Raw genomic sequence first — 49,971 nt, forward strand, 5'->3', positions numbered from 1 at the left:
ATACAGTCAACGGTACAGCCATTTTCAAAGGGAAAATGTACCCAGTAACGTCTTTTCAATTTTTTCTGAGAAGCGACCTGCAGTAAGGGTTTTGTTAATTTTTTAGTATTTCTGTATGGGGGAAGTCCAGAAATAAAGTCTCATCATCCACAAGAGCAAGTGCTGGCTAAATTTTTGATACTAATTTTAACCAAGGGACTATTTATCGATAACCAAGGATTGCTTGAATCTTGCGAATGCTATTTTAACAACAAAAATATTACATCGAGTTCTTTAACTGGAGCGGTGAAACTTAAAGGTAGTTTCCTCAGTTTACAAAAATCGGACGATTTTGTTGATGAAACCGTTGAGGTAACATTTCGAGAAAAAAACCAATCCTCTGAAAATGTTACCATCAGAAATTTAACCCAGATTACTCAATCTAGAAAATTATGTCCTCGTTACACTGGAACTCCTAAACATGATTCATCATTGAAAGGAACCGCACCTAGTGTTAAAGGAACTCCAATGGATTTAACAATCGAAGAAGCTCAAGAAGTCTTAAATCATTCCATAGATTATAAAAAAAAACGCTATGGATATCAAAAAGAAAAAAACAAGTTTTATGTATTTCATCCCAATAACAGTTATGATTCTGATGGCTATCCACTTTATCACGGGTTTCCAATTTCTGATTCTCAAGTTCTCCCTACAATTAAGAAAGACCTAGGAATAGGAAAACCATGACTCCCATCGAGGGGTAAGCGCATCTTAACAATCCTTGACAAAATGAACTTTATATGGGCTGCTTACCCACGATTCAGGCATATTTGAGGAGAATTTGCTATCTCAATTGTTAAGCAAGATAGGAGATGAAACAACCCAAAAGAAAACCCAACCACCGCCATGGGGAGATTGGGTTTTCCGGTTATGAATTGATTTTAAGGAGCTAAAGCGTTACCGCGCAGGAGAGAACCGATGGTTTTAGCGGTAATCTTCATCTGTACGAGAGGATTAGCGGGAACAACGGTTTTATAGAGATAACTGTCAAAAGTCATCTTCTGTACATCCTTATCGGAACACATTTCCACAAAAGCTTCCCGGGTGGCATCGGTACGGTAGAAAACCCGTTGCAGGATATCTAATACCAGATAGGTCATACCGTATTTCTTATCCCAACGCTTGAGGTAGAGTTTTAACTCGTCCTCTGTGGGAATACGTTGGCCGCCGTTAGTGACTTCGACAATGGTTTCGGCACACATCCGCGCCGATTTAGCGGCGAAATAGATGCCTTCTCCCGAAGACTTGGTAACTGTTCCCGCAGCATCGCCTACGAGGGCCACGCGACCGACTACACGGCGAGGACGGGGATGTTCGGGGATGGGGTGAGCCTCCACGCGGATGATTTCGCCTCCTTCCAGACGACGGGCTGCGCGAGCGCGAATACCAGCTTGTAGGTCTTTAATCATGGCTTTATTGACCTTCATTGTGCCAGTACCGACGGCGACGTGATCGTATTTGGGGAATACCCAAGCGTAGAAGTCGGGGGATACGTCTTTTCCTACATACATTTCGGCCAGGTCTTCGTAGTAGGCCATTTTATCTTGGGGAAGACGGATGCGTTCTTGGAAAGCGATCGCATAGTTGTAATCCCCGGCATCAATAGCTTTGGCAATGCGGGAATTAGCACCGTCGGCACCGATAACCACGTCCACCTTCAGAGATTTCATTTCCCCTTGGGAATTGCCGTGGGAGTGATCGGCGTAGTGTAGGGTATAGGGATCGGTGCTATTGGTGGGAATGTCGAGACCGTAAACGGTTCCGTTGATTAAATGCGCTCCTAATTTATGGGCGCGTTCTCTCATAAAACCGTCGAGGACTTCCCGACGACACATTCCGATATATTCGTCTTGATTATCGAGATTAATATCGACTTCGACGTTAGAGGGGGAGATCATTTTCATTTTTCTCACCCGGCGATCAATAATTTCAGGAGGTAGGTCAAATTCGCTCACCATACAGAGAGGAATCGCTCCACCACAGGGTTTAGCATTATCTAATTTGCGTTCAAATAAATAGGTTTCAATGCCTGCTTTAGCTAATGTTTCTGCCGCCGAAGAACCGGCCGGCCCTGAACCCACAACAGCGACTCTTAACACTCAGGTTTTCTCCTACATACTTACGAGCGAGTACGCTTTGCAGTGTACCACAGGGGTTTAGCCGAAAGAAACGGGATTCTCCGATTCTGCCCGATCTTGCAACAGTGCTTAACATCCTCTGTTACAAAAGTTTATTTTACTGCCCGTAGATGTTTTTTTATCGATGTGTTGTATTGTGTTACACCCGTAGAGAAAAAAAGTGCTAAACCCCTCTCCCAAACTGGGAAAAGGGGATAGGTACGAGGATTCTTAACCTCTTGCTTTCAACCAATCGCTAATAGCGGGGGGTAAATCCCGTTGCACTTTGCCACTGACATACATTCCGATATGTCCGACGGGGAAAGCACAAGCGGTATAGTCAGAAGTACCGATATAATTCCCTAAAGCGAGGGAAGAAGCGGGAGGTACAAGGTGATCTTTATCCGCATAAAGATTGAGAATTGGCATGGTCAGATTGTGTAAATCTACCCGTTTATCTCCTAACATCACTTCCCCTTTAATCAGTTTATTTTGCTGATAGAAATCCTTGAGAAACTGTCGATAGGATTCTCCCGCTTGGTCAGGACTATCAAAAATCCATTTTTCCATACGCAGAAAATTAACTAATTTTGATTCGTCTTCCATGATGTCAGGAAAATCGAGGTATTTCTGATAACCTAACTGCAAAGGTTTCAATTCCAGAAACTCTAAGTTGAGAAAATCTCCCGGGATATTGCCCATAGTATCTACCATTAAATCGATGTCTAATGCTTCGGCTCCCAAGGAACACCCCCCGCGCATATTTAAGAGGGTCTCGGTTTGATAAAAGTCCACTGGTGTCACCATTGTCACCAGATTTTTTACCTTATCGGGATAGAGGGAACTATAGCATAAACTAAAGGTTCCTCCCTGACAGATTCCTAACAGATTAATTTTGTCGAGATGGTGACTTTGACGAATAAAATCGACACAATTATTGACATAACCATTGATATAATCATCAAGGGTTAACCAGCGATCGCTTCTGGTGGGATAGCCCCAATCAATTAAGTAGATATCTAAGCCTAATTTCAGCAGATTTGCCACTAAAGAACGCCCTTCCTGTAAATCTACCATGTAGGGACGATTGACCAAAGCATAAACCATCAGCAAGGGTATCTCGAAGGGTTTTTCGACCACGGGTTTGAAGTGGTAGAGAATGATTTTATCTTCCCGATAAACTGCTTCTTTTTCCGATACTCCACACTGAATATCTTCTTCTTTAACTCGTTTGAGATTGTCTAACCCTTTGAGATTTTTTTGAGTTAATTCTAGATAATCTTGGGTAAAATCTTCCAGTTTCACTTGCGTCAAAAATGGCCACATAATTTAATTCTCCTAAAGAATTGGGGAAGTGGGGAAGTGGGGAAGTGGGGAAGTGGGGGAATTTCAACTAAAACCCCTAAAACCCCAACACCCTATCACCCTATCTCCTGAATCCTGAATCCTGACTCCTGATAGCTTACCTGATTGTCAAGCACAATTAACTAATTGTTACTTTCTACTGCTTTTTTTTCTCCTAAAGTTTTTTTGAGACTTTTTACCTCTTTGCGTAATTCATAGATGGTTCGATGAATTTCATCGACTTCGCTGCGGGTAGGCAGATTCATTGAGCGCAGGTAAATTTCCATTAAATCCTGCTGTTTGAGGCGATAATCATTGAGAGAATTAATAAATTTTCCCCTTACTTTTAGGTTTTCTGGTTGACAAAAAGCCTTTTCAAAAATATCATCAGCGACGACACTCCACAGATCTTGAAATTCTCGCCAATCCTTGACAGGTTGACCTTTTTCTGCTAGGAAAACTAATTTTTTAGTTAAAGCTTCAAAGGATTTAACTTGAATATCAGCCAGCACAATTTGATAGTTAATACTAGCTTGATAAAGAACGCGCCAAGTTTCAAAACTATCGAGTAATTTGCGGTTAAATTCTCGCGGCAATCCCAATAAAGGCATCTGTAACCATTGGCCAAAAGTTTCATCATAAAACTTCTGCCAATAGATATTATTGAGTTCGATCAAAGAAGAAGTATTACCTAACCAAGCTTTAGTTATTGTATCATTTGACAGAATCAAAGGATCGAACCATAAATGATTGATACTTTGCAATTGTTGCAGGTAAATTGTCCATAGTTGACTGACATCTTGACTACTTTGGGAAGTGGTGGTAGTAAAACTATTCAGTTGACCGCGCATCTGTTGGGTATAATTATCTAAAATTGTTTGCCAGTCTTCTCCTGTTTGCATTTTTGGGAAGATACTTTCCCAAGCTTCCATCGATAATTTTAGGAATTTGATCAATAAATCCCGATTATCAAAATAGCGCTGGGTTGCCTCTTGCAATTCTGGTTTAATATTGCCCATAGGAGTCGGTATCGCCCCCATCATATCAAACCAACTTGACCACATTTTTGCCCCGGTTTCTGTCCAAAGATTGACGTAATCGGCGGCCATCTCACTCCAAGCTTGTGTCGGTTTATCCATTATTTTTGCCCTTTTCCTTTAACGCTGATTTCGCTAGTTTACTAACCCACCCTACACCCGATAACTGATAACTGATAAGTCATATTTTTCCAGACTTGGCAATTTTTGCTAGTAATCTTAACGCTTCATTGACTGAGGCTGAATCTTGAAAAATTTCCGCCACATCGGGATCGAGAATTATCACATTACTAGCCTGTCGATAAGCTTGATAATATTTGCCACGAATACCACCAGAAAAGTCATATTCAGTCCGCATCTCGTCATTAACCGTTTCTTCAGACTCCTGATTCATAATTTTTTCTCTCCTGTTTACTAGCTAAACGGGCGCTAATTAAGCGAATCTCATTTTCTCTTTCTGTATGGGATATGACTAACAGCTTTTGTGATTTTGACTGTCCTATCGTCAGAAAACGAAACTCGCCCACTGAATGATCGGGATCTAAAATCGTTACGGCCAATGGATCCCCAAATACGGTCACTGCTTCTTCAAAAGATATACTATGTTTTTTGATGTTGTTATTTGCCTTGTCTTGATCCCATTGAAATTTCATAGATTTATGCTACTATCAAGCAACTTAGCAGGGACAATAACCAACACATTTTCCATCTTTGAATTAGATAACTGATAACTGATAACTGATTAGGTGTGATGGGCCCCATTAACTCTGAGGACTTCTCCAGAGACATAACTGCTGGCAACAGGAGAGAGTAAATAGGCAGTTGCCCAGGCGATATCTGCGGGTTCACCGAAGCGACGACAGGGAATTTCGGCGGTGATTTTATCGCGAACTTTATCGGGAATCGCTAAAGTCATTTCGGTGTTAATAAACCCCGGTGCGATCGCATTGGCGCGAATATTATAACGGGCAGCTTCCCGGGCCAAGGATTTGACTAAACCGATAACTGCCGCTTTTGTGGCCGCGTAATTAGTTTGGCCGGCATTACCGCGATCACCGGAAATAGAACTAATACAAACGATCGATCCCGCTTGTCGTTGATACATTCCCTCAATAAACGGCTTAATCGTGTGATTAACCCCTTTTAGGTTGACATTAATCACTAAATCCCAATCTAGCGGCGTTAATTTAGCGAAAAAGTTATCTCTGGTAATCCCCGCGTTAGCGACGATGCCGTACACCGGTCCCAATTCCGCTTCAATTTGTTTAGCTGCCGCTTCCATCGATTCCAACTTAGTCACGTCGGCCACAATGCCTAAACCCTGGGGATTATCGGCGACTAAATCCGTGTAGGCCACCTTGGCCCCCAAATCTATCAAAAGAGAGACAATAGCCGCCCCAATGCCTCGATTTCCGCCCGTAACGACGATAACTTTTTCCTCTAGTCCCAGAGATACCATAGCTTTTTCCTCCTAAACTCTTTCAATTGCGATCGCTGTTCCGCCACCGGTCCCATGACAGATGGCCGCCATACCGAGGGTTTTATCCTGTACTTTCAACGCGTTAATTAACGTCACCAGAATCCGCGCGCCGGAAGCGCCGATAGGATGACCCAATGCGATCGCACCACCGTGAACGTTTTGTTTTTCCCTAGCTAACCCCAGATCCATCTCAAAAAGCAGATTATTTAAGGCAAAAGCTTCGTTATTTTCCACTAAATCGAAATCTTCGATCGTTTTATCTAGAGATGATAGTAATTTTTTCACCGCTAGGACGGGGAATTCTGGGAAGCGCTCGGTTTTGCCAGCACCCACAGCGCCGCCAAGGATTTTGGCAATTGGTTTTAAACCGTACTGATCCACAGCTTTTTGACTGGCTAAAAGGATAGCGGCGGCCCCATCGGAAATCTGACTACTATTCCCCGCGGTTAAAACTCCCGACGGATTAAAAGCCGGTCGCAGTTTTCCTAACCCTTCTGGGGTACTATCGGAACGAATACCCTCATCTTGAGCAATAATTGTGGAACCTTTCTTAGATTTAAGCTCAATTGGCACGATTTCGCCCTTAAACCAGCCTTTTTCTGTGGCTGTGGCCGCTCTTTGGTGGGATAAGGCGGCAATTTCGTCTAATGCTTGCCGAGAAACCCCGCGATCGAGACAGAGGCGATCCACTTGGGAACCCATGACCTCAGCCGTGGTAGCATCGGTTAAGCCATCGTGGAGTAATAAATCCGTTAATTGTTCTGGCGCACCCATGAGGAATTTATAACCCCACCGGGCCCGATGGGAGAGAAAAAAGCCGGTTTGGGACATGGATTCGATGCCACCAGCGAGGACGAGAGCCGCTTCGCCGGCGCGAATTGAGGTGGCAGCGTTACTAACGGCAATCATTCCCGAAGAACAAACCATATCCACCCGATATCCGTCCACGCTTACGGGAATTCCCGCTTTAATCGCCGCTTGTCGGGGAATTAACTGACCATGACCCGCTCCCAAAACATTGCCGAAAATGTACAAATCTAGGGCTTCTGGGGGCAAATTAGCGATTTCTAGGGCGGATTTCATCACTGTTGCCCCTAAATCGGCCGGGGATAATCCCATCAATCCCCCACCAAAACGACCAATTGGAGTCCGGACTGCGGCCACGATATAAACTTCTTGCATAGACTTCTCTCTATTGGGAAGCGAAGATAATAGATAGAATTTGCTTAAGAATATCGAGTCCGAAAAAATCAAAATCCCAATTTACTGTCATTGGTTAAAAGTTTATGGCCTCGATGCCTTGAGTTTTTGTCTATCTACCCTCGATTTTGCAACAGAATTTCTGTGTAAGAAGATATATTCATTAGAATTTAACTTTTCTGGCAGCAATCCCGTTTTTTTATGGATTTAGTCAAGCGCTTAGTTTTTATCGGTGGGGGTCCTAGTCATGCGATCGCCGTTCGTCTTTGGGGGCAATCACCCCTAAAAAACGTTCAATTAACTTTAATTAGCGATGTCACCCATACCCCCTATTCGGGAATGTTACCCGGCCACGTCGCCGGTTTTTATGATTTTGCTGAGACTCATATCGATTTACCTTCTCTAGCTAGGTATTCTCAAGCGCAATTCTGTTTAGACAAGGCTAATTTCATAGATACGGAAAAATGTCAAGTAATTTGTCATAATTCTTCACCGATTCCCTTTGATTATCTCTCGATTGATATCGGCAGCATCCCGGCAGTGGATAATGTTATCGGTGCTAAAGAGTACACTATTCCCGCCAAACCGGTGCCGATTTTTCGGGAAGGATGGCAAGAAATCCTGAAAAAAGCGGTTAATAACCCTAATAATACTCTAAATATCGTCATTGTTGGTGGTGGTGCAGGCGGGGTCGAATTAGCTTTAAATATGCAGTCCCGTTTGGCCAAAATTCTCAACTCTAGCAGTAATTTGAATTTATCTCTAATTCATCGAGGAAAAAAACTACTACCGAACCATAATAATTGGGTCGGCCAACGTTTAGAGAATATTTTTAAACAAAGGGGAATTAGATTATATTTATCAACGGATGTGACGGCAGTGCAAGCAGATCGGATTATCTGTTCATCGGGTTTAGTTTTACCCATGGATTATACAATTTGGGTAACGACTGCCTCGGCCCCTAGTTGGATTAAAGCGTCAGGATTACTGACAGATGAAAAAGGGTTTATTTTAGTGAATAATTATCTGCAATCTCTTTCCCATCCCCATATTTTTGCCGTGGGAGATATTGCCACGATTCCAGATTATCCCCGTCCGAAAGCGGGAGTTTTTGCCGTCCGACAAGGAAAACCCCTGTTCGATAATTTAGTCAGAATTCTGCAAAATCAGCCTCTAAAACCCTATTTTCCCCAGAAAAATTATCTGAGTTTAATCGGGACAGGAGACCAAAAAGCGATCGCATCTTGGGGCGGTTTCGGATGGCAATCACCGTTATTATGGTCATGGAAAGATCGGATCGATCGAGCTTTTATGAGACAATTTGAACAGAAATGATGAGTTGCTTTGTCATCGGATTGAATGGCAGTTTAAGTCGGTTGGGAGGTGTGAGAAGCATGACTTAAAGTTGTTGTCTAAATGTCCAAATCGTGAGAGAAAGTTTAAGATTGCTGCTTTGTGGGAGTTTGAAGAATTTGAAGGCGCAGTTTGCGATCGCTGTTTTCTCTCTTTTGCTGAGATGAGAAACTGCAAACATCGAAAGAATCTTAAAAAATTTGGCTCTAAGGGAAAAATAAATAGCAATATAGCTCTAATATAAATTTAGAGCCAAGAGGATATTTATGCTTAATTTTAACATAGAAGACTATTTAACGGATACAAAATTAATTAAAATGTCGATTTACTATGCAATGAATAGTAGGCTTAATGACGATCAATTTTGTAATTTTTTTGAACTAAGTATCAATTGTAAAAATCAAAATAAAATCAACCCTTTAGTTGAATATATTAAAAATATCTACTCTTTAAAACAACCTTATATACCAGATGAGTCATTTGCTTATACTTATCCCAAAGAAGATTTCTTTATTAGAAGATGTGTATATTTGCCTTTCAAACAATATGCAATTAGATATCATTTGATTAATGTCCTCTCCTTGGCAGTTGAAAATTCTTTTATTAAAACAAGCTATGCTAACCGAACTCAACGATCACTCAGTGGATTTATCGATTTGTTTAAACGTTATGATCGTCAATATAAAGAATTCATCCAATGGGGGGAAAATCTTATTAAAGAATTTAAAAAAGAGCAGAGAGAGTCTTATTTATTAAACGCCGACATAACATCATTTTATGATAGTGTATCACCTAATTACTTAATCAATAATCTTTTTGATTTAACAGGGAGTATTCTACCTCAAAAATATAAACCGTTGTTGCAGAAAATATTGCAGCCAGAAATTGAATTTTACTCAGTTGTTGATAAATTATTAAAGTTAGAAAAAAAAGAACAAGGACTTTTAGTAGGTAATATAACTGATGGCTATTTGGCAAATATTTTACTAAGTAAAATAGATGAATTGATGATTGCTTATGGCTTTCATTATGCTCGATACGTTGATGATATTAAAATTATTACTAATACTAAAGATGAAGTAATCAAAGCGGTTAATATTTTGCAAGAAGAACTACATAGGATAGGACTAAACTTAAACTCGGCAAAAACGGAAATTATACATAATCCTAAATATGTCAAAGATTTTTTTAGAAAAGATCATCAAATAGCTTATGGTAATGAACTTATAAATGAGGAACATTGGGAAGATAATCAGAAAACAGAAAAAGATGAAGATGAAGATTTTGACATAAATACTATTAATCTTACAGCCAACCTTCAAGAAAAAGATTGTCATCGAATAACTAATTATTTATTTTATTTAAAAAATGATCATGATTACGATGAAAACTTGGTTATACAATTAATCAATAAAATCCCAGAAATCATTTGTAAGTATCCAAAAACAATCAAAAAAAATACTTGGACTGTTGTTGAATTTATTATCTTTGGATTTCCTAATAACATAATATTTTCCGCATACAAAGCAATGAATGATATTTTTAAGAATCAAAATATCATGGATTATGCCAGAACAAGATTAATTCATCATTTAGTAAAACCTCGAAAAAAAGATCCGCCATATATTCTCATGATGATTAAAAATCGTGAAAGATCGCGTGAAAAACTAATTGCTCAATTTCAAACCTTTCTTTCTACAAAATCCATTGACTTAAATCTCAACGCATTGTACGCATTATGGATCTTATCTCATCAAGATAATGGCCAGACTTTTGATGAAAATTTATTTCGTAAAAATGTAGAAAATTATTTACCTCGACCAATTTCTCATACTATTTCAAGGGTTTTATCATCAATTTTTTCCCATAAAGATAATTTCAACTTTTGTGATTACTTTGATTTTACTGAGCTATCGAATAATAGTGAGAGTGAAGGATTAGAATAGTGAGAGTGAAGGATTAGATGACTTTTACAAATTTTAAAATATATCGGCAATATCAATTATGTCTGAATACATATCTTTTCTTAAAAAGATGTATAAAATACTCCAAGCTCTTGAGCGACCAATATATCTTAATCTTCTTAAGCGAATGGTCTCAGAAATGGGTTCTGGTTCTAATTCCACTAATAAAATTATATGATTTTCTAAGCCTTGAAAATCGTAAATAGTTGACCAAGTAATTGTTTGTGGATGAAGAGGACTAGCGAGAGAGAATCGCTTAAATTTGAAAGTAGAAATTTTTGATGCTATCGAGTCAAGAAAGTTTTGACTTGGTTGTTTAGAAAAGAGGATTGTTATGTGTTTAGGTAAAACCTTTTCATCCTTTATTAATGCCAAAATATTGCTTTTTATGGCTTTAATTAAGTCTTCATCAGTTATGTAATAATCTGTGATGACTTCCTTAAATTGTCTGACGGGCTTTTTTACTTTATAGGTTGGACTAATATATTCTTCGTAAGAATCAAAAATATTAATTGTGTTTCTGATTACTTTTTGCAGGGTATAATTAAAGGGTTTAAATATCTCTTGTATATAATTTTCATTAGTTTTTTGAGAATCATCTTTAAAAATTAAAATTGATAGATTAAACATTTGACTAGCATAGTCAGCTATTTTTCTCAAAAAATCACCATCTAATTGTTGTGCCTCATCAATAATAATTCTGACTTCTTCTAAATTTTCTTTATTTTCTAAAACTTTTTGTAATAAACTAAGTTCTTTAAGCGTAAATATCTTTAAAAGATCATTATTAATTGCAACATTAAGCGAAATTTCCTTATAGATATAATCTTTTGAATCCTGAGAATTAGTAATGAATAAAACCAATCTATCAGATTGAATATCTGAAATAGCTTGTGAGATTGCGAGTTGAGTTTTTCCTGTTCCCGCAGGTCCATCAATAAGGATTGGAGTTTTAACTTTATAAAAACCATCTAAAATTTCTTCTTGCTCTTTAGTCAGCTTAATTATAGTTTGTTTCTCATCTTCTAGTTCTGCACTGAGGGATTTTCTAAATTCTGAATTACGGGTAATTAAAGTTTTAATTTCTTCTACTATATTTTTACCAAGATGTTTATGACTATTATTACTATAATGACTATATATTTCGTTGATTTTCTCACCTAGATTTTTTAGATCATCTCTAAATAAAGTAACTTCTCTTTCCATAAAGGGAGCTAAATTTCCCTCTAAAATATCAATATGAGGAAAACAAATTGCATATCCACAAGTTATCCAATGATTTGTCAAACTAGGTAGTTTACTTTTTAGGAATAACGGCAAATTCTTTGAGTTAGCTAATTGTTTTTTGTAGGGATTTTGATAAGAAATATTATCTCCCGATTTCCACTTATCATGTTCCCCGTCGTAAGAAAATCGAGTTCCTCCCTTGACTTCAATAATCAATAGACCTTTCTGGGGATGAACTAACAAGAAATCCGTTTCTCTTTCAGTTCTAGCTCCATATTTATTCTTAAAAATCCAGTATCTGTCTTGAAAAATGTAAAAATCATCGTCAAGTTGAGATAGTAAATGATATACGTCTGATTCTCCCCGTAAATCAGGATTAGAAGGCGCATCTGGGGGAAACATTTTAGCCATAATTGATATTACCCATAATTAAAAACGAGTGATCACACAGTCTGCCTTCGGCAACGCAACTCTCTAAATCCTAACTTACCAAAAAATGCCTCATACTTATCATGACTCCCAATAAAATAAGGAAGTAAAGCGATAAATCAACAAAATGCTATGGTCATCAATCTCAATATCCCGCCCTCCCAACCATCAGCTAATCTAAAGGTAAAAATACTGATAGAAACCCTTAAAAATGATCAATATGCTGTATCTATCGCTGAATTGCCTCATTTTCGAGTCCAAGCACCCACCAAAGAAGAAACCATTTCCCAACTACAAACAACCTTTATCGAACAAATTAGCCAAATTGAAACGATATCATGGACAACACCTCTAGATAACCCCTCACCCTTTAGATGATGACAGTGAAGTAGATCCCTCATATTATCTGTAGAGGATAAAGATTTGTGTCTCAATATATTCTCGATACTGACCATATTTCCCTAATTCTTCGCAATCATCCCCAAGTTATTGCTAATGCGTCCCGTCATTCCATTTCCGTTACAATCAATACTGTTCAGGAACTTTTCAGTGGAAGGAACCACAGAGACACAGAGGACACAAAGATTGATCGCTACTATATAAGTTAAACTTATCACACAGAACCTAGAAGAGCCCTTTTTTAAGTTTCTTCTCTTTTTGTTAATCAAAGATGTGACCAATGGATACCCTAAAAGGGGCGAGGTTTTAAACCCAAAATTCTGATAAAGTAAAAATCGTCCCGATACCTTGACTGGTTAAGGGAGAGAACGTCAATAGTTTGTTAAATAGTACATATAAACCAATGCCACGTCTTCGCTCGATTATTTCCCTAGTTTTAGTCCTAGTTACTACCCTGCTGGTTAGCTGCAGTGGTCCTCAAGCAACTATCCCCACCGTCTATAGTCCCCAAAAAATCGAACAGTTACAGGTTTACATCCAACCTATCGCAGAGTTTCGCCAAAAAATGAGCGTTTTGCAAGACCTCATCGCTGACAAAAATTGGGTAGATACTCGCACCTATATCCACGGTCCTTTGGGGCAATTGCGTCAGGAAATGGTAGGATTATCCCGTAATTTACTGCCCAAAGACCAAGAAAAAGCCAAGCAGTTAGCGAAAAATCTTTTCGTTCACTTTGAACGTATCGATGCGGCAGCCAAAGAAAAAGATGCTAGTCTTGCTGCTACTCAATTCCAAGAAGCATTAAAAGACTTCGATGCTTTCTTAAATATTGTTCCCAGTTAGTTTTTATCAGTGATCAGTGATCAGTTATCAGCTTTAAAAAAAATCTCGGGCTTTTTGCCTAGAGATTGTTGTCAGAGAGAAGCACACAAAAACTTTTTTTCTTATAGATGTTCAGTTTAAAAATCAAGATAGAAAAAAATAATAGGGTTCTTCTCGACTTTGTGTGATAATTTTTGCTTATAGAATCGTGAAATGTTTACTGGTAAAGACTTTTAGGACTATTTTGCGGATATTCTATCAGTATAGACCCCGTTTCCACACAGAAACCAGAAGAGCCAAAAATAGTGACCCTTACCTTTTCCCAAGCAGAGGTAGGAAGTCTCTGGTTTTAGGGAACAGGCAAGAGGGAGCGCCGGAGTTGGGGAAGTGGGGAGAAGGGAGCAGGGGAGGGGGGAGAAAAAAGCTGATGACGGCTGAGAGCGGGGGGAATCATGGCCATTTACAATTGCTTAATAATTGTTGCCACTGCCGTGATAATATGTCTTGTGGCTCACCTGAGCGTCATAGCTCGGAAAGCAATCTAGATATTGAGATTAGTCTATCGCTGATTTAGGTGTACCTTGTCTGATCCATCGATCGAATCTCCCCCAACCCCAGAAACCGCCCCGCCGTCAGATCCGATGCGGGAATACTATCAACTACAAAACACTTTATTGATCACCACCCTGATCTTAAGCGGTCTGATCTTTATTCCCGTGTGGTGGTTTTATTCCCTCAATACCGCCCTTAATTACCTATTAGGGGCAATGGTGGGAGTTGTTTACCTAAAACTCCTGGCCGGGGAAGTGGAAAAATTGGGGGTAACCAAAAATCGGGTGGGCAAAAAAGGATTAGCCCTATTCGCTGGATTAATCATCATCGCCAGTCGTTGGCAAGAACTGCACATAGTGCCAGTTTTTTTGGGTTTTTTGACCTATAAAGGGGCGATCATCGTCTATACTCTGCAAACCATCTTCAAGTTGGAGCAGAAAGCCGATTCCTAAACCCTTTCACCGTTAAAATAACCCTGATTTGCGAACCCGAATCTCTCCAAGGTGAAAATGTTAGACAGTTTAAGTGTGCTTAATTTTTATAGCCTCGCTTCCCTGGAAGTGGGACAACACTGGTACTGGCACATCGGCGGACTAAAAATTCACGGGCAAGTGATTGCGGTCTCCTGGATCGTCTTCGCTATCTTAATCATCGCCTCGATCGCCGCTACCCGCAAGATCCAGAAAGTTCCTGGCGGTATTCAAAACCTCATGGAGTACGTTCTGGAATTTCTGCGCGATTTAGCCAAAAACCAGCTAGGAGAAAAGGAATATCGACCCTGGTTGCCCTTCATCGGCACCCTATTTTTATTTATTTTCGTTTCTAACTGGTTAGGGGCCCTGATTCCTTGGAAGTTAATCGAACTGCCCGAAGGAGAATTAGCCGCCCCCACTAACGACATCAATACCACGGTGGCGTTAGCCCTACTGACTTCCCTCGCTTACTTCTACGCGGGCATCAGTAAAAAAGGACTCGGTTACTTTGCTCACTACCTAGAGCCGATTCCCGTGCTATTACCGATCAAAATTTTAGAAGACTTTACCAAACCCCTCTCCCTCAGCTTCCGTCTTTTCGGAAACATCCTCGCGGACGAGTTGGTAGTGGCCGTATTAGTCTTCCTTGTCCCCCTAGTCGTACCCCTACCCCTGATGGCTCTCGGTTTATTTACCAGCGCTATTCAGGCCCTTGTCTTCGCCACCCTTGCCGGGGCCTATATCCATGAGGCCCTGGAATCGGAACACGAAGAAGAACACGCTTAAAAGCGAAGGACGAAAAAAGAAAAATTTCTTAGGGAAAAGTGTCCAAATAATAGGATAATAACTAAGAAATTATTGGTCGAATTCAGGATGAGCAACTGAATTCCCAGATCGTTCTTTCCCAAAAACTCTTTCGGGAGTTTTGAGCAGAAAACCAGCCATTTTTTACGGCTGAGAACGCGCTCTGTAAACAACAGATTGAAATTGATTAGTAAATAGAGGAAAAAATCACCATGAACCCCACAGTAGCTGCCGCTTCCGTTATCGCCGCCGCCCTCGCCGTTGGTTTAGCCGCTATCGGCCCCGGCGTTGGTCAAGGTACCGCTTCTGGAGAAGCTGTTTCCGGTATCGCCCGTCAACCCGAAGCTGAAGGAAGAATTCGTGGTACCCTTCTCCTCAGCTTGGCATTCATGGAATCCTTAACCATCTACGGCTTGGTTATCGCTCTCGTTTTACTGTTCGCTAACCCCTTCGCCTAATTAAAAAAGCAGTGGGCTATCAGCCCCCAGTCCCCAGCTTGGCGGCAGAGTTTTCAAAACTCTCAAAAAACGCCAAAGGAGCCAACTAAAAAGTCTGGTTTTGGGGACGGAAGGCTGATAGCTAGTTAAGGGAATTTTGCTGATCCCCCCTGACTGTTCATTGTTAAAGCAGGGGGATCGTCTTCCTTTTTTGAACCTGCCTATAGCTTCTATTTATCAGGAATAAATCAATGTTTGATTTCGATGCCACCCTGCCAGTGATGGCACTACAATTTATTCTTTTGGCAGTGATCCTGAACGCCGTTTTTTATAAACCCCTCAGTAAAGTTTTAGATGAACGGGCGGAGTATATTCGGCAAACAGAAAGCGGAGCCAAAGAACAACTAGCCAAAACCGAAGCACTGGTACAAGAGTACGAATTGCAATTAAGTTCGGCTCGTAAACAATCCCAAGAGATTATCGCCCAAGCGCAAGCCGAGGCCCAAAAACTAGCCAGCGAACGAGTTGCCGCAGCCCAAAAAGAAGCGATCGCCCGTAAGGAAGCCGTCGCCGCCGAAATTGCCCAACAGAAAGAAGAAGCCTTTCGTTCTCTAGAAGGACAAGTGGCCTCTCTTTCCCGTCAAATTCTCGAAAAACTCCTGGGACCAGAACTCGTTCGCTAAACCCCAGCCATTGGTTAATAACAGTGATCAGTAAAAAGATAGAACTCAGTCGTCAGGAGTTAGAAGACTGGAAACTTACCTCTGATAACTGATAACTGATAACTGATAACTGATAACTGAACAACCTACTCCCCGCCCTCAATAATCATGATCATCGACACAGTTTTATTATTAGCCACGGAGGCGAAGGAAGCGGCAGCAGAAGGATTCGGCATCAACACCGATATCTTAGGAACTAACCTATTTAACCTCTCGATTCTGCTCGGTTTAATCATCTTCTACGGCCGCAAAGTTCTCGGACAAATCCTCGGAGAACGTCAGTCGAAGATTGCGGAAGCTTTAGCCGAAGCTGAAAACCGGAAAAATATTGCCGCTACCGCCCTCGCCGAAGAACAGAAAAAACTCGCCCTGGCAAAACAAGAGGCGGAAAAAATTATCGATAACTCTCGATCTAGAGCTAAAGCTGTCACCGCCGACATCGCCGCCCAAGCCGAACTCGATATTCAAAGAATGCGCGAAAGTGCCGCTAAAGATCTCTCGGCGGAACAGGATCGCGTTTTAGTAGAATTACGCCAAAGAATTACCGCTTTAGCCTTAGCTAACGTGGAATCCCAGTTAAGCACCGGCCTGGAAGAATCGGTACAACAAACCCTAATTGATCGCAGTTTGGCCAACCTAGGAGGTAAATAGATGCAGGGAAGTTTAATCAGTTCAGAAATAGCCGAACCCTACGCCCAAGCATTACTTTCCGTCGCCCAAAGCAGCGGACAATTAGAAGCGATCGGCGGCGAAATTAAATCCCTCTTAGAATTGTTGGAAAATGCTCCCGATCTAAGAGCTTTTATCGGCAATCCCGTCATCAAAGAAGAAGCTAAAAAAGCCGTTCTTTCCCAAGTAATGGGAACCAGTGCCAATCCCTATTTAACTAACTTCATGATGTTATTAGTCGATAAACGTCGGATTCAATTTTTAGAACCCGTTTGTCAACAATATCTCACCCTGGCTAGAGTGCTGACTAACACCGTTTTAGCGGAAGTTTCCTCGGCCACCGAATTGAACGATAGCCAAAAACAAATCGTCATCGACAAAGTGAAAACCCTGACCGGGGCGAATGTGGTCGAACTGAAAACCAAAGTTGATACCAGCCTGATCGGTGGTGTGGTGATCAAAGTCGGTTCTCAGGTCTTTGATGCCAGCATTCGCGGTCAACTACAACGCCTCAGCCTCTCCCTGCGCTAAGGTCATCTAATCTCCCTTTTTTGCCGTTTTTTCACCTTCTAATTTTTTACTTTTTCCCAGATTAAACTATGGTAGCTATCAGACCCGACGAAATTAGCACGATTATTCGTCAACAGATCGAATCCTATAACCAAGAAGTACAGGTCTCCAACGTGGGAACCGTCCTGCAAGTGGGTGACGGTACTGCCCGCATCTACGGCCTACAACAAGCCATGTCGGGAGAACTATTAGAATTTGAAGATGGAACCGTCGGCATCGCCCTTAACCTCGAAGAAGATAACGTCGGTGCAGTGTTAATGGGTGACGGTTTCGGGATTAAAGAAGGCGGTACGGTGAAAGCTACCGGTAAAATCGCTCAGGTTCCCGTGGGTGAAGCCTTAGTCGGCCGCGTGGTTGATGCTCTCGGTCGTCCCATCGACGGTAAAGGGGACATCCTCGCCAGCGAAACCCGTCTGGTGGAATCCCCCGCCCCCGGTATTGTCGCTCGCAAATCCGTCTGTGAACCGATGCAAACCGGCATTACCGCTATCGATGCCATGATTCCCGTCGGTCGTGGTCAACGGGAGTTAATTATCGGTGACAGAAAAACCGGTAAAACAGCGATCGCCATTGACACGATCATTAACCAGAAAAGCGAAGACGTGATCTGTGTCTATGTCGCCATCGGTCAAAAAGCCTCCACCGTCGCCCAAGTAATCGACACCCTCACCCAAAGAGGCGCCATGGATTACACCGTGGTGGTGGCCGCTAACGCTAACGACCCCGCCACCCTCCAGTATATCGCCCCCTACACCGGAGCTTCGATCGCCGAATACTTCATGTATAAAGGCAAAGCGACCCTAGTTATCTACGATGACCTCACCAAACAGGCTCAAGCTTATCGTCAGCTATCCCTGCTCATGCGTCGTCCTCCCGGTCGGGAAGCTTACCCCGGCGACGTTTTCTATCTCCACTCCCGTTTACTAGAGCGCGCCGCTAAACTCAGCGATGCCCTCGGTGGTGGCAGCATGACCGCCCTGCCGATTATCGAAACCCAAGCAGGTGACGTTTCTGCCTACATTCCCACCAATGTAATTTCGATTACTGACGGTCAGATCTTCCTCTCCACCGACCTCTTTAACGCTGGTTTCCGTCCCGCTATTAACGCTGGTATTTCCGTATCCCGCGTGGGTTCGGCGGCCCAAACGAAAGCGATGAAGAAAGTTGCCGGTAAATTAAAACTCGAATTAGCCCAGTTTGACGAATTAGAAGCTTTTGCTCAATTCGCTTCTGACCTTGATGCGGCCACCCAAGCACAACTCGCTCGCGGTCAACGTCTGCGTCAAATCCTCAAACAGCCCCAAAACTTCCCCCTCGCCGTTTGGGAACAGGTGGCGGTGGTTTATGCCGGTTTAAACGGTTATCTCGACGATATCGCCACCGATAAAGTTATCGATTTCTGCACCGGTTTACGGGAATACCTGAAAACCAGCAAACCTCGCTACGTTGAGATCGTCAGCACTGAAAAACAACTCAACGACGAAGCGGAAGGCCTGCTCAAAGATGGCATCAACGAGTACAAACAGGCTTTTAAATAATCTCGGTAATCAGTAAATGAATGTTGGTAATGGGGGTTAGGTTTTGGGGGATGGGGTGTTGAGGTTTTGGGGTTTTGGGGTATGAGTTGAAATTTCTCTATCTCCCCATTTCCCTGTTTCCCCACCTCTCCATTCCCTCCTAAACCCCGACTCTTGACTGATAACTGATAACTGATAACTGATAACTGATAACTGAATTATGCCTAATCTCAAAGCGATTCGCGACCAAATTCAATCGGTCAAAAATACCAAAAAAATTACCGAGGCCATGCGTCTGGTGGCGGCCGCAAAAGTGCGCCGCGCCCAAGAACAAGTTCTCTGTACCCGTCCTTTTGCCGATGCCCTCGCTCAGGTACTTTATAATCTCCAAGGTCGTTTAGCCTTTAGTGATGTTAATTTACCCCTACTGGCCCAACGGGAAGTAAAAACCGTGGCTCTGTTAATAGTCACAGGCGATCGAGGTCTTTGTGGCGGTTATAATACTAACGTCATCCGTCGTGCCGAACAACGGATGAATGAATTAAAAGAGCAAGGGATTAAGTATCAATTAGTGGTTGCCGGCCGGAAAGCGGCACAGTATTTCGAGCGCCGGAATGCTCCCATTGCCGCCAAATTTATTAACCTCGAACAGATTCCCACTGCCGATGAAGCTGGCACGATTGGGGATGAATTGCTCTCCTTATTTTTATCGGAAACAGTCGATCGCGTCGAGTTAATTTATACTCGTTTTATCTCCCTGATCAGTGCCACTCCGGTGATTCAAACCCTGTTACCTTTAACTACCCAAGGTTTAGCGGTACAGGATGACGAGATTTTCCGTTTGGTGACTAAAGAAGGAAAATTTAAGGTACAACGGGAAAAAATGGCCAGCCAACCAGCGCAGGTTTTTCCCCAAGACATGATTTTTGAGCAGAATCCCGTCCAAATCCTCGATTCTCTCCTACCTTTGTACTTAAATAACCAATTACTGCGCGCCCTCCAGGAATCGGCAGCGAGTGAATTAGCAGCCCGGATGACGGCAATGAGTAACGCCAGCGAGAACGCCAGCGAGTTAATCGGGACTTTAAGCCGTACCTACAACAAGGCGCGTCAAGCCGCTATTACCCAAGAATTGCTAGAAGTAGTAGCGGGAGCCAACGCTCTCTAGGTTTAAGCCTGTTTTTCTTTTGATTATCAGTAGGAGTGATTTTTTTCACTCCTTTTTTTATATAGGGTTTGCTGAAAAAGTAGGGACGAAGAACACCTAAGGATGATTAGATTGTTTTCTTAAGCACAATCTCAGAGCGACTATCAAAACCTAGATCCCCAATACCAACTACTTCCCAACCTTGAGAGCCCAAATCATTAAGAATTTGTAGCAAATCCGCTCCTACTTGGTTGCCATTCAGAAACCAGACCACAGCATTAGGTTCATTCTTTCCTACAAGAATCTGATATTGGAAAATAGCCATTTGACCTCTTGTATTGGGTTGCCTTTGGATCAGTCCAACGGAATTCTAGACGAACTTTTCCAGGTAATACCCCCAATTAAGATTTTATTAAGAGTTCATTCTCGCACCTCTAGAAGTTTAAACCATGTCACTCGCTGAGTTAATTCCTCTGGTCAACAATCTGAGCCAGTCAGACAAATTATCACTCTTTAAAGTCCTAGCCACACAAATCCCAGACGCTGAACTACAAGTCATCTTCTCGGCATCAGAGTACCCAATTTGGTCGCCCTACGACGCAACAGCAGCAGCAAACATCCTGGGGCAGATGATTGAGGATGACCAAGGGGCATCTGCTCATGCCTAGTACAGTTGAGTTTCCCTTTTCTGAGGATGAAGCATTACCGACAATTCCTATCATTCTCAGTTATGCAGACTCTTCTTTTTCTACGAAGGCACTGGCCGCTACAAATCTTGGATGACACTGATAGTGGCTCTCTTATTCTTTGTCTGATCAGTTTAAGTTACTGTAGAATCGATCAATCTTTGTGTCCTCTGTGTCTCTGTGGTTCCTTCCACTCGCTTGCCGGCAGTACTGTATCTTAGAATACATTTTACCCACCAAACCTAAGAGAGCTACTTTTTTAACGTCAACCCAACTACTTAAAGGAGTAAAAACCATGAGTCTGTGTCTCAATCCTAATTGTTCCTCCGCCAATCCAGATGGCAATAAATTCTGTGAAAAATGCCGCTCTAAATTGTTTTTACAGGAGCGTTATCAAGCAATTCAATTAATTGGTCAAGGAGGATTTGGTCGCACTTTTAAAGCGGTAGATTATAGCAAGCCTTCTCGACCTTATTGTGTGATTAAACAGTTTTTTCCTTCGGCTCAAGGAACTGATACAATTGAGAAAGCCTCAGAATTATTTGAAAAAGAAGCAATCCAATTAGAGAAGTTAGGAAAACATCCCCAAATCCCTGAACTTTTCGCCTATCTCAATCATGATGATGACCGTCAATATTTAGTACAAGAATATATTGAAGGACAGAATTTAGAACAAGAATTAAGAAGCCAAGGGGTATTTAATGAAGCCAAGATTAAAGCTTTATTAACAGATATTTTGCCGGTTTTAGATTTTATTCATAGTCAGGGAGTAGTTCACCGAGATATTAAACCAGAAAATATTATTAGACGTAACTCAGACAAGAAAGCGGTTTTAGTGGATTTTGGCGCGTCTAAAGTTGTTACACCTCTTAACCGTTCTGTTACTGGTACGGTAATCGGTTCAGCGGAATATATCGCCCCAGAACAAGCTAACGGTAAGCCGATCAATCCTAGTGATTTGTATAGTTTAGGAGTCACTTGTATTTATTTGTTGACTCAGGTTTCACCCTTTGATTTATTTGATACCAGTGACCATGAATGGATTTGGCGACAGTTTTTAGTAAATAATAATGTTCGGGATGATTTAGGGCGCATTCTTGATAAAATGATCGAGTTTGGGACAAGAAAGCGTTATCAGTCAGCGCGGGAGATTTTACAAGATTTGACGGGACAATCACCAGCAACTTCGATACAATCACCAGCAACTCCCCGTTATTCACCAACACCAGCAACCCCCGTTATTCAAACACCACCACCGCCTAAAGTTGCTGCTAATATTGCGCTTAAAAGTGCTAGGGAGGTTAACTATTCTCGATTACAGCAACTCCTAGCAGCAGGAAACTGGAAAGAAGCAGACCTAGCAACAGGTAAAGTTATGTGTCAGGTCGCCGGAAGGGAAAAAGAAGGATGGTTGAGACGAGAGGATATTGATAATTTCCCCTGTGAAGATTTACGAACTATTAACCAACTCTGGCTACACTACAGTAACGGTAAGTTTGGCTTCAGCGTCCAGAAAGAAATCTATGAGAGTCTCGGTGGCACGAGACATTATAATGAAAAAGTGTGGGAAAAGTTCGGCGATCGCGTCGGCTGGAGAAAAGGAGGTAGTTGGGTACTGTACAGCGACTTAAGTTTTAATAAAGATAAAGCCCCCAAAGCTCACCTCCCGTATAGATTTTGGACGGGTGTGAGTTGGGGAGGGTCGATGGTTCAGGCGATCGATTTGATCTCTCGCGCAAAGACTTGTAACCTGTAGGATATAACGATCTCAGGTCTTTTGTCAAGCTTATTTTTGGAGATTTCTAGAACGAAAACATAGGCTTTTTCCTACTTCAATACCTGGCACTGGTTGCTGTCATCAAGCTATCGGTTTCCAGTAGTAAGCTACTTTGCAGATAAGTCAACTTTTAATTCTCGCTCTTCTACTATTATTTACCCCTCATCAATAAACGGGTTTTTAATATTTAAACTGGAAATCCCCTTAAAATCATCAACATTTCTAGTGACCAAACATCCATTTTGGCTCAATGTTGTTGCGGCAATAATGGCATCGGGAATCTTGATTTTATACTGTCGTTTCAGTTGAATAGTCAGATCTTCAATTTCTCTCAATATGGGAATTAATTCAAACTGTGAGAGTAAATCTTCAATTATCTGCTCTTCTTCCTTAGACAAAGTAGGAAAACTGAGTAACTCAATTCTGACAATTGGTGAGATAAAAATCTGATGCAAACTCAAAAAAGCTTGGGAGAAAAAAGAAGTAACTATATCGTCATCGGCTAAATAATAAATAAAAATATTGGTATCATAGACGTATTTCATCCATCCCACTCCCGACGAAGAGACTCTACATGAGATAGCATTGCCGCTTTTTTATCCTTAAGAATACCTTTGGCTTTAACCACCTTTTGATAATCTTTTTGCCAAAGCTGAAGCAGTGAATCTGGCACGTCTGCTGTAATAAAATTTTCATCTTCAGCAATCAGATAATTCCTTGGTATTTTAATCAGTGGCACAGCTTTTCTCCTAATACCAAACAGTATTTAATGTCTCTCTCTGTCATAGACCATCATTATATATTATCATCACAAGTACGGTAGAGCCACCAAGTCAAGGAATATTCGGGTGATAAAACTAACTTTGTTTAATTTAGAGCGGGATTAAGTAATTCTACCTGACAGCGTAATGCTGCATCTATTAATTGCTTATCATTGGTAGCCAATGGTAAATCTAAGCGCAAAGCAAGTTCTAAGTAAGCAGCATCATAAGAAGCTAATTTTTGTTCTCTTGCTAGTGTTAAAGTCCTGCCAAAAGCTTGGACTGAAGTTAAAGAATCAATAGTAATAAGTAAAGACTGTAACCAATTAATCGATGCTTGAGTTTGCTCGACCATCATCCGATTTCTTCTTTCTGCGACTAGGAGAGTATTGACAATCTCTAAAGACCAAATTTCGGGAACAAATGCTTCGGCGTTTGGCATTATGTCTAATACTGCGTTAGCAGAATCGTTATCTTCATCGACCAAACACCAGCTAATTGCTACCGAACAATCTAAAACAAACTCAATCAAAACCGTCTCCCTTCTTCTCGCATGGCACGAATTTCACTTTTAGGTAAAGCTACAGTTTTTTGAAGGCGGCGCATTCCTGAAATAGCTTGGGTAATAGATTGCTCTACTACTGGGTTGCCCCAAGCATTATAGCGAGGTTTTCTTTCCTCTTTTCTACTTGCTAAATCTTCACTGACTTCTTGAACCGCTTCAACGGTTACTGTAACATTTACTTCAGTTTCTTTAAAATCGGACGGTATATGTAAATGTAAGATTCCATCTCTACCAATCTGAGAACGTAGTTTAATTGTTGGCATATTAAAACCTCGTATATTCTTATCCTTTTGCCCCTTTATAAGCAGTAAAACGTAGGGTGCGTTAGACGGCAAAAATTGCTGCTGTGACTGGAAGGTGACAATCCGTCGTAACGCACCACCTATCATCAAAACTTACTCATACCGGCGGTTACGTTTGCGGATAATCCAGAGGATAAACCAGATAACCAGGACAAGTAGGGCTATTTTTGACACGGGAGCCAGATATTCTTCCACAAGGGGGTAATTTTTCCCTAAAAAGTAACCTGCTGCCGTTAAAAAAACGACCCAGAGGGTCGTGCCGATGGTGGAGTAAACTAAAAAGGGAATCATCGCCATGTGATTCATCCCGGCGGGTAGGGAAATCAAAGTTCGTACTCCGGGGACTAAACGACAGAGTAAAACCGCTTTACTACCGTGACGGTTAAACCATTGATTAGCTTTTTGAATATCTTTAGCGGAAACGGTAATCCATTTGCCGTATTTATCGGCTAGTTTTTCAATTTTTTCCTCATCCACAACCCGACCGAGATAATACCAAGGTAGCGCTCCGATGACCGTACCAAAAATCCCCGCTACCACTGCCGGAATAAATTGCATTTGTCCCTCATGGACGGTAAAACCCGCTAGGGGCATAATTAATTCCGAGGGAATGGGAGGAAAAAGATTCTCTAAAAACATTAATAGGGCTATGCCTAAATAGCCCATAGAAGTCATTGTATTTGTAATCCATTCAGTCATAATTTTTTAGGATTTAGAAAACAGTTTTAAAGTAAAGTATTTTCAGTGAACTGATAACTGATAACTGATAACTGATAACTGATAACTGATAACCGATATTAGGTTCCGGAAGTCCAGGAGTTGATATATTCTAATTGGGCTTCGGTGAGAGTATCGATTTCAATCCCCATGGCTTGCAGTTTCAAACGGGCGATTTCTTGGTCTAATTCGTAGGGAATCGAGTAGATGCCGGGGGCCAATTTACCTTTATTTTTAACCAAGTATTCTACACCGATCGCCTGGTTAGCGAAACTCATATCCATAACGGCGCTAGGATGACCTTCGGCGGCTGCCAGGTTAACTAGGCGACCTTCACCGATAACAACGACGGATTTACCGCTTTTTAGTCTATATTGTTGGGTAAAGTTGCGAACTTCCTTAACATTATCGGCTTTTGCGCCTAAAGCTTGCAGGTCGATTTCAATATCAAAGTGACCGGAGTTGGAAACAATCGCGCCATCTTTCATCAGGTCAAAATGTTCGGCCCGGATAACGTGCTTGTTACCGGTAACGGTGATGAAGATATCGCCTTCTTTAGCGGCTTCATCCATGGGCATAACCCGGAAACCGTCCATCGCTGCTTCAATGGCGCGCACGGCGTTGATTTCGGTGACAATTACATTAGAGCCTAAACCTTTGGCCCGCATAGCGACACCTTTACCACACCAACCATAACCAGCCACAACCACGGTTTTACCGGCAAGGAGGATATTGGTGGCGCGAATGATACCATCAAGGGTAGATTGACCTGTACCGTAGCGATTATCAAAGAAATGCTTGGTTTCTGCGTCGTTAACGTTCATTGCCGGGAAGGATAACACCCCGGCTTTGAGCATGGCTTGCAAACGGACGATACCGGTGGTAGTTTCTTCGGTAGTACCGATAATGTCGGGTAATTGGTGACTTCTTTCTTTAACTAGGGTGGCCACTACATCACAACCATCATCGATGATAATCTGGGGTTTATGATCGAGGGCGATTTGAACGTGACGGTGATAGGTGTCGTTATCTTCCCCTTTGATTGCATAAACGGGGATGCCGTAATCAGCGACTAAACAAGCGGCCACATCATCCTGGGTGGAAAGGGGATTACTGGCAATTAATAACGCATCAGCGCCACCGGCTTTTAGTGCGATCGCCAAATTAGCGGTTTCGGTGGTAACGTGACAGCAAGCGACTAAACGCAGTCCAGCAAAGGGTTTTTCGATGGCGTAACGTTCGGCTAATTGACGCAAAACGGGCATTTCCCGACCGGCCCATTCGATGCGTTGTTTGCCGATGGGGGCTAAACTAATATCTTTGATGTCGTATTTCTGTTGAACTGGTGTTGCTACCATAAGGGGTTTTCCTTAAATACAAGCCTAGGCTATTGGTTAATTTAACTTAACATTGTCTGGGTATTTTGGCTAATGTCAAGCTTTCGGCTGGTTTTTTATATAGTAAAAAGTTATCAATCCCTCGCTGACCTATCCAGAAATCGGTACATTTTCTCTATTTTAGGTAATTATATAGTACAATGAAACTACTGTATGATCTAAATCAAGCTAGAAATCTCTATCTGGTGATGATAAGATAAAGTGATGGGCGAGAAACTGACAGGCGTTAATCCCAAGATAATCCAATGGGCAAGAGAAAGGGCGAGATATTCTCTTGAGTCTGTGGCGGTCAAGTTTAAAAAAGAGGTTTCTGTTATCGAGAAATGGGAGTCAGGAGAGGACTTTCCTACCTATAGTCAATTGGAAAAGTTAGCAGAAATATATAAACGTCCTCTCGCTTTATTCTTTTTCCCAGAACCTCCCCCAGAAGCGGAGGAAAAACAAGAATTTAGAACTTTGCCAGACTTTGAAATCGAAAATTTGGCCGCCGATACTATCTATGCTTTACGACAAGCAAAAGCGATGCAATTGTCGCTACAGGAAATTAATAATGGTATTAATCCTAGTACCAAGAAAATCTTTCAGGATATTGCGGTTAGCTCTAGGGATGATTTAAGGATATTAGCCGAACAGATCAGAAATTATTTAAACGTTACTCTAGAAGAACAACTGACCTGGAATGATCAGGAAACTGCCTTAAAAAAATGGCGGAGTGCCGTGGAAGAAGCCGGTATTTTTATTTTTAAGCGTTCTTTTAAGCAGCGAGAAATTTCGGGATTTTGCTTGATAGATATTGAATTTCCGATCATCTATCTTAATAATAGCACGGAAAAATCTAGACAAATATTTACCATTTTTCATGAATTAGCACATATTCTTTTGCAGACTAATGGAATTACTAAGTCTGACGATAGATATATTAATAGTTTGCAGGGAGCAAATAAAAGTATCGAGATATTTTGTAATAAATTTGCTGCGGAGTTTTTGCTTCCTAATCATGTCTTTTCTGAGATAATTAGAGAAACAATAGTTAACGATAAAATTATCTCGAAAATTTCCAGTGATTATAAGGTTAGTCGAGAAGTAGTTCTACGAAAACTATTAGATAATAACTTTATTTCTCAGAAAGAATATACTCTTAAAGTAACCGAGTGGTACAGTGAGCAGGTGAGAAAAAGTCAGGACAAAAATAAAAAATCTGGAGGTGATTACTATGCTAATCAGGCGACATATTTGGGAGAAAATTACCTAAAACTGGTGTTCAATAAATACTATCAAGGTCAATACGATATTGAGCGCGTTGCTGATTATCTAAACATTAAAAAAGTTGCTACGGTGGAAAAACTTGAACAATATTTATTAGACAAAGGACTGTTTTGATGGTTTACATTTTTGACACAAGTAGTTTTAAGGTTTTAGGAAACTATTTTCCCAAAAGTTTTCCTACCGTTTGGCAAAAAATCGATTTGATTGTGTCAGAAGGTAAACTACAATCAGTACGCGAAGTGCTTAAAGAAGTAGAATATGGCAATAATAAACAATTTGTTCTAGATTGGGTAGACTTCAATAAACAAATATTTTTACCACCCACTGCTCAGGAAACTTTATTTATTGCTGAAATTGTTTCTATAAGAAACTTTAATGATTTAGTGAGTGAAAAAGCAAGATTACAAGGAAAACCAGTGGCAGACCCATTTATTATTGCCTGTGCCAAGATAAAAGACGGTTGCGTAATTACCGAAGAAGCCTTGAAGCCTAATGCTCCCAAAATCCCCACAGTCTGTCAACACTTTTCTATCGATTGTACCAATGTTCAGGGTTTAATGGAGCGAGAAGGTTGGCAATTTTAAAACTAAAATTAATGGATAAATTGCCAATAAATTTATATGTTGAAAAGGCTTTTTCTGGAAAACTAATAACCATGTTCAGCCAGAAATTCTAGGCTAATCTCGCTAGGAGCGTGATAAGAGCGCATTCCTAACAATTTTTCCACATATTTGCCTAAAATATCCCCTTCTAGATTCACCCAATCGCCTAATTTTAAATGGGAAAGATTGGTTTCGGCGTAGGTGTGGGGGATGACAGCCACTTTAAACCAGCTGCCGGAGGCATCACAATCGGCCACGGTTAAACTGATGCCATTAACAGCTATACTGCCCTTACCGACGATATAACGAGCTATGTAGTTATTCCACTGCTCTTCTAGGGAACTAGGGGCAGCAAAGCTCATTTCCCACGAATTAGCCACGATTATCGATTCGACTAAACAGCCAATACCGTCCACATGACCGGTGACAAAATGACCGCCGATTTTACTACCCACCCGCAAAGAGGTTTCTAGGTTAACGTTGGTTTCTGTTTTAATCCTTCGTCCCAAAGTAGTGCGCTGTAGGGTTTCTGGGGAAGCGGTGGCCAGAAAACCCTCTGGGAGAATTTCCTCGACTGTCAAACAAACCCCATCCACAGCCACACTATCACCAATCATTAAATCTCGGATAATTGTATCAGAGGATACAGACAAATATAGTCTATCAGTATCCACGACCCGAATCGTTGCCAAGGCTTGAATTAATCCTGTAAACATCGGCTTTTTTCTCGACTATAAATCCTTATGAGTGAAAGATTGGGCATTTTCCCCAGAATAATCGGCGACAATATGACCATCTCCCACTAATTGGTATTTGTAGGTGACTAATCCCTCTAATCCCACCGGACCGCGGGGAGGCATTTTTTGGGTACTGATACCCACTTCGGCCCCAAAACCGTAACGGAAACCATCGGCAAATCGGGTGGAACAATTATGAAAAACTCCGGCGGCATCGACTCGATCGCTAAAGGTTTTGGCCGTGTTAAGATTTTCGCTGACAATGCCTTCCGTGTGTCGAGAACCGTAATAATTAATATGTTCGATCGCTGATTCTAGACTATCAACAATTTTAATTGACAGAATTAAATCACTATATTCGGTTTGCCAGTCTTCTTCTGTGGCCGATGGTACGTTAATCATCTGACGAGTTGCTTCATCTCCCAATAATTTAACCTTTTTTTCCTCTAATGCTCGGGCCACTGCGGGTAAAAATTGTCTAGCGATGTCTTGATGAACCAATAAAGTTTCAATGGTATTACAAGCGGCAGGATATTGGGTTTTACCATCAACGGTAATCCTAATTGCTTTGCTTAAATCGGCTTCTTTGTCGATGTAGAGATGACAGATACCATCGGCATGGCCGAGGACAGGAATGCGGGTATTATTTTGGATATAACGAACAAATTCGTTAGAACCTCTAGGAATAATTAAATCGATGTATTGATCGAGTTTTAAGAGTTCCTGAATTTCTTCTCGTGTTGTTAATAATCGTACCGCCGCTGGATTAACTTTAGTTTCACTCAAGGCCTGATGAATAATTGTTACTAAAGCTTGACAAGAACGGATCGCTTCTTTCCCCCCTTTTAAAATAACGCTATTACCAGATTTAATCGCTAAACTGGTAATTTGAATTAAAGCATCGGGACGAGCTTCAAAAATAACACCTACAACCCCTAAAGGACAGGTTATTCTCCGCAGAATTAAACCTTGATCTAATTCCCGATTAATTTGCATCGTAGCTAAAGGATCTGCTAATTTAGCCACATCTCGCACCCCGGCAATAGCGGCTTTTAATTTGCTGGGACTTAACTCTAATCGCGCACATAAAGCTGGGGATAATTCCATCGCCTTGGCTGTTTGAACATCGGCGATATTCGCTTCTAGTATTTTATCGGCATTGGCAGTTAAAGCCTCAGCAATAGCCTCTAAAGCTTCATTCCTTTCTTCGTTAGTCAGGATAGCCAGTTGACGACTCGCTTGACGGGTTTCTCTGGCGATTTCGGGGAGGGATAGAGAAGTTGTAACCATAGAAAATTAAAAGTAATAACCGCTATCTTGTTTATTTTATCTTATTTTTGATCAAGTTTCAGGGTCATTAGACCTCATTGTAAAAATCAAAAATTGTTGTTAGGGTTAGGAGTCAGTAGTCAGGATAATTAAGAATCAATAATAATCAATTAAATGGTCTATTTACGGATTTTAGGCAATTTAATCCTTATTTTTGCCGTTTTTGAACCCTCAAAAATTAATTAGGCAAGAGGTTTATTGAAGGTTATCTAGAAAAAATAGCCGAAATTAGTAATTTTTCTATCCTAGACCTGTAGAGACATTAGAGTTAACATCCCTACAGAATCTAGACTATCTAGACCAGATTGGCAATCAGACAGTTAGATACCTCTTGACGCGCCCAATTATCGGCGGCTAAAATGTCATCTAGGCTAGGGGTAGAAGTGTTATGAATTGCAAAGCGATCGCAAACTTTTTCGATCACCCGGGGAATATCTAAGAAGCTAATCTTTTCTTCTAAAAATAACGCTACCGCTTGTTCATTAGCCGCGTTTAATACTGCTGGCATTGCCCCACCCGCGCGGCCAGCTGCGTAGGCTAATCCCATACAGGGATATTTTTGATGATCGGGTTCTTTGAAGGTTAAACTGCCGGCTTTAACTAAATTTAAAGGTTCCCAATCGGTATAAATTCTTTCGGGCCAAGACAAGGCATATAACAGGGGTAAACGCATATCTGGCCAGCCTAATTGAGCTAAAACCGATGTATCCTGTAACTCAATTAAAGAGTGAATAATACTTTGAGGATGAATAACAATATCGATCGCATTATAATCGACACCAAATAAATAATGAGCTTCGATAACTTCTAGACCTTTATTCATTAAAGTAGCCGAATCGATGGTGATTTTTCTGCCCATAGACCAGTTAGGATGTTTCAGGGCATCAGCTACGGTTACTTGCGGCAATTTTTCCACGGGTAAATCCCGAAAAGCACCCCCAGAAGCGGTGAGAATAATCTTTTTTAATCCCCCAGTGGGAACTCCCTGTAAACATTGAAAAATAGCTGAATGTTCCGAGTCAGCAGGTAATAATTTAACTCGGTGTTTTTCCACTAAAGGCAGCACCACTGGACCGCCAGCAATCAGGGTTTCTTTATTAGCGAGGGCGATATCTTTACCAGCAGTAATAGCGGCAATTGTCGGCAGCAATCCCGCACAACCGACAATTCCCGTGACGACGCTTTCGGAATCGCCATAACGGGCCACTTCGATTACTCCTTCCTTTCCTGCTAGGATAATCGGGGTATAGTCAAGGTCGGAAATTAGGCTTTTTAGGTCTTCTAGTTGACCTTCGTTATTAATCGCCACGATTTGCGGGCGAAATTGCCGAATTTGCTCCGATAGTAGTTGAATATTATTACCCGTGGCTAATCCCACCACTTGAAACTTATCGGGATGATCGGTGACAATATCGAGAGTTTGAGTGCCGATCGAGCCTGTAGAGCCTAAAATCGAGATTTTTTTCATTAGAAACTTAATATAATTTGGGGATTAGCTTTAAATATACGTTCTCTGGTGTCCTTCCGGCACATCAGCGTAAATATTAAACATTTGTTAAAAAAGTTGATAGTTTGACCTTTTTATGCTACGGCTTAGAAAAAGTTAGCGATAGAGATGGTGACAGAGAAGAAATCGAATAGAAAGGCCAATGGATTAGGCTGTCTAGCGGGGGGTCTGGTTTTTTGCCTCTTATTTCCCCTGTGTGTTTTCTTTTTTGGTTGGTTATCCTTCGCTCTTGGGATGAGTTGTGCTTTCCCAGTCAATGTTCGACAGAGGAGGAAATAATCAAGTTTATCCTATCAATGATTTCGTTTTTTGGGGGAGGATTGGCAGTACCTATATTCCTCAGTTGTGCCGTGGGAAAAGCCGTTAGATTTGGGTTAAGTCGGAGAAAAAATAACCGAACTTAAACATAAGTTCGGCTAGATTTAATTTAACAACTGGATAAAACTAACTTTCTGTCGCCGTTGCTGTGCTGGGGGGTAACTTAATATTAGTAGCTAATCCCAGAATTTGCAGCAGACGAATGGTCATCCAAGTCAGGTCAACTTCCCACCATTGTAGTCCATGACGGGCAGAATACTGATAGGCATGGTGATTATTGTGCCAACCTTCACCAAAAGTTAAGAGAGCAACCCACCAACAATTTTTAGAATTATCGTGGGACTCATGGCTAACATAACCAAATTTGTGGGTGGCGCTATTGACAAACCAAGTGGAGTGGAAAACTAAGACCAAGCGAACAAAAATTCCCCAAATTACAAACGGCCAACCGCCTATAGCATAGAGAATTAAGCCTAAAACAATTTGGATAGGAACAAAATAATTTTGACAGAATTTATAGAAAGGATCGTCGGCGATATCTTGGGTAAAACGAGCGATTTCTTCGTCGGCAGGAATTTCGTGCAGCATCCAACCCATGTGACTCCACCAAAAACCTTTATTAGAATCGTGGGGATCGGGAGCAGTATCAGAATATTTATGATGAATACGATGTAAACCTATCCATGCGATCGCACCTCCCTGACAAGCGAGGGTCCCGCAGAAAACCAGAAAGTATTCTAGCCATTTGGGAGTCTTAAAACTCCGATGGGAGACCAGACGATGAAAACCGAGGGTAATTCCTAAACCCCCGGTAATCCAATAGAGAATCAATGTCACTCCCACTGCACCCCAGCTAAAATTGCTAGGCAAGAAGGCTAAAAGAGCCACTAAGTGGATAAAAGCCATGTAGATGAGAGTCACCCAGTCAATGGGAAGTTTTTCGGAAGTCGCAACAGTCATTGAATAACCCAAAGGGAAACAACAGGAGACAGAGCATCATTGTCTTATCTGTCTCGATTTGACACAGGGGGAACTTTGACGCTTAATGAATAGTAACAAATATCACAGTCTATTGTTTGATGGATATCCCCCCTCTACTCCACAGGGCAGAAAAGGCCTTACTCCCCATCTTTTCGGAAATTGACGCACAGGTCAAGGAAAATCTCCGTCAAGTCCTCGCTGCTTTCCGTGAAAACCGCGTCGGAGTGCATCATTTTGCCAGTGTTAGTGGTTATGGTCATGATGACTTGGGACGGGATACTTTAGATCAAGTGTTCGCCCAAGCCCTGGGGGCCGAAAAGGCGGCGGTGCGGGTACAATTTGTTTCAGGAACCCATGCGATCGCCTGTGCCTTGTATGGGGTTCTTCGACCGGGGGATGAGATGTTAGCGGTAGCGGGTGCGCCCTACGATACCCTAGAAGAAGTAATTGGGATTAGGGGCAGTGGTCAAGGCTCTTTAAAGGATTTTGGCGTTGTTTATCGGCAATTAGAGCTAGATTCTACCGGTGCGATCGATTGGTTGGCTTTGGCAACAGCAGTTAAACCCCAAACCCGTTTAGTACATATTCAAAGATCCTGCGGTTATTCCTGGCGATCGAGTTTGTCTATTGACGAAATCGAGAGAATTGTCCGTATAGTTAAACAACAAAACCCGAATACAGTCTGTTTTGTCGATAATTGCTATGGAGAATTTATCAACACCCAAGAACCCACCGACGTGGGGGCAGATCTGATGGCCGGTTCTCTAATTAAAAATCCCGGAGGTACAATCGTCACGGCCGGGGGATACATAGCAGGTAAAGCGGAATTAGTGGAAATGGCCTGCTATCGTCTGACAGCACCTGGAATCGGTAGGGAGGGAGGGGCAACTTTTGACCAAAATCGTCTTCTTTATCAGGGATTGTTTCTAGCACCGCAAATGGTGGGAGAAGCGATGAAAGGCAGTCATTTAATTGCCTATGTGGGCGATAAGTTGGGTTATCCGGTCAATCCTGCCCCTTTTGTGCCTCGACGCGATATTATTCAAGCGATTAAACTCGGTTCCCCCGATAAGCTGATTGCCTTCTGTAAAGCCATTCAAGCCTATTCTCCCATCGGTTCCTACTTGGATCCCATTCCTGCCCAAATGCCGGGCTATGAGAGCCAAGTAGTGATGGCTGGTGGCACGTTTATCGATGGTAGCACCTCGGAATTCTCCGCCGATGGACCCCTACGGGAACCCTATATCGTTTTTTGTCAGGGGGGAACCCATTGGACTCATATTTCCCTGGCCCTAGAACAAGCGATCGCAGCTTTATCTTGAATGGTTCCTCTCACCTTCCTTCTCTCCCCTAGTTAAATTCCTAACTTCCTGTCTTTGTGGTTAACAAAAAGTAAAACGTAGGGTGCGTTAGACGGCCAAAATTGCTGCTGTGACTGGAAGGTAACAATCCCTCGTAACGCACCACCTATCATCGACTGTGATTGTGTGATGGACTATGATTGAAGTAACGCACCACCTATCATCAACTAAGTAGCCAATTACAATTAAAGATAAAATACAAAGAACCAGAAGCTTGTCCCACTATCTAAAAATTAATTGAGATTACTTACTTATAATAACAGTGCTACGATAAAACCGATCAAATATCTCAGGAGTTGTCATGAATTACAATCGCAATATAATACCATTAATGGCGGGGGGAATTTTAATATTAGCTTTTACTACCATACTGCGCCCTTTTGCCGTTATTGATACCGGCGAACGCGGCGTTGTCATGTACTTTGGCAAAGTGCAGAAACAAATCCTCGATGAAGGAATTCATCCTGTTATACCGATTGTCACCAAGATCAAGACCCTCAACGTTCGAGTGCAAACAACGGAAGTAAAGGCAAAAGGAGCTTCTAAAGATTTGCAAGATGTGGAAACAACTATTATCGTTAACTGGCACATCGACCCCGACAAAGTCAATCAGATTTATCAACAAGTTGGGGATATCAATGCGATTGTCTCTGGTATTATCAACCCAGCAGTATCGGAAATTGTCAAAGCGGCAACAGCACAACGTCCCGTACAAAATATCTTGCAAGAGCGAGGAGAACTCAAACGTGAAATTGACACTTCCCTCGCCCAAAGACTGAGACGTTATGGGATAATTATCAATGATGTATCTCTCGTTAATTTTGGTTTTTCTGAAGAGTTTAACGCAGCGATTGAAGCCAAACAAGTAGCGGAACAAAAGGCACAAGAAGCTGCTTTTCGCGCACAACAAGCAGAACAGGAAGCGAAAGCGGAAATCAACCGCGCGAAGGGACAGGCAGAAGCTCAAAAACTATTGCGCCAAAACCTAACAGCAGAAATTTTACAACAACGAGCAATCGAAAAGTGGGATGGACGTTTTCCTGTCGTCATGACTGGTTCAGGCTCCCTTCCCCTGATCAACATCGATTCCAATTTGTTATCATCTCAAAAAAAGTAAATAACTTTAGTTCGCATTAAAGAGATTTTACCATGACTTCCACGAAAGAATAGGGCCGACTGGCTAAGGTAAAATTTCCCGCAAGAACTGCTGGGGCCGCATCTTAACTTTGTAGAAATATCGACAATCGGGAATTATCAGTGATTTTAAAATTATTCCCAATATATGAACAACCGCAGGTGAGTATCGTAGATTGACGAAAATTAAATGCAGCCACTTCTGGAACTTGTTTAACTCGATGCCGGACGGGAAAATAAACACAAATCTAACTATACTCATTACAATATAAATATCAACGACCACGATTAAAAACTCTTATGCGGGTAACTCTAAAATCGGCCTTGAGTGACAGTCATATCGATGCTAATCAAAACAGCAGTCAACGTCAACTGATGCTATCGATCGCCGCCACCAGTGAACAGATCAACACAAATTTACCGATTAATCTTTGTTTAGTTCTCGATCATAGCGGTTCTATGCAGGGAAAACCCCTAGAAACGGTCAAAAAAGCGGCTTTAAGTTTAATAGAATCCCTCGGAGTTAATGATCGTCTCTCGGTAATAGCTTTCGATCATCGCGCCAAAGTTATTCTTCCCTCCCAATCGCGAGAGGATGATCTGACCTTAATTCGCTCAAAAATTCAACAATTACAAGCGGGGGGAGGTACGGCGATCGATGAAGGGATAAAATTAGGTATCCAAGAAAGTTCCAGCGGCAGCAAAGGTTATGTATCTCATATTTTTCTGCTTACCGATGGTGAAAATGAACACGGAGATAATCAACGCTGTTTAAAATTAGCCGCAGTAGCGGCTGAGTACGGTATCACCTTAAATACCTTCGGTTTTGGCGATCGTTGGAATCAAGATATCCTAGAAAAAATTGCCGATATCGCTGGCGGAAGTTTATCCTATATCGAAAGACCCGAACAGGCTTTAATTGAATTTACTCGTCTGTTTAACCGTCTGCAATCTGTGCGGTTAACTAACGCTTTCCTGCAATTAGAATTAGATGCTCGGACTCATTTAGCCGACTTAAAACCCATTGCCCAAGTTGCTCCAGAAACTATAGAAATGAGCCTACAAAAAGAGGGCAATTTTTACATCACCCGTTTGGGTGATTTAATGATAGATGAAGAAAAAATTCTCCTCCTCAATCTCTATATTGACCAAATTCCCCCCGGTACTCACACCATAGCTAAAGTGAAGATTCGCTACGATGATCCCGCTTCCGGTCAAAAAGGACTAGAAACTGCGACTTTTAGCCTTGATATCACCTCCCAAGCTATCTATCAATCCCAATTAAACGAGCAAGTTCAGAAATCGACTCTGACTTTAGCCAAATATCGTCAAACCCAAATCGCTGAAGAAAAATTAAAACAGGGCGATCGAGCAGCCGCCGCCACCATGCTACAAACCGCCGCCAAAACCGCTCTACAGTTGGGAGAAAAAAACGCCGCCACTGTCCTCCAAACTAATGCCACCCGTTTACAGGTGGGAGAAGAATTGAGCGAGGGAGATTTAAAGAAAACCCGCATTATTGCTAAAACAAGACTACAAACCGACGAAGAAGCAGGAAAATGATTAAAATTCGCCCCTTGCCCCTAGTAATTTTTCTGGTGACAATGTTCGCTCTTCCCCTCAAACAACAGTATTAACTCGCCGTCGGCGATCGAGCCATTGTTGTAAAATAATCGCCGCCGCTTCCCGATCGATCGCTCCCTTATCCCAAGAGGAAAACTGTTTTTTGGCTTTTAAGAATTCTTCCGCCTCTAGGGACGTGCAACGCTCATCAATGTATTCGAGGGGCAAATCCAAGGCGATCGCTAGTTTCTGGGCGTATTTTTGCACCTGTTGGGCCTGAAATCCTAGTTCTCCGGCCATGGTATAGGGCAGTCCCGCCACCAAAATCTTAATATTTCTTTCCTTGACAATCGCCTCAAACTGTGGTATTTCGGCAACAAAGGAAGAACGGATAATCGTGGTTAAACCGGTGGCGATTAAACCAGTGCCGTCACATCCTGCCACTCCTACCCGTTTTTTGCCGATATCTAAGCCGAGGGCGGCGACTCTTTCCATCACACTGGATGCCCCTGATCGGGGGGTTCCGAGGGCGGTTTAACTGGGGGAAGTTCCCCCGGACTGTCGAGGGGGTCCAGGGGGGGATTATTGGGCCATTTTAACCAAGACATCCGACTAGGGATGGGAGTTCGCGGCACCGGTTGTAAACCCTGCAGCATTTCTGCCAGGGCGGAATTTTCCGGCTTAGTTTCGCGGATTTTGTGCCATACCGAGCGCGACATCATCAGGGTGTGGGAACTGCGGATCGCTCCCAATTGTTCCAGATATTCCCGTCTTTCGTGCTGATAATCGGCAGATATCAACTCTAGCGAGCGAGGGGGATACTTGCGAGTGATCTGGGCCATCTGGATTAATAACTTAGGATAGAGCCAAGTGTAGGCGGGATGGACAATTAATTTCGCTTGATGGGGTCGCTCATCCCGATTAGATAGAATTAATTCAAAATAACCGATCGCCGCTTTTCGTTGCGGTTCAAAAACGTAACCGCGACTAATTTGCGGACTGCCGCACCAACTTTGACAGCGATAGAGCAAACTATCAACTAAACTGATTTTAAAATCCTGGATATGGCGATCAAATACCTGACGCAGTAGCGGCGGCATAGACACACAATCTAACTGATAAAGTAATTGAGCGTCAGCATTGCTCACGGGCAGTAAATTCGGTAAATCTGCCTCTTGTTTGCTCAATTCCTGTAATAATTGCGGCGGTAAAGACCAATAGGTTAATTCCGCCAAAGGCTGAAAACCGTGTTGCCGGAAAAGTGCCAAACTGTCCTTTTGATTGATATTAACCTCTAACACCCAGGTGCGCGCTTCCCAAACCGTTTCTAGACAATAACGCAGTAATTGCGCCCCGATGCCCTTGGGTTCGCTTAAAGACTCCGCCGGATGCACCCGCACCTGTTCCACCCGCCAAGTGCTGCGACTACTATTAAAAGGGGTGACTTGGATTGCCCCGCGAATTTTCCCTTCTTCTCCCCGATTGGCCATGGACTCAGCCACATAGACATGAAAACGGTGTTGGAGAGGATTGGGAAAAAAACTGAGAATTTTAAACAACCCAAACCAAGGCCGCACCTGTTGCACCTGCGTGCGGAAATTTTGGGCGCGACGATCAATATCCTCATCGAAGTCATCCAGGGTTAAAGCTTCAATGTCTTCCAAATCCCGATATTGTACGGGACGGATCTGGCGATCGCTAAAATCGTCCCCTTGGGGAACAGGAGAAGTGGTCATGGCTCTGGGGTAAATATCGTCTATGCACCTATCTTACCGCAGAATCTAGAGGCACTTCCCCACCAATAACAATTTCTGAGGGATCATAGGGGACCACCACCGAAAGAACACCTCGATCGGTCGCTGGGGTTTTTTGGGCCAAATTTCCGATCATGACAATTCGATGCTACAATAACGGACGGTTAATCAGTCCGAATTTGCAGTAAAAGTCTTTGAGTCAATCTGTAGATACCACTAACACCCTAGACACTCTAGCTCAAGAACTAGCCGCCATTCAGCAGACCGGTTCTAAGCGCGTCGCTTTATTGGGTTCCCGTCACGTTCCCATCACGCACCAGCAATTGATCGAAATGATGGCCTATGCCCTCGTGCTGGCGGGCAATCGGATTATGACCTCCGGGGCGACGGGAACCAATTCCGCCGTCATTAAGGGGGCAATGCGGGCAGATCCTAATCTGTTAACCGTGATCTTACCCCAAAGTCTCGATCGCCAGCCCCTGGAATCCCAAGAACAACTCCAGCAGGTTATCCATCTGGTGGAATGTCCCGAAAATGACCATCTATCCCTAGGGGAAGCCAGCAGCCTCTGTAATCGGGAGATTATCAATCGTTGTCAACAGTTAATCTGTTTTGCTTTCCACGACAGTCAAACCCTTTTGCAAACCTGCGCGGAAGCGGAAGATCAACGCAAGCTAGTTACCCTATTTTATTTTGACTAAATTCAGCGATGAATCTCTCCGTCAGTGCCATTCTTCTCTATTCGATAGTGGCTGCCGCTATCTCTGTCTATCTACCTTTTCTGCTGGTGGCTTACGCTAGAGCTAAGGTGGGTTACGATACCTCCGCTCCCCGGGCCATGTTCGACCAACTCCCAGACTACGCTAAACGAGCAACTTGGGCCCATCAAAATGGTTTTGAAACCTTTATGATCTATAGTGCCGCCGCTCTCATGGCCTACGTTACAGGAGTCTCCTCCTCCCTGGCCGCTACCTGTGCGATCGCCTTTGTGATCCTCCGGCTTTTATTTTCCCTTTTTTATATCACTAATGTCCCAATCGCTCGTTCCCTGATGTTCGGTCTCGGCTCTCTCTGTACCTATACTCTCTTTGGGTTGAGTTTAATCAAGATTCAGTAGTTCGGGAGGGGCAAAAACCCCGATGGGAAATCGGGTTAGAAGTTGCTTAACCCGAACTAAAGTTAATTCTGTTACTGATAAACCGGTAATTTGGGATTATCCACTGATAACAAACCAGTTAAAAGTGAGGCGGGTTTTTGACTGTAGGGCCAGGCAAAAGCATGACGAAAAGCCGCATCTTGACAAGCTTGTAATTGTCGAAAATCGATCACGTCCAGGGTGAGTAAATTTTCGTACTCGAAGGGCAGCCGGACATTGTGTAAACCGGCATTATCGGTACAGATAGCAATATCAACCCCCGCTTCAGAACAGCGATCAAAGACTATCTTTAATTGCGATAAACTTTTGAGGGTGCCAGTTTTTAAATAGGTGGTGGGACAGACTTCTAAACATTGATGACGACGGGCAACTTCCGGCAGCAATTCCGGATATTGTAGGGGAATTTGAATACCGTGACCAATTCTTTGCAGATAGGGCAGTAATTGGGGATAACAACCGTCCTTTGTTTCGTAAAGATGGCCGGTGGTATTTAAACCCTCTTCCCTGGCATAACTGTATAAACCAGCAAATTCCTCTAGTCGAGTTTGGTAGTAGGAATCACCCCCGGCAATATCGATCGCACAGACGTATTCTTTCATCTCTAGGGCCAGATCAACGATCGCTTTGTTGACTTCGGAGGGAAGTCGCGAGTGCATACAGAGAATTTGACTGGTAATAATCGGATATTCGCTCATTTTCGAGGCTTGACCGACGATCTCGACAATCGAGCGCATTTGCTCGATTCGCTCTGTTTGGTTCAAATGTTCGTCGGTGCGATAGTAGGGAGTATAGCGCAATTCTAAATAGGCAAGATTCTCGAAGATGTAAGCGCCGCGAATCAGACGATAAATAAAATAGGGCAAAGTTTGGGCGGTTTGAACACTTTCGACGAGGGTATGTAATTCCAAATACTCATCTAAACTATTGCGTTCACGGGTGTAAAATTCCTCAAAAGCGGGGTATTCCTGGAATTTGGCCGCTAAATCCCGCTCATGTCTGTGAAAGTAGCGCCAGAGAATTCTCGGTACTACCGATCCCCCTAAATGCCGATGCAAATCTGCGTATAAAGCCACAACTCCGATGCTCCTTAGTCTCTCAAATGTTCCTTAAATATAACGAAGTTTTACAATTGTTTGACAATCGTTCCCAAATAGTACCAGTACCTATCCGGTGATCGGTTGGGTGTTGGGGAGCGGGGAGATAGTGAACAGTCGCTAGTACAAGGCTCAGATCTGATCACCGATCACTGATTCAAGGCTGACAGCTAGAATAAGGTCATTAAACCTAAATAAAGCTTTAGGGAATAGAGGGGTGACAACATATACAATGATTGGGGTTTATCCTCAAGCAACCCTAAGCCTATGCCACGCCGTGATGACTTACAGAAAATCCTAATCTTGGGCGCTGGCCCGATTGTCATCGGACAAGCCTGTGAATTCGACTATTCGGGAACTCAAGCCTGTAAAGCCCTACGAGAAGAAGGTTATGAGGTAATTTTAGTCAATTCTAACCCCGCCTCGATCATGACCGATCCAGAAATGGCCGATCGCACCTACATTGAACCAATTCTGCCGGAAATTGTCGAGAAAATTATCGCCAAAGAACGTCCTGATGCGATTCTACCGACTATGGGCGGTCAAACTGCCCTCAATACCGCCGTAGCTTTGGCCAAAAGCGGCGTTTTAGAAAAATATAACGTGGAACTGATCGGGGCAAAACTTCCCGCTATTGAAAAAGCCGAAGATAGGGAACTATTCAAAAAAGCAATGGAGAAAATCGGTGTTCCCGTTTGTCCTTCGGGGATTGCCAACAATTTAGAGGAGGCAAAAGCGATCGGTCATCAGATCGGTTCCTATCCTCTCATTATCCGGCCGGCCTTCACTTTAGGCGGAACGGGGGGCGGTATTGCCTATAACCAAGAAGAATTTGAACCGATGGCCCAGTATGGTCTAGATTGTTCGCCTACATCGCAAATTCTCGTCGAAAAATCCCTAATTGGCTGGAAAGAATACGAATTAGAGGTCATGCGCGATCTAGCCGATAACGTGGTGATCATCTGTTCGATCGAAAACTTTGACCCGATGGGGGTCCATACCGGCGACTCGATTACGGTTGCGCCCGCCCAAACCCTGACCGATAAAGAATACCAACGCCTCCGGGACTATTCTAAGGCAATTATTCGGGAAATTGGCGTAGAAACCGGCGGATCGAACATCCAATTCTCCGTTAATCCCACTAACGGCGACGTAATCGTGATTGAGATGAATCCCCGGGTATCCCGTTCTTCGGCCCTAGCATCGAAAGCCACGGGATTCCCGATCGCTAAATTTGCCGCTAAACTAGCAGTAGGCTACACTTTAGACGAAATTCCCAACGATATCACCAAAAAAACCCCGGCTTCCTTTGAACCGACTATCGATTACGTCGTCACCAAAATTCCTCGCTTTGCCTTCGAGAAATTCCCTGGCTCCCAACCGATTCTAACCACCCAGATGAAATCCGTCGGGGAAGCCATGGCTATCGGTCGAACTTTCCAAGAATCCTTTCAAAAAGCGCTTCGCTCCCTAGAAACGGGACGTTTTGGCTTTGGTTGCGATAAAGTCGAAACTCTCCCCCCTCTCTCGGAAGTCCGGGCCGGTTTGCGGACACCTAACCCCGAACGGGTTTATAGTATCTATCATGCTTTTAAATTGGGCATGAATGGGGAGGAAATCCACGAACTAACCGGGATCGATCCCTGGTTCCTCGATAAATTGGCCGATTTGATGGAAACCGAGAAGTTTCTCAAACGAACTCCCCTGAAAAGTCTCGGCAAAGAGGACCTATTCGCTATTAAACAACAGGGATTTAGCGATCGCCAAATCGCCTTCGCCACCAACAGCAGCGAGGACGAAGTGAGAAGTTATCGCAAGGGTTTAGGTATTGTTCCCGTTTATAAAATGGTGGATACCTGCGCGGCGGAATTTGAGGCCCTGACACCCTACTATTATTCCACCTACGAACAGGTAGAATCGGAAGTTTTACCCTCCGATAAACGCAAAGTGATGATCCTCGGTGGTGGTCCCAATCGCATCGGCCAGGGGATAGAATTTGACTACTGTTGTTGTCATGCCGCTTTTTCCCTCAGTCAAGCCGGTTTTGAGACGATTATGGTCAACTCTAACCCGGAAACTGTCTCCACCGATTACGATACCAGCGATCGCCTTTACTTTGAACCCCTGACCAAAGAGGATGTCTTAAATATCATCGAAGCGGAACAACCAGAGGGTTTAATTATTCAATTCGGTGGGCAAACTCCCTTAAAACTGGCGGTTCCCCTGCAAAAATATTTAGAATCGCCTAATTGTCCCGTAAATACCAAAATTTGGGGAACTTCACCCGATTCGATCGATACCGCCGAAGATCGGGAACGTTTTGAAAAAATCCTCCGAGAATTAGATATCCGACAACCCCTCAACGGTATTGCCCGCAATTTCCAAGAATCCCAAGCGGTGGCTCAACGCATCGGTTATCCTGTAGTAGTACGTCCGTCCTACGTTTTGGGCGGTCGGGCGATGGAAATCGTCTATTCCGATAGCGAATTGGAACGCTATATGAAGTATGCGGTACAGATAGAACCGGATCACCCGATTTTAATCGATAAATTCCTCGAAAATGCCATCGAAGTGGATGTGGATGCCCTGTCAGATGCCACGGGAACAGTAGTTATCGGGGGATTAATGGAACATATCGAACAAGCGGGCGTACATTCGGGCGATTCTGCCTGTTCTATCCCCCATACGTCCCTGAGTGCCTCGGTTTTAACCACAATTCGACAATGGACGGTGGAACTAGCGAAAGCTTTAAAAGTAATCGGTTTGATGAATATCCAGTATGCGGTACAGGGGGAGACAGTTTATATCTTAGAAGCGAATCCCCGCGCTAGTCGTACTGTTCCCTACGTTTCCAAAGCAACGGGAGTTCCTCTGGCAAAAGTTGCCTCCCTCGTCATGTCGGGCAAAACCCTAGCAGAATTGGGTATCATCAGCGAAGCAATTCCCCGTCATATCGCCGTCAAAGAAGCGGTTTTACCCTTCCAGAAGTTCCCCGGTGCTGATACTCTCCTGGGACCAGAAATGCGTTCTACAGGGGAAGTAATGGGGATTGACAGCGATTTTGGCAAAGCTTTCGCTAAGGCAGAAATGGCCGCCGGCGTGATTTTAGCCACCAGTGGGACGGTTTTTGTCTCGATGAACGATCGCGATAAAACCCCCATGGTTCCCGTAGTTAAGGATCTGCAATCCCTCGGTTTTCGCGTCGTCGCCACTTCCGGAACTCGTAAAGTTTTGTTAGAAAACGGTTGCGAAAATATCGATTTAGTGCTAAAGATTCACGAAGGTCGTCCCCACGTTATCGATTGGATCAAAAATGACTTGATTCAGTTTATTGTCAATACTCCCAGTGGTGAAGAATCCCAAAACGATGGCCGACAAATTCGCCGTACTGCCCTCGATTATAAGTTACCAATTATCACCACTATCGCCGGGGCAAAAGCGACGGTAGCGGCCTTAAAATCCCTGCAATCCCAACCTTTAGAGGTGAAAGCTTTACAGGATTATCTCGCCTAATTTCAGTTGTCAGTGATCAGTTATCATACTAAATCCGTTGAGTAACGCACAGAAAACGGGTTTCTCGGAGAAACCCGTTTTCTACTCATGCACTCATGCAAAAAGGCGAATAAATAATCAGTCTTTAATAACCAGATTTAGTATCAGTTATCAGTTCACTCTTTACTGCTTACTGTTTACTGATTACTGATTACTGTTCACAGCAAAAAAGCTCCCCACTTCCCACTTCATAATTCATAATTCATAATTCCTATGACCGATACTCTCACCGACTATAAAAACCTAATTAGCGAACTGATTAACCGTTATAAAAACCGCGTCGATTTCCTGACAATTCGTCTGGAAGAAGCGCGGGGGACGAATATTCTACTACGTTCCGAACGAGTGGAAACCCTCAGCGAAGGTATTGCTATCGGTGGTCAGGTACGCGCTTGTTATAAAGGAGGTTGGGGATTTGCCAGCTTTAATCAATTATCCAGTTTACAGGAACGATTAGAAGATGCGATCGCTGCTGCCCGTTTAATTGGGGAAGAAGAAACCCTGATTGCTCCGGTAGAACCTGTAATTATTAGTTGTGAATTGCCTTTAACGGGAACAGACCCGCGTTTAGTGCCATTAGCTGATAAAAAAGCCCTCTGCGATCGCTATAATAATTTATTGCGTCAACATCATCCCAGTATTGCCACCACTTCCGTCCGTTACAGCGATAGCAGTCAACATATTCTTTTAGGCACTTCTGACGGGACTTTAATCGAACAAAAATGGTCAGACTTAGAAATGCGTTTTTCGGCCACCGCTAGGGATGGGGACAGCGTACAAACAGGCCGGGAAACCACCGGTTCCCGAAAAGCTTTCGAGGATCTGGTCAATTTAGAAGAACAGGTGCAAGGGTCGGCTAAACGGGCCGTACAAGCCCTAGTTTTGCCCCCTGTCAAGGGCGATACCTACACCATCGTCATCGATCCCATTTTAACCGGTCTGTTCGTCCATGAGGCTTTTGGCCACCTTTCCGAGGCAGATATGTTATACGAAAATCCCGACCTTTTGGAAGTGATGAGTATGGGCAAACGTTTTGGACCAGATAACCTGCAAATCTTTGACGGGGCCTATCCGGAAGGTCATCGGGGCAGTTATTTTTATGACGATGAGGGAACCCCCGCGACCACGACTCAGTTAATTAAAGATGGGGTTTTGGTGGGAAGACTGCATTCGCGGGAAACGGCGGGCAAATTAGGCGAAAAACCGACCGGTAACGCTCGTTGTCTCAATTATCATTATCCGCCCATTGTCCGCATGACCAACACTTGGATTGAACGGGGAACCACTGCCGTTAAAGAGTTATTTTCGGGGATAAAAACGGGAGTTTATGCCCAAAATTGGCAGGGAGGCATGACTAACGGCGAAATGTTCACTTTTAGCGCCGGGGAAGCTTGGATGATTCGCGATGGAGAAATTGCTGAACCCGTTAAAGATGTGACTCTCTCCGGTAATGTCTTTAAAACCCTAGCCAATATTGAGGCAATTGGGGATGATTTCTACTGGGACGAGTCAGGAGGCTGCGGAAAAGGGGGTCAAAGTGGTTTACCCGTCGGCTGCGGTGGCCCCAGTCTCCGCATCCGCGATGTGGTGGTGGGGGGAGAAGCAGATATTCAGTAATCAGTGAGCAGTAAACAGTAATCAGTGATCAGTAAACAGCAAAGAGTGAAAAGAAAGTGGGAAACTACTATTTAATACTGATAACTGATAACTGCTGTAGCGGAGTTTCATCCTGGCGAAATCTATCTCATCTTCTCGTCACTGTCTTCAATTTCTTGCTCATCTTTATTGATTTCTTCTTTAAATCCCCGTAAAGTTTTCCCCAAAGCTGCCCCAAATTCGGGTATTTTTTTCGGTCCAAATATCAGGAGAACAACCACAGCAATAATTACTATTTCTGGCCAACCTAATCCAAACATAATCTTGAAAGTAAAAAGTAAAAAAAGAGAAAGGAGTCAGAATTCAGGAGTCAGAAACTTAACGGTAATAACTGATAACTGATAACTGATAACTGATAACTGACTCTATGCTGCCACTTCAGCGCGTTTATAAGCTTCGTCGAGGACTTCTGAGAGAGTTGGATGGGTGTGGATGCGGAAAGCGAGTTCATGGACAGATTTACGTTCAGCGATCGCATTGGCCGCTTCTTGAATTAAATCCGATGCGTGGATACCGATAATATGAACACCGAGTAATTCGCCCGTATCCTGACGATAAACGACTTTAGCGATGCCTTCCGTTTCTCCTTCCGCTAAAGCCTTGGAATTTCCCTTAAAATAGGTTTTGACAGCAGCGACCTTATACCCTTCTTCCTGTGCCAAAACTTCTGCTTGCGGTTCCGTTAAACCCACATAACTAATTTCGGGGTGGGTAAAAGCAGCGGCGGGAATACTGCGATAATCGATGGTTTTTGGGCGATTACAGATATTTTCAATGGCTATTACCCCTTGACCCGAAGCAGCGTGAGCTAACATCATTTTACCCGTAGCGTCGCCCACAGCCCAGAGATGGGGAATCGGTTCACCGTCCTGAATTACCTGCATTTTGTCATTAACGGCAATAAAACCGCGTTTATCCAGTTCTACCCCGACAAATTCCAATCCGAGATTCTTTGTCGCCGGGATTCTTCCTGTAGCGACTAAACAAGCATCTACTTCTAAAATTTCGATCGCTTCTTTGCTTTTTGCGTCCACCAGTTCAATGGCCACAGGATTCCCCGGTTTAATACTTTTTGCCAAAACTCCCACATAAGTCTCGATGTCTCTAGGTTTAATCAGAACTCTTTCAGCGATTTTCGAGATTTCTGGGTCAAATCCAGGCATGAGACTATCTAAAGCTTCGATCATCGTCACTTCACAACCCAAAGCGGTGTATATATCCGAAAATTCCAGACCGATATAACCACTACCGATAATTGCGATCCACTTGGGTAAAGTTTCTAATCTAACGGCCTCATCGCTGGTAAAAACCGTTTTATGATCGATCTCGATCCCCGGTGGGACAAAGGGAACCGACCCCGGACAGAGCATAATATCCTTAGCGGTGTAGATTTTTTCGCCACTATCCCCGATGACGCTAACTTTTTGCGGACCGGCGATTTTTCCCCAACCGTGGATAGTATCAACCTTGAGACGTTTAAGACTATTAGTGAGATCGCCTCTAATTTTACTGACAAGGTTGTTAGCATGATCGGCAATTGTCGGACGGTCAAAATTAACGCCAGCGATGGCAATACCTAGACTTTTCAGATGGTCACTATCGGCTAATTCTCGCACTCGTCCCGAGGCTGCCAGTAAAGCTTTAGAAGGAATACAACCGCGATTGACACAGGTTCCTCCCATATCTTTGGCTTCGATAATAGCCGTTTTTAGCCCACATTTGACCGCGTGTAGGGCTGCTCCGTGGCCACCAACTCCAGCACCGATAATAATTAAATCGTAGTCGAATTCACTCATAGTCTCTCTGACTCTCAAAGTTAGCATTATCCCATTTTACGATCCACTGTGATCAAGCGGTGCTATCCCGGTCAAAAACTGGAGCCAGTTTTTAGCCATCAGGCTCTTGTGCATTGAAACTGGCTATTGGCAATTTTAGGACAAGACGTTACTAGACCTCTGGTAAAAATCAAAAATTGTTGTTGGGATTAGGAGCCGGTCGTCAGTAGTCAGGAGAATTAAGCATGAATAATAATCAATTAAATGGTCTCTTCACAGATTTTAGGCAATTTAATCCTTATTTTTGCCGTTTTTGAATCCTCAAAAATTAATTATGCAAGACGTTACTGAATCAAAATATGAATACTAATCCTGCATCGTATCCATAAGTTAGTATAGTCCTAGGTTGGAAAAATTAGACCTGCTGCCAATACTTTGCCAGATGAAGGAACCATCTTTCTCCTACCATAATTTAGGCTCGAAACCAGAATCATTAATGATTTCTACCGTTTCTCCCGATGGTTTAATTACAAATAAACCTTGTTTATAGGCATAACGATCTACTCCTTCATCTATTTCTATTCCTGCCACTGCACCATAAGCTTGATAGTTTTTATAATGGGGAAATGCTTGTTTAAATCGACTTAATTTTTCTAAAAACTCGTTGACATCATCTTTCGATAAACGAGACTTACATTCTACTAAAACTACCTCGGTTTCATCGACGGCTAAAATATCAATCTCCATGGCTATTCCTTGCCGTTTTACCCTGGCACGACTGTAGGTTTCTTTGACATCGATACCTTTGCCACGAAATAGGCTAATAACAGCAGGTTCGACTAATTCCTCGACAAATCTTCCCCAGCGAGTGGTTAAACTATCCACAGCACGACTGGTATTGGCCACTGTTTTCTCTAGCTTGGCTAAACGGCGATCGGCTTCAGCAGCCCGGCGATCGGCTTCGGCGGCCCAGCGATCGGCTTCGGCCTTGGCTTCGGCGGCCCGGCGATCGGCTTCGGCCTTGGCTTCGGCGGCCCGGCGATCGGCTTCGGCCTTGGCTTCAGCAGCCCGGCGATCGTATTCTTGGCGTGATTGTTCAAACTTTTCGTTAGTTTTCTCAAAAAGTTTATAGATATCTTCGATGGTAATCGGTTGAGACATGGTTATTTGTTTTAATCTTTCTTATTTTACTTCTTACTATAATTGTACTAGCAAAGTACAAGTCATTTTAGGGACGGGTGTTAATTGAGCAAGTCAATAGTTATACTAAATCCGTTGAGTAACGCACAGAAAACGGGTTTCTCGGAGAAACCCCTTTTCTACTTATGCAAAAGGCAAAACGGAGAATAAATAATCAGTTTTTAATAACTGGATTTAGTATGAGGACGATATAGCGGGGACGGGAACCACAGTTTCTTCGTTGATCATGGTTTCTAACTGTTCAGCCTGGGATTTGGCTCAATAAATTGATGATTGTAAATAATTGTTACAAATACTTGACTTAAGATAGGGTTTGCTGAAAAAGCTTTTCGGTGGTGGCAGGGTGTGGGGTGTGGGGTGTGGGGTGTGGGGTTTTACCGATTTTGAGGTAGTCAGTTGCCTAATTTTCAGGGAAAAAGTACCTGAATTTTGCCCCCGATCCCCGCAATGGCTGGCACTTTTTGAGGGAAAAAAAGTC

Annotated in this window: 52 protein-coding genes; 25 read left to right on the top strand and 27 right to left on the bottom strand. The window is 42.9% G+C overall.

The features are described from left to right. The first annotated feature begins 159 nt into the window (after nucleotides 1-159). Nucleotides 160-726 (top strand): hypothetical protein, encoded by a 567-nt coding sequence (locus tag IM500_RS18445; RefSeq protein WP_242034691.1) that lies wholly within the window; start codon nucleotides 160-162, stop codon nucleotides 724-726. Between the two features lie 194 nt (nucleotides 727-920). Here the strand turns inward: IM500_RS18445 and chlP are convergent, their stop codons facing one another. The 7 genes from chlP to phaA form a co-directional block, all read right to left on the bottom strand. Continuing rightward, nucleotides 921-2,138: a geranylgeranyl reductase gene (gene chlP, locus IM500_RS18450; protein ID WP_002735532.1), complete on the bottom strand. Its 1,218-nt coding sequence runs from the start codon at nucleotides 2,136-2,138 to the stop codon at nucleotides 921-923. A gap of 249 nt (nucleotides 2,139-2,387) precedes the next feature. Then, on the bottom strand, nucleotides 2,388-3,482 hold the full coding sequence (locus tag IM500_RS18455; protein WP_287693546.1) for a class III poly(R)-hydroxyalkanoic acid synthase subunit PhaC: 1,095 nt from the start codon (nucleotides 3,480-3,482) through the stop codon (nucleotides 2,388-2,390). 161 nt (nucleotides 3,483-3,643) lie between these two features. Further along, complete coding sequence (gene phaE / locus IM500_RS18460; RefSeq protein WP_287739288.1) at nucleotides 3,644-4,639, bottom strand: class III poly(R)-hydroxyalkanoic acid synthase subunit PhaE; 996 nt, start codon at nucleotides 4,637-4,639, stop codon at nucleotides 3,644-3,646. Between the two features lie 79 nt (nucleotides 4,640-4,718). Next, nucleotides 4,719-4,931, bottom strand: coding sequence for a hypothetical protein (locus tag IM500_RS18465; RefSeq protein ID WP_002784823.1), 213 nt, complete (start codon nucleotides 4,929-4,931; stop codon nucleotides 4,719-4,721). Continuing rightward, complete coding sequence (locus IM500_RS18470) at nucleotides 4,915-5,190, bottom strand: BrnT family toxin (protein ID WP_190722734.1); 276 nt, start codon at nucleotides 5,188-5,190, stop codon at nucleotides 4,915-4,917. The genes IM500_RS18465 and IM500_RS18470 overlap by 17 nt, the downstream gene beginning before the upstream one ends. Before the next feature lie 89 nt (nucleotides 5,191-5,279). Continuing rightward, nucleotides 5,280-5,996 (bottom strand): acetoacetyl-CoA reductase PhaB, encoded by a 717-nt coding sequence (phaB, locus tag IM500_RS18475; protein WP_190722733.1) that lies wholly within the window; start codon nucleotides 5,994-5,996, stop codon nucleotides 5,280-5,282. 12 nt (nucleotides 5,997-6,008) lie between these two features. Then, nucleotides 6,009-7,199 carry an acetyl-CoA acetyltransferase PhaA gene (gene phaA, locus IM500_RS18480; protein ID WP_190722732.1) on the bottom strand — a complete coding sequence of 397 codons (1,191 nt, stop codon included), beginning with the start codon at nucleotides 7,197-7,199 and terminating at the stop codon, nucleotides 6,009-6,011. A gap of 219 nt (nucleotides 7,200-7,418) precedes the next feature. On the opposite strand from phaA, the gene IM500_RS18485 reads away from it, so the two are divergent. Together IM500_RS18485 and IM500_RS18490 are read left to right on the top strand one after the other, a co-directional pair. Next, nucleotides 7,419-8,552 (top strand): FAD-dependent oxidoreductase, encoded by a 1,134-nt coding sequence (locus IM500_RS18485; protein ID WP_287739289.1) that lies wholly within the window; start codon nucleotides 7,419-7,421, stop codon nucleotides 8,550-8,552. Nucleotides 8,553-8,836: 284 nt separating this feature from the next. After that, entirely contained in the window at nucleotides 8,837-10,516 is a 1,680-nt protein-coding gene (locus IM500_RS18490; protein WP_287739290.1) for an RNA-directed DNA polymerase, read from the top strand. A gap of 33 nt (nucleotides 10,517-10,549) precedes the next feature. Here the strand turns inward: IM500_RS18490 and IM500_RS18495 are convergent, their stop codons facing one another. Further along, complete coding sequence (locus IM500_RS18495; protein ID WP_287739291.1) at nucleotides 10,550-12,172, bottom strand: nuclease-related domain-containing DEAD/DEAH box helicase; 1,623 nt, start codon at nucleotides 12,170-12,172, stop codon at nucleotides 10,550-10,552. Between the two features lie 150 nt (nucleotides 12,173-12,322). On the opposite strand from IM500_RS18495, the gene IM500_RS18500 reads away from it, so the two are divergent. The 11 genes from IM500_RS18500 to IM500_RS18550 all read left to right on the top strand — a co-directional run bounded on the left by IM500_RS18500 (nucleotide 12,323) and on the right by IM500_RS18550 (nucleotide 20,324). Next, complete coding sequence (locus tag IM500_RS18500) at nucleotides 12,323-12,568, top strand: hypothetical protein (RefSeq protein ID WP_287739292.1); 246 nt, start codon at nucleotides 12,323-12,325, stop codon at nucleotides 12,566-12,568. Nucleotides 12,569-12,615: 47 nt separating this feature from the next. Next, entirely contained in the window at nucleotides 12,616-12,798 is a 183-nt protein-coding gene (locus tag IM500_RS18505) for a PIN domain-containing protein (protein WP_186814272.1), read from the top strand. Between the two features lie 194 nt (nucleotides 12,799-12,992). Next, on the top strand, nucleotides 12,993-13,433 hold the full coding sequence (psbQ, locus tag IM500_RS18510) for a photosystem II protein PsbQ (protein ID WP_061432325.1): 441 nt from the start codon (nucleotides 12,993-12,995) through the stop codon (nucleotides 13,431-13,433). 620 nt (nucleotides 13,434-14,053) lie between these two features. Next, nucleotides 14,054-14,416 (top strand): ATP synthase subunit I, encoded by a 363-nt coding sequence (locus IM500_RS18515; protein ID WP_149988376.1) that lies wholly within the window; start codon nucleotides 14,054-14,056, stop codon nucleotides 14,414-14,416. A gap of 57 nt (nucleotides 14,417-14,473) precedes the next feature. After that, nucleotides 14,474-15,223 (top strand): F0F1 ATP synthase subunit A, encoded by a 750-nt coding sequence (gene atpB, locus IM500_RS18520; protein ID WP_147068794.1) that lies wholly within the window; start codon nucleotides 14,474-14,476, stop codon nucleotides 15,221-15,223. A 230-nt stretch (nucleotides 15,224-15,453) separates the two neighbouring features. Next, complete coding sequence (atpE, locus tag IM500_RS18525; protein ID WP_002740068.1) at nucleotides 15,454-15,699, top strand: ATP synthase F0 subunit C; 246 nt, start codon at nucleotides 15,454-15,456, stop codon at nucleotides 15,697-15,699. A 230-nt stretch (nucleotides 15,700-15,929) separates the two neighbouring features. Then, nucleotides 15,930-16,361, top strand: a complete 432-nt coding sequence (locus IM500_RS18530) for a F0F1 ATP synthase subunit B' (protein WP_002795845.1) — start codon at nucleotides 15,930-15,932, stop codon at nucleotides 16,359-16,361. A 147-nt stretch (nucleotides 16,362-16,508) separates the two neighbouring features. Next, nucleotides 16,509-17,051, top strand: coding sequence for a F0F1 ATP synthase subunit B (locus IM500_RS18535; RefSeq protein WP_061432323.1), 543 nt, complete (start codon nucleotides 16,509-16,511; stop codon nucleotides 17,049-17,051). Beyond that, a complete protein-coding gene (gene atpH, locus IM500_RS18540) occupies nucleotides 17,052-17,600 on the top strand; it encodes an ATP synthase F1 subunit delta (RefSeq protein ID WP_002795847.1) in 549 nt (182 codons plus the stop codon). A gap of 68 nt (nucleotides 17,601-17,668) precedes the next feature. Beyond that, nucleotides 17,669-19,177: a F0F1 ATP synthase subunit alpha gene (atpA, locus tag IM500_RS18545; protein WP_002763364.1), complete on the top strand. Its 1,509-nt coding sequence runs from the start codon at nucleotides 17,669-17,671 to the stop codon at nucleotides 19,175-19,177. A gap of 199 nt (nucleotides 19,178-19,376) precedes the next feature. After that, nucleotides 19,377-20,324 carry a F0F1 ATP synthase subunit gamma gene (locus IM500_RS18550; RefSeq protein WP_190357086.1) on the top strand — a complete coding sequence of 316 codons (948 nt, stop codon included), beginning with the start codon at nucleotides 19,377-19,379 and terminating at the stop codon, nucleotides 20,322-20,324. Between the two features lie 106 nt (nucleotides 20,325-20,430). On the opposite strand, the gene IM500_RS18555 is transcribed toward IM500_RS18550, so the two are convergent. Further along, nucleotides 20,431-20,628, bottom strand: a complete 198-nt coding sequence (locus IM500_RS18555; protein WP_002740312.1) for a hypothetical protein — start codon at nucleotides 20,626-20,628, stop codon at nucleotides 20,431-20,433. Between the two features lie 124 nt (nucleotides 20,629-20,752). Between IM500_RS18555 and IM500_RS18560 the strand changes: the two genes are divergently transcribed. Next, the gene (locus IM500_RS18560) at nucleotides 20,753-20,971 is read left to right on the top strand and encodes a hypothetical protein (RefSeq protein WP_287739293.1); all 219 of its coding nucleotides are present in this window, start codon (nucleotides 20,753-20,755) and stop codon (nucleotides 20,969-20,971) included. Nucleotides 20,972-21,284: 313 nt separating this feature from the next. Next, nucleotides 21,285-22,745, top strand: a complete 1,461-nt coding sequence (locus IM500_RS18565) for a GUN4 domain-containing protein (RefSeq protein WP_287739294.1) — start codon at nucleotides 21,285-21,287, stop codon at nucleotides 22,743-22,745. Nucleotides 22,746-22,921: 176 nt separating this feature from the next. Here IM500_RS18565 and IM500_RS18570 read toward each other — a convergent pair whose 3' ends face one another. The 6 genes from IM500_RS18570 to ahcY form a co-directional block, all read right to left on the bottom strand. Then, on the bottom strand, nucleotides 22,922-23,311 hold the full coding sequence (locus IM500_RS18570; protein WP_002795860.1) for a type II toxin-antitoxin system VapC family toxin: 390 nt from the start codon (nucleotides 23,309-23,311) through the stop codon (nucleotides 22,922-22,924). Continuing rightward, nucleotides 23,308-23,505 carry a hypothetical protein gene (locus IM500_RS18575; protein ID WP_002789758.1) on the bottom strand — a complete coding sequence of 66 codons (198 nt, stop codon included), beginning with the start codon at nucleotides 23,503-23,505 and terminating at the stop codon, nucleotides 23,308-23,310. The genes IM500_RS18570 and IM500_RS18575 overlap by 4 nt, the downstream gene beginning before the upstream one ends. Nucleotides 23,506-23,633: 128 nt before the next feature. Beyond that, nucleotides 23,634-24,059 (bottom strand): type II toxin-antitoxin system VapC family toxin, encoded by a 426-nt coding sequence (locus IM500_RS18580; RefSeq protein WP_287739295.1) that lies wholly within the window; start codon nucleotides 24,057-24,059, stop codon nucleotides 23,634-23,636. Then, nucleotides 24,056-24,355: a hypothetical protein gene (locus IM500_RS18585; RefSeq protein WP_106909992.1), complete on the bottom strand. Its 300-nt coding sequence runs from the start codon at nucleotides 24,353-24,355 to the stop codon at nucleotides 24,056-24,058. Before IM500_RS18585 ends, IM500_RS18580 begins: the two co-directional genes overlap by 4 nt. 132 nt (nucleotides 24,356-24,487) lie before the next feature. Beyond that, on the bottom strand, nucleotides 24,488-25,093 hold the full coding sequence (locus tag IM500_RS18590) for a DedA family protein (RefSeq protein WP_190722729.1): 606 nt from the start codon (nucleotides 25,091-25,093) through the stop codon (nucleotides 24,488-24,490). A gap of 98 nt (nucleotides 25,094-25,191) precedes the next feature. After that, entirely contained in the window at nucleotides 25,192-26,469 is a 1,278-nt protein-coding gene (gene ahcY / locus IM500_RS18595; protein WP_002795864.1) for an adenosylhomocysteinase, read from the bottom strand. 243 nt (nucleotides 26,470-26,712) lie between these two features. On the opposite strand from ahcY, the gene IM500_RS18600 reads away from it, so the two are divergent. Then, nucleotides 26,713-27,888, top strand: a complete 1,176-nt coding sequence (locus IM500_RS18600) for an ImmA/IrrE family metallo-endopeptidase (protein ID WP_190722728.1) — start codon at nucleotides 26,713-26,715, stop codon at nucleotides 27,886-27,888. Beyond that, nucleotides 27,888-28,358 carry a PIN domain-containing protein gene (locus IM500_RS18605; RefSeq protein ID WP_287739296.1) on the top strand — a complete coding sequence of 157 codons (471 nt, stop codon included), beginning with the start codon at nucleotides 27,888-27,890 and terminating at the stop codon, nucleotides 28,356-28,358. Before IM500_RS18600 ends, IM500_RS18605 begins: the two co-directional genes overlap by 1 nt. 62 nt (nucleotides 28,359-28,420) lie before the next feature. On the opposite strand, the gene IM500_RS18610 is transcribed toward IM500_RS18605, so the two are convergent. From IM500_RS18610 to IM500_RS18625, 4 genes are all read right to left on the bottom strand, one after another. Then, nucleotides 28,421-29,092 (bottom strand): riboflavin synthase, encoded by a 672-nt coding sequence (locus tag IM500_RS18610; RefSeq protein WP_190722726.1) that lies wholly within the window; start codon nucleotides 29,090-29,092, stop codon nucleotides 28,421-28,423. Between the two features lie 15 nt (nucleotides 29,093-29,107). Then, nucleotides 29,108-30,403 (bottom strand): glutamate-5-semialdehyde dehydrogenase, encoded by a 1,296-nt coding sequence (gene proA / locus IM500_RS18615; protein WP_190722725.1) that lies wholly within the window; start codon nucleotides 30,401-30,403, stop codon nucleotides 29,108-29,110. Nucleotides 30,404-30,737: 334 nt separating this feature from the next. Further along, complete coding sequence (dxr, locus tag IM500_RS18620) at nucleotides 30,738-31,910, bottom strand: 1-deoxy-D-xylulose-5-phosphate reductoisomerase (RefSeq protein ID WP_190722724.1); 1,173 nt, start codon at nucleotides 31,908-31,910, stop codon at nucleotides 30,738-30,740. Between the two features lie 483 nt (nucleotides 31,911-32,393). Continuing rightward, nucleotides 32,394-33,227: an acyl-CoA desaturase gene (locus tag IM500_RS18625; RefSeq protein WP_190722723.1), complete on the bottom strand. Its 834-nt coding sequence runs from the start codon at nucleotides 33,225-33,227 to the stop codon at nucleotides 32,394-32,396. A gap of 119 nt (nucleotides 33,228-33,346) precedes the next feature. Here IM500_RS18625 and IM500_RS18630 point away from each other — a divergent pair, with 119 nt between their 5' ends. From IM500_RS18630 to IM500_RS18640, 3 genes are all read left to right on the top strand, one after another. Continuing rightward, on the top strand, nucleotides 33,347-34,570 hold the full coding sequence (locus IM500_RS18630; RefSeq protein ID WP_061432311.1) for a methionine gamma-lyase family protein: 1,224 nt from the start codon (nucleotides 33,347-33,349) through the stop codon (nucleotides 34,568-34,570). Between the two features lie 340 nt (nucleotides 34,571-34,910). Further along, on the top strand, nucleotides 34,911-35,726 hold the full coding sequence (locus IM500_RS18635; protein ID WP_287739297.1) for a prohibitin family protein: 816 nt from the start codon (nucleotides 34,911-34,913) through the stop codon (nucleotides 35,724-35,726). Between the two features lie 317 nt (nucleotides 35,727-36,043). Continuing rightward, nucleotides 36,044-37,306, top strand: a complete 1,263-nt coding sequence (locus IM500_RS18640; protein WP_287739298.1) for a vWA domain-containing protein — start codon at nucleotides 36,044-36,046, stop codon at nucleotides 37,304-37,306. A gap of 57 nt (nucleotides 37,307-37,363) precedes the next feature. Here the strand turns inward: IM500_RS18640 and ruvX are convergent, their stop codons facing one another. The 3 genes from ruvX to IM500_RS18655 are packed head-to-tail and all read right to left on the bottom strand — an operon-like array spanning nucleotide 37,364 to nucleotide 39,196. Next, on the bottom strand, nucleotides 37,364-37,801 hold the full coding sequence (gene ruvX, locus IM500_RS18645) for a Holliday junction resolvase RuvX (RefSeq protein WP_287739299.1): 438 nt from the start codon (nucleotides 37,799-37,801) through the stop codon (nucleotides 37,364-37,366). After that, complete coding sequence (locus IM500_RS18650) at nucleotides 37,801-39,042, bottom strand: GNAT family N-acetyltransferase (RefSeq protein ID WP_287739300.1); 1,242 nt, start codon at nucleotides 39,040-39,042, stop codon at nucleotides 37,801-37,803. The genes ruvX and IM500_RS18650 overlap by 1 nt, the downstream gene beginning before the upstream one ends. Before the next feature lie 28 nt (nucleotides 39,043-39,070). Further along, a complete protein-coding gene (locus IM500_RS18655; protein ID WP_268807312.1) occupies nucleotides 39,071-39,196 on the bottom strand; it encodes a hypothetical protein in 126 nt (41 codons plus the stop codon). A 58-nt stretch (nucleotides 39,197-39,254) separates the two neighbouring features. Here IM500_RS18655 and IM500_RS18660 point away from each other — a divergent pair, with 58 nt between their 5' ends. Next, a complete protein-coding gene (locus IM500_RS18660; protein WP_002741066.1) occupies nucleotides 39,255-39,761 on the top strand; it encodes a hypothetical protein in 507 nt (168 codons plus the stop codon). A gap of 8 nt (nucleotides 39,762-39,769) precedes the next feature. Continuing rightward, on the top strand, nucleotides 39,770-40,177 hold the full coding sequence (locus IM500_RS18665) for an MAPEG family protein (protein WP_061432305.1): 408 nt from the start codon (nucleotides 39,770-39,772) through the stop codon (nucleotides 40,175-40,177). Between the two features lie 71 nt (nucleotides 40,178-40,248). Here the strand turns inward: IM500_RS18665 and IM500_RS18670 are convergent, their stop codons facing one another. Continuing rightward, nucleotides 40,249-41,289, bottom strand: coding sequence for an amidohydrolase family protein (locus tag IM500_RS18670; protein WP_190722718.1), 1,041 nt, complete (start codon nucleotides 41,287-41,289; stop codon nucleotides 40,249-40,251). Between the two features lie 288 nt (nucleotides 41,290-41,577). On the opposite strand from IM500_RS18670, the gene carB reads away from it, so the two are divergent. Further along, nucleotides 41,578-44,823: a carbamoyl-phosphate synthase large subunit gene (carB, locus tag IM500_RS18675; protein WP_190722717.1), complete on the top strand. Its 3,246-nt coding sequence runs from the start codon at nucleotides 41,578-41,580 to the stop codon at nucleotides 44,821-44,823. Nucleotides 44,824-45,075: 252 nt separating this feature from the next. Next, the gene (locus IM500_RS18680) at nucleotides 45,076-46,479 is read left to right on the top strand and encodes a TldD/PmbA family protein (RefSeq protein ID WP_287739303.1); all 1,404 of its coding nucleotides are present in this window, start codon (nucleotides 45,076-45,078) and stop codon (nucleotides 46,477-46,479) included. A gap of 122 nt (nucleotides 46,480-46,601) precedes the next feature. Here IM500_RS18680 and tatA read toward each other — a convergent pair whose 3' ends face one another. The 4 genes from tatA to IM500_RS18700 all read right to left on the bottom strand — a co-directional run. Then, nucleotides 46,602-46,778, bottom strand: a complete 177-nt coding sequence (gene tatA, locus IM500_RS18685) for a twin-arginine translocase TatA/TatE family subunit (protein WP_190722715.1) — start codon at nucleotides 46,776-46,778, stop codon at nucleotides 46,602-46,604. 105 nt (nucleotides 46,779-46,883) lie between these two features. After that, nucleotides 46,884-48,314, bottom strand: coding sequence for a dihydrolipoyl dehydrogenase (lpdA, locus tag IM500_RS18690; protein WP_272081351.1), 1,431 nt, complete (start codon nucleotides 48,312-48,314; stop codon nucleotides 46,884-46,886). A 441-nt stretch (nucleotides 48,315-48,755) separates the two neighbouring features. Continuing rightward, on the bottom strand, nucleotides 48,756-49,454 hold the full coding sequence (locus IM500_RS18695; RefSeq protein WP_147071181.1) for a DUF3782 domain-containing protein: 699 nt from the start codon (nucleotides 49,452-49,454) through the stop codon (nucleotides 48,756-48,758). 297 nt (nucleotides 49,455-49,751) lie between these two features. Next, the coding region (locus IM500_RS18700) for a hypothetical protein (RefSeq protein WP_287739305.1) at nucleotides 49,752-49,971 on the bottom strand (220 nt) is incomplete at its 5' end.

The organism is Microcystis sp. M179S2, from assembly GCF_020245805.1.
GTDB classification, from domain to species: domain Bacteria; phylum Cyanobacteriota; class Cyanobacteriia; order Cyanobacteriales; family Microcystaceae; genus Microcystis; species Microcystis aeruginosa.

Bases quoted from the DNA above. Each gene is read 5' to 3' on its own strand.
- lpdA (WP_272081351.1), bottom strand. From the start codon at position 48,314: ATGAGTGAATTCGACTACGATTTAATTATTATCGGTGCTGGAGTTGGT.
- IM500_RS18570 (WP_002795860.1), bottom strand. From the start codon at position 23,311: ATGAAATACGTCTATGATACCAATATTTTTATTTATTATTTAGCCGAT.
- IM500_RS18610 (WP_190722726.1), bottom strand. From the start codon at position 29,092: ATGTTTACAGGATTAATTCAAGCCTTGGCAACGATTCGGGTCGTGGAT.
- IM500_RS18495 (WP_287739291.1), bottom strand. From the start codon at position 12,172: ATGGCTAAAATGTTTCCCCCAGATGCGCCTTCTAATCCTGATTTACGG.
- ahcY (WP_002795864.1), bottom strand. From the start codon at position 26,469: ATGGTAGCAACACCAGTTCAACAGAAATACGACATCAAAGATATTAGT.
- IM500_RS18550 (WP_190357086.1), top strand. From the start codon at position 19,377: ATGCCTAATCTCAAAGCGATTCGCGACCAAATTCAATCGGTCAAAAAT.
- proA (WP_190722725.1), bottom strand. From the start codon at position 30,403: ATGGTTACAACTTCTCTATCCCTCCCCGAAATCGCCAGAGAAACCCGT.
- tatA (WP_190722715.1), bottom strand. From the start codon at position 46,778: ATGTTTGGATTAGGTTGGCCAGAAATAGTAATTATTGCTGTGGTTGTT.
- IM500_RS18655 (WP_268807312.1), bottom strand. From the start codon at position 39,196: ATGATCGGAAATTTGGCCCAAAAAACCCCAGCGACCGATCGAGGTGTT.
- ruvX (WP_287739299.1), bottom strand. From the start codon at position 37,801: ATGGAAAGAGTCGCCGCCCTCGGCTTAGATATCGGCAAAAAACGGGTA.
- IM500_RS18490 (WP_287739290.1), top strand. From the start codon at position 8,837: ATGCTTAATTTTAACATAGAAGACTATTTAACGGATACAAAATTAATT.
- IM500_RS18695 (WP_147071181.1), bottom strand. From the start codon at position 49,454: ATGTCTCAACCGATTACCATCGAAGATATCTATAAACTTTTTGAGAAA.
- IM500_RS18565 (WP_287739294.1), top strand. From the start codon at position 21,285: ATGAGTCTGTGTCTCAATCCTAATTGTTCCTCCGCCAATCCAGATGGC.
- phaA (WP_190722732.1), bottom strand. From the start codon at position 7,199: ATGCAAGAAGTTTATATCGTGGCCGCAGTCCGGACTCCAATTGGTCGT.
- atpA (WP_002763364.1), top strand. From the start codon at position 17,669: ATGGTAGCTATCAGACCCGACGAAATTAGCACGATTATTCGTCAACAG.
- IM500_RS18605 (WP_287739296.1), top strand. From the start codon at position 27,888: ATGGTTTACATTTTTGACACAAGTAGTTTTAAGGTTTTAGGAAACTAT.
- carB (WP_190722717.1), top strand. From the start codon at position 41,578: ATGCCACGCCGTGATGACTTACAGAAAATCCTAATCTTGGGCGCTGGC.
- IM500_RS18500 (WP_287739292.1), top strand. From the start codon at position 12,323: ATGGTCATCAATCTCAATATCCCGCCCTCCCAACCATCAGCTAATCTA.
- IM500_RS18650 (WP_287739300.1), bottom strand. From the start codon at position 39,042: ATGACCACTTCTCCTGTTCCCCAAGGGGACGATTTTAGCGATCGCCAG.
- IM500_RS18515 (WP_149988376.1), top strand. From the start codon at position 14,054: ATGCGGGAATACTATCAACTACAAAACACTTTATTGATCACCACCCTG.
- dxr (WP_190722724.1), bottom strand. From the start codon at position 31,910: ATGAAAAAAATCTCGATTTTAGGCTCTACAGGCTCGATCGGCACTCAA.
- IM500_RS18635 (WP_287739297.1), top strand. From the start codon at position 34,911: ATGAATTACAATCGCAATATAATACCATTAATGGCGGGGGGAATTTTA.
- IM500_RS18530 (WP_002795845.1), top strand. From the start codon at position 15,930: ATGTTTGATTTCGATGCCACCCTGCCAGTGATGGCACTACAATTTATT.
- IM500_RS18465 (WP_002784823.1), bottom strand. From the start codon at position 4,931: ATGAATCAGGAGTCTGAAGAAACGGTTAATGACGAGATGCGGACTGAA.
- psbQ (WP_061432325.1), top strand. From the start codon at position 12,993: ATGCCACGTCTTCGCTCGATTATTTCCCTAGTTTTAGTCCTAGTTACT.
- IM500_RS18680 (WP_287739303.1), top strand. From the start codon at position 45,076: ATGACCGATACTCTCACCGACTATAAAAACCTAATTAGCGAACTGATT.
- IM500_RS18590 (WP_190722729.1), bottom strand. From the start codon at position 25,093: ATGACTGAATGGATTACAAATACAATGACTTCTATGGGCTATTTAGGC.
- IM500_RS18640 (WP_287739298.1), top strand. From the start codon at position 36,044: ATGCGGGTAACTCTAAAATCGGCCTTGAGTGACAGTCATATCGATGCT.
- atpE (WP_002740068.1), top strand. From the start codon at position 15,454: ATGAACCCCACAGTAGCTGCCGCTTCCGTTATCGCCGCCGCCCTCGCC.
- IM500_RS18625 (WP_190722723.1), bottom strand. From the start codon at position 33,227: ATGACTGTTGCGACTTCCGAAAAACTTCCCATTGACTGGGTGACTCTC.
- phaB (WP_190722733.1), bottom strand. From the start codon at position 5,996: ATGGTATCTCTGGGACTAGAGGAAAAAGTTATCGTCGTTACGGGCGGA.
- IM500_RS18600 (WP_190722728.1), top strand. From the start codon at position 26,713: ATGGGCGAGAAACTGACAGGCGTTAATCCCAAGATAATCCAATGGGCA.
- IM500_RS18555 (WP_002740312.1), bottom strand. From the start codon at position 20,628: ATGGCTATTTTCCAATATCAGATTCTTGTAGGAAAGAATGAACCTAAT.
- IM500_RS18535 (WP_061432323.1), top strand. From the start codon at position 16,509: ATGATCATCGACACAGTTTTATTATTAGCCACGGAGGCGAAGGAAGCG.
- phaE (WP_287739288.1), bottom strand. From the start codon at position 4,639: ATGGATAAACCGACACAAGCTTGGAGTGAGATGGCCGCCGATTACGTC.
- atpB (WP_147068794.1), top strand. From the start codon at position 14,474: ATGTTAGACAGTTTAAGTGTGCTTAATTTTTATAGCCTCGCTTCCCTG.
- IM500_RS18560 (WP_287739293.1), top strand. From the start codon at position 20,753: ATGTCACTCGCTGAGTTAATTCCTCTGGTCAACAATCTGAGCCAGTCA.
- IM500_RS18585 (WP_106909992.1), bottom strand. From the start codon at position 24,355: ATGCCAACAATTAAACTACGTTCTCAGATTGGTAGAGATGGAATCTTA.
- IM500_RS18630 (WP_061432311.1), top strand. From the start codon at position 33,347: ATGGATATCCCCCCTCTACTCCACAGGGCAGAAAAGGCCTTACTCCCC.
- atpH (WP_002795847.1), top strand. From the start codon at position 17,052: ATGCAGGGAAGTTTAATCAGTTCAGAAATAGCCGAACCCTACGCCCAA.
- IM500_RS18455 (WP_287693546.1), bottom strand. From the start codon at position 3,482: ATGTGGCCATTTTTGACGCAAGTGAAACTGGAAGATTTTACCCAAGAT.
- IM500_RS18665 (WP_061432305.1), top strand. From the start codon at position 39,770: ATGAATCTCTCCGTCAGTGCCATTCTTCTCTATTCGATAGTGGCTGCC.
- IM500_RS18485 (WP_287739289.1), top strand. From the start codon at position 7,419: ATGGATTTAGTCAAGCGCTTAGTTTTTATCGGTGGGGGTCCTAGTCAT.
- IM500_RS18470 (WP_190722734.1), bottom strand. From the start codon at position 5,190: ATGAAATTTCAATGGGATCAAGACAAGGCAAATAACAACATCAAAAAA.